We start from the raw sequence: 53,885 nt of genomic DNA, 5'->3' as shown, positions 1-53,885 counted from the left end.
GGGGCTGGAACTGGCCGCGCAATTCGGCTGGAGGCTGCCCGATGCGATCTTCTATCCCACCGGCGGCGGCACCGGATTGATCGGGATGTGGAAGGCGTTCGCCGAGCTGGAGGCGATGGGCTGGATCGGTGCCGAACGCCCGCGCATGTATGCGGTGCAGGCGAGCGGCTGCGCGCCGATCGTCCGCGCCTTCGAAGAGGGGGTCGAGCATGCCGAGCGCTGGGAAGATGCGCACACCGTCGCCGCGGGCATCCGCGTGCCACGCGCGGTCGGCGACTTTCTCATCCTGCGCGCGGTGCGCGAATCGGGGGGCAAGGCGCTGGGGGTCGGCGATCCCGCCATCCTGAAGGCGGTGGATGATTGCGCGCGGAAGGACGGGCTGCTGCTCTGCCCCGAGGGCGGCGCGACCCTCGCCGCATATCAGGAGGCGGTGCGCACCGGCGAAGTCGATGAGGACGAGCGCGTGGTGCTGTTCAATTGCGCGACGGGGCTGAAATACCCGATGCCCGAGGCACCGCGGACGCTCGACCGCCACGCGCTGATCGACTTCGACGCGCTGTGACCATCGCCGTCGCCGCGCTGTACCGGTTTACGCCGGTGGACGATCCGCAGGGCCTGCGCGATCGGATCGCCGAACGCTGCGCGGCGCTGGGTATCCGCGGCACCCTGCTGCTGGCGAGCGAGGGCATCAACGGCACGATCGCGGGGCCGGCGGAGGCGATCGACGCGATCCTGGCGGACCTGCGCGCGCTGCCCGGCTGCGCGGACCTCGACGTGAAGCGCGCCACCGCGGCGGCGATGCCGTTCCACCGGCTGAAGGTACGGGTAAAGCGCGAGATCGTGACGATGGGGGAGGCGGTCGATCCGGCCAACGCGGGCACTTACGTCGCGCCCGCCGAATGGAACGCGCTGGTCGCCGACCCGGACACGGTCGTGATCGACACCCGCAACGCCTATGAGGTCGCGGTCGGCACGTTTCCGGGGAGCGTCGATCCCGGCACCGCCGGCTTCGCCGACTTTCCCGCTTGGTTCCGCACCAACCGTGCGGCGTTCGAGGGCAAGAGGGTGGCGATGTTCTGCACCGGCGGCATCCGCTGCGAAAAGGCGACCGCGCTGCTGAAGCGCGAAGGCGTGGAGGACGCCCACCATTTGCGCGGCGGCATCCTGCGCTATCTGGAGGAGGTGCCCGAAGCCGACAGCCTGTGGGACGGCGAATGCTTCGTCTTCGACGAACGCGTCGCGGTGGGGCAGGGCCTGGCGCCCGGCACCCACGTCCTGTGCCGCGCGTGCCGGATGCCGGTGTCGGCGCAGGACCGCGCCTCGCCCCTATACGCGGAGGGCATCGCCTGCCCACGCTGCCACGACGCGCGCACCGACGACCAGCGCGCCGGCTATGCCGAACGGCACCGCCAAGTGACGCTTGCTGCGCGGCGTGGCGAGCGGCATGTGGGATAGGGGGACGCGCTGAAGGTGCGATTTTAGTGGAAAACTGCCGTTAACCGCCTTTTTCTTTATGCGCTGTCGAAACCCGCAAACGGGCTAAAGACCACCCCGTTGTCGGCTAGTCGAGCAGCAATTTCGCTTTGGGCTGGGAACTCTTCCGTGAACTCGGGCCAGGCCTCACCGACATACTTGGCCCAATCGCTCAGAGGCATGGAAAGCCCCTCGGGCAAAACATCCTCGAAGTCGTAACCCATTGCTTGAATGGCGCGAACGCCTTTTACGACCGCTTCCCGAGGTTCTTCCGCTATCGAAAACGCCGTTACATATGCGCCAATCAGAGGTGGCGGCAATGGCTCAGGACCGCCACGTATTTTAAGCTGGATGCCATGGATTGTGGCCTGCACGACCTTTTTGCTGAACAAGCCCATCCTGCGCCCCATCTACTCTACCGCAGCTTTATCAATGGATGGCCGATGTCCGCAACTGGGCGCAAGCGGTCATAATCGCTGTCCTACAACCCGCCCCTCGTGTCAGCATGGATGATGCTCAGCGCCCGCTCTTTCTCATCCCTGCGACAATCGCAAAAAAATGTCGAAATTCGCTTCGAAGGTTCGATGCTCGAAACCCCCGTAACATCAAACGAGGTTTCACCCCTGTAGGATGTGACTTTCCAGTGACCTTCCGCGCATCGCAGCGCGTAACCGATGGCAGACACAGCTTTTTCCGAAAACCGCCGAGCCTGCCCGAACCGGCTCAAGCCCCCGGCGTGAACGGCACCAAAGTCGCATATTGCGCCAGCCCCGGCGCCCCCGCCACCACACGCCCCTCGCGCAGCAGGAACGCATGGCGGACGATCTCGGCCTGCTGCTCGACGCCGTAGCGACGGAAGGGCTGGCCGGGTTTGATCGCATAATCATAGCGGCAGAAGGGGTGTCGGATCAGCGGCAGGCACAGCCCTTGCTGATGCTGCCAGACGTGGACCATCTCGTGGATGAACAGCCCCTGCGCATCCAGCGGCGCGGCGCCGAAATCATCGTGCCATTGATCGCCGAGCGGGTGGAAGTGAATGTGCCCGCACGGCGCCATCACCACGCCGCGCGGCTGGAAGAACACCCATTTGCGGCGCACCAGCGTGACGCGATCATAGTCGATGGCGGCCCCGAACACCGTCTCGGCCAGCGCGGTCTCCGCGTCGGTCAGTCTGCGCCTCATGCGCCCGCTCTCATTCCGGCGCCGGGTCGCCCGCCGCCAGTACGTTGGCCTTGCGCGAGATGCGGCTGCCGTCGGCAAACGCAAGCGACAGAAGCACCGGCCGCCCGCCCGGCACGATCGCCGGGTTCATGTCGTACAGCATCACGTGGCGCCCGCCGGGCTTGAACGCCACGTCGGTATTGGCGGGCACGCGCACGCTGGCGAGCGGGGTCATCGTCATCATGCCGGCATGGCCCTTCATGCTCTCGTGCATTTCGGATCGGATCGACACGTCGCTGCTCACCGCGATGATCGTCGCATCGGCCGGGCCGCCGTGGACGGTGAAATACGCCGCCGCCGGCCGGCCCTTGACCGCGGCCAGCCGAACCCAGGCATCGTCTACGCTGAGTTCGGGCGCCATGCCGCAACCCGACAGCCCCAGCGCGACCATGCATGTCACGAACCTGTGCAAGCGAACTCCTTCGCGCTTTTGGAAAAATTCAGATGGTTCCACTAGGCTCGACGTAATCTTGCGGCAAGCGCAAGCCCACCTATATCGCGCCCATCACGTGCAAGTTGCGCAGCCGTAACGGGGCGCCGCCTGCTGGCAGTTTTGAATCGTTGAGGGGCTAAAAGAGCACATATGGCAAAAGTTATCGGCATCGACCTTGGCACCACCAACAGCTGCGTGTCGGTCATGGAGGGCGGCAAGCCCAAGGTCATCGAGAATGCGGAAGGCGCGCGCACCACGCCGTCGATCGTCGCCTTCGCCAAGGATGGCGAGCGGCTGGTCGGCCAGCCTGCCAAGCGCCAGGCCGTCACCAACGGCGACAACACCATCTTCGCGGTCAAGCGCCTGATCGGCCGCCGCTTCGACGATCCGATCACCAAGAAGGACACCGAGCTGGTCCCTTACAAGATCGCGCGCGGGCCGAACGGCGATGCGTGGGTCTCGGCCGGTGGCAAGGATTACAGCCCTTCGCAGATCAGCGCCTTCACGCTCCAGAAGATGAAGGAAACCGCCGAATCGTATCTGGGTGAGACGGTCACCCAGGCGGTCATCACCGTGCCTGCGTACTTCAACGACGCGCAACGCCAGGCGACCAAGGACGCCGGCCAGATCGCCGGGCTCGAAGTGCTGCGCATCATCAACGAGCCGACCGCGGCGGCGCTCGCTTACGGGCTGGAGAAGCAGGACGGCAAGACGATCGCGGTCTATGACCTCGGCGGCGGCACGTTCGACATCTCGGTGCTCGAGATCGGCGACGGCGTGTTCGAGGTGAAGGCGACCAACGGCGACACCTTCCTGGGCGGCGAGGATTTCGACAACACCATCGTCCAGTTCCTGGCCGACAGCTTCAAGAAGGACGAGGGCATCGACCTCGCCAAGGACAAGCTGGCGCTCCAGCGGCTGAAGGAAGCCGCGGAGAAGGCGAAGATCGAGTTGTCGTCGGCCGCCTCCACCGAGGTCAACCTGCCCTTCATCACCGCCGACCAGAACGGCCCCAAGCATCTGGTCAAGGCGATCACCCGCGCCGATCTGGAGCGGATGGTCGAGGGACTCATCAAGCGCACCCTCGATCCGTGCAAGAAGGCGCTGGCCGATGCCGGCGTGAAGCCCGAGGATATCAGCGAAGTCGTCCTGGTCGGCGGCATGACCCGCATGCCGCGCGTGCGCGAAGTCGTGAAGAACTTCTTCGGCAAGGAGCCGCACACCGGCGTCAACCCCGATGAGGTCGTCGCGATGGGCGCCGCGATCCAGGCGGGCGTGCTGCAGGGCGACGTCAAGGACGTGCTGCTGCTCGACGTGACGCCGCTGTCGCTGGGCATCGAGACGCTGGGCGGCGTGTTCACCCGGATGATCGACCGCAACACGACGATCCCGACGAAGAAGTCGCAGACTTATTCGACGGCCGACGACAACCAGGGTGCGGTGACGATCCGGGTGTTCCAGGGCGAGCGCGAGATGGCGGCCGACAACAAGATGCTCGGCAACTTCGATCTGGTCGGCATTCCCCCCGCGCCGCGCGGCGTTCCGCAGATCGAGGTCACGTTCGACATCGACGCCAACGGCCTGGTCAACGTCAGCGCCAAGGACAAGGGCACCGGCAAGGAGCAGCAGATCCGCATCCAGGCGAGCGGTGGCCTGTCCGACGCCGATATCGATCAGATGGTCCGCGACGCGGAGCAGTTCGCCGAGGAGGACAAGAAGCGCCGTGCGGCGGCCGAGGCGAAGAACAACGCCGAATCGCTGATCCACACGACCGAGCGCCAGCTCGCCGACAATGGCGACAAGGTCGACGAGAGCCTGAAGACCGAAATCCAGGCCGCGATCGACGAAGCCAAGGCGGCGGTCGAGAGCAATGACGCCGATCGGATGACCGAAAAGGCGCAGGCGCTCGCGACGGTGGCGATGAAGCTGGGTCAGGCGATCTACGAGAAGCAGGCGGCGTCCGAGGCGTCTCCGGCCTCGTCCGACGAAGCCCCGAAGGACGACGTAGTCGACGCGGAATTCTCCGAAGTCGACGAAGACCGCAAGGCGTAAAGTGTGGTGTCGGTCCTTCGATACGGGCCTTCGACAAGCTCAGCCCCTACTCGGGACGGACGGATTTCCTTCCTGCCGTTCGTCCTGAGTAGCCACTGAGCGAAGTCGAAGTGGCGTATCGAAGGACTGTTCCGATGGGCGAACTGCAATGACCACCACCGTCGATTATTACGAGTTGCTCGAATGTGAGCGCACCGCAGACGCGGGGACGCTGAAATCGGCGTACCGCAAGCTCGCGATGAAGTTTCATCCCGACAAGAACGCCGGGTGCAAGGATTCGGAAAGCAAGTTCAAGGCGGTCAGCGAAGCCTATGAGGTTCTGAAGGATCCTCAGAAGCGCGCCGCCTACGATCGCTATGGCCATGCCGCATTCCAGCAGCAGCAGGGCGGCGGCGGCGGCCAGGACTTTAACGGCTTTTCCGACATTTTCGAAAGCGTCTTCGGCGAATTCATGGGCGGCGGTCGCGGCGGCGGCCGCGCGCAGGCGCGTCGCGGCGCCGACCTGCGCTACGACATGGAGATCACGCTCGAAGAGGCGTTTCACGGCAAGTCCACCGAAGTGACCGTCGACGTGTCCGCGCAATGCGACACCTGCCACGGATCGGGCGCGCGGTCGGGAACGCAGGCCAAGACGTGCCAGCATTGCCAAGGCCACGGCAAGGTCCGCGCGCAACAGGGCTTCTTCGTGGTCGAGCGCCCGTGCCCGATCTGCGGCGGCGCGGGCCAAGTCATCGCCGATCCATGCCCCGATTGCCGCGGCGAAGGCCGGGTCGATCGCACCAAGACGCTGAGCGTAAATATCCCGGCGGGGGTGGACGAGGGCACCCGAATCCGCATGTCCGGCGAAGGCGAAGCCGGGCCGCGCGGCAGCCCGGCGGGTGACCTCTACATCTTCCTCCACGTCAAACGGCACAGCCTGTTCGAGCGCGAGGGCACGACGCTGTTCGCGCGCGCGCCGATCAGCTTCACCACCGCGGCGCTCGGCGGATCGCTTTCGATCCCCGGTCTCGACGGACATACGCATGAGGTGAAGATCCCGGCCGGCATCCAGTCGGGCAAGCAGCTTCGCCAGCGCGGGGCAGGCATGCCCGTGCTCCAGGGCCGCGGCTCGGGCGACCTGGTCGTGCAGATCGACGTCGAGACCCCGACCAAGCTATCCGCCCGCCAGCGCGAATTGCTGGAAATGTTCCGCGAGACAGAGACGGGCGCCGAATGTCCGGCAAGCCAGGGTTTCTTCTCCAAACTCAAGAGCGCGGTCGTCGGAGAATGACTTGCGACGTGGTCGCGGCCGGCATAGCATCGTGGGATGCTTGACCGGTCGCGATGGATGCTCGGGGCGGCGATCTTGGCTGCGGTGGCGGTCGGCGCATTCGCGGCGCCGCGTGGTTCGCCGGATGTGGTGCAGGGGAAACGGCTGGCGACTGAACTTGGCTGCCATAGCTGCCATGACGACGCGCTGACGGGAAAGCGCCTGTTCGCGAGTGCCGATGGCGCGACGCTTTACAGCAGCAATCTGACGACTGCCGTCCGCACGTACACCGACCGTCAACTCGACCATGTCATCCGGACCGGCGAACGCCCCGATGGCACGCGGCTCTGGTATATGGACGCCGCGCCTTATGCGGTCCTGACGCCCGAGAAGATGAAGGCCATTCGTGCCTATCTGCGCGGGCTGCGCCCGGTCGGCACGGATCATCCCCGGATCAAGATGGGGCCACGCTTTCTGAAAGCGGTGCAGGCCGGGCAGGCCAAGCCCGAATCGGCGACGCTCGATGCCGATCTCGCGCGGCCCGCGGTCGACCTGGGTCCGCGCCACGCCCGCGGCCGCTATCTGGCGCGGACGCGTTGCGGCGTATGTCATGCGCCGGACCTTGGCGGAACGGCCGACCCGCAGCCGGGCGATCCACCCGATCTGGCGATAGCAGGAAGCTACGATCGCGCCGAGTTCCGCCGGTTACTACAGCGCGGCGAGGCACCAGGCGGCAAGCCGATCGGCGAAATGGCGACGGAGGCGCGCAAGCGTTTCGCGCGGCTGAGCGACGGTGCGGCGGACGCGATCTACGATTATCTGGCGGCGCGCGCACGCCGCTGACCGGCCTGTCCGCCCCCCATAAAGGAGGGCGGTCGGCCGATGGATCAGAAGGTGGTGATGACCACCCCGACCACCAGCGCCTGTGCCGCGATTGCCAGCATGCTGCTGGTCACGGTTTCGAACATACGCATGGTTGGGTCTCCGATGCCGGAGAAATATCCGGCCCCCGCGATCTGGAGAAGATTACACGGCGGCGCAACATTGTTACGTGCAACCGCTATTGCGTCCCATGCACCTCTCTACGACCCGTTAATGCCCCATCTGGTCGCATTCACGCGGTTCCAAACACCCGTTCGAAGATCGTGTCGACATGCTTGAGGTGATAGCCAAGATCGAACTTCGCCTCGATCTCGTCGGCCGATAGTGCCGCCGCGACGTCCGCATCGGCCTTGAGCAAATCCATCAGCGACAGCGCGCCGTCAGATTCCCAGACCTGCATCGCATTGCGCTGCACCCAGCGGTAGGAATCCTCCCGGCTCACTCCGGCCTGCGTCAGCGCCAGCAGCACCCGCTGCGAATGGACCAGCCCGCCCATCTTGTCCAAATTCTTCATCATCCGCTCAGGATAAACGACGAGCTTGTCCATCACCCCGGTCAGCCGGGCGAGCGCGAAATCGAGGGTGATCGTGGCATCGGGGCCGATGTAGCGCTCGACCGAGGAGTGGCTGATATCGCGCTCGTGCCACAGCGCGACATTCTCCAGCGCGGGGGTGACGTAGCCGCGGACCATCCGGGCAAGGCCGGTCAGATTTTCGGTCAGCACCGGATTGCGCTTGTGCGGCATCGCCGACGAACCTTTCTGGCCGGGCGCGAAATACTCCTCGGCCTCCAGCACTTCGGTTCGCTGGAGGTGGCGGATCTCCGTCGCGAGCCGCTCGATCGAGCCGGCGATCACGCCCAGAGTTGCAAAGAACATCGCGTGGCGATCGCGCGGGATGACCTGCGTCGATACCGGTTCGACCGTCAGCCCGAGCTTGTCGGCGACATAGGCTTCGACGAACGGATCGATGTTCGCGAACGTGCCGACCGCGCCGGAGATGGCGCAGGTGGCGACATCGGCACGCGCGGCCACCAGCCGGGCGCGGTTGCGTGCGAATTCGGCGTGCGCCTGCGCCAGCTTCAGGCCAAAGGTCACCGGCTCGGCATGGATGCCGTGGCTGCGGCCGATCGTGGGCGTCAGCTTGTGCTCGCGCGCGCGTCGCTCAAGCACGACGAGCAGCGTGTCGATGTCGCCGATCAGGATGTCGGACGCACGCGCCAGCTGCACCGCCAGGCAGGTGTCGAGCACGTCGGACGAGGTCATGCCCTGGTGCAGGAAGCGGGCCTGCGGGCCGGTGCGTTCGGACACGTGGGTCAGGAAGGCGATGACGTCGTGGCGCGTCTCCGCCTCGATCGCGTCGATGCGCGCGACGTCGAACGGCCCCGCCGCCGCATCCGCCGCCCAGATCGCCGCCGCGGCCTCACGCGGGACGACGCCCAGCTCGGCCAGTGCATCGGTCGCATGCGCCTCTATCTCGAACCAGATGCGGAAGCGCGCCTCGGGCGTCCAGATGTCGGCCATCTGCGGGCGGGAATAGCGGGGGACCATGGAATGTCCTCGATCGTGGGAAGGGCACGGTTCACCGCGCCCCGAATAGCCGGACCCGCGGTTTTTCGGGGCGATAGCAGGCGCTGCGCTTTTCGACAAACCGGCGTCATGGAAACAATATCGCGCTTCGCCGGTTGATACCTTGCCAGCGACACCAAGTCCAAGGGTGAGAGACCCAAGACCAGGCGTCGCGCAAGCACTGGAGATTTACGATGCTGAAATATGCTCTTCTTGGCGCCGCAATGGCGATGACTGCCCCCGCACTGGCGCAGACGGCCGCACCCGCCGCACCGGCGACAACGGCGCCTGCTCAGGCTGCTCCTTCAACTGCCCCGGCGCAGACCGCACCTGCTCCCGCAGGTACGATGCAGCAGACGCCTGCGGCCGATACTGCGACGGCGGCGACACCGGCTGCCGAAACCGCCGCGCAGCCGGCCGGCCCCGATCAGGTCGCCCAGGTCGTCGATTCGCAATTCGGCACCTATGACAAGGACGCCAACGGCACGCTCAGTTCGGCCGAGTTCGGCGCATGGATGGTGGCGCTGAAGTCGCAGACCGATCCGGCCACCGACGCGAACAGCCCGGCCACCAAGAAGTGGAACCAGGCGGCATTCGCCCAGGCCGATACCGACAAGAGCAAGTCGCTATCGAAGACCGAAGTCGCAGGTTTCCTGGCACCCGCCACCAAGTCGTAAGCGCTCAAGAGCGTGGGGAAAAGCCGCCGGGTTCACGCCCGGCGGCTTTTTCACGTCCGTAGCGCGGCGCGGCTCTACCCGGCGGCTCAGATCAGGCCCTGTGCCCGCAGCGATACGTGTCCGTTCGTTCCCATGATGAGATGGTCGTGCAGCGCGATTCCCATCCGCTTTCCCGCCTCCGCGATCGCGCGGGTTATGTCGATATCGGCGCGGCTGGGTGAAGGGTCGCCGCTCGGGTGATTGTGGACCAAGATAATCGCCGCGGAGCCGAAATCGAGCGCGCGGCGGATCACCTCGCGGACATGGACCGCCGCCTGGTCGATCGTCCCGCGGCTCATCACCTCGTCGCGGATCAGCATGTTCTTGGTGTCCAGGTGGAGCACCCGGAACCGCTCGATCGCGTGATGGACCATGTCGGCCCGCAGATAATCCAGCAGCGCCTGCCAGTTCGCCAGCACCGGCCGTGCCGCGACGTCGGCACGCAGCAGCCGCACCGCCGCCGCATGCGCGATCCTGACCGCCGCGACCGACGTCTCGCCCATGCCCTTGACCCGTTTCAGCGCCTCGCCATCGGCGCTCAATACCCCGCCGATGCCGCCGAACTCGCGCAGCAGCGCCTTGGCCAGCGGTTTGGTGTCCTGACGCGGGATGGCGAGCGCCAGCAGATATTCGATCAGTTCGTGATCCAGCAGCGCCTCGCCGCCACCCTCCGCCAGCCGTTGGCGGAGCCGCGCGCGGTGGCCGGCGGTGTCGTTCGGTTCGCTGGGTCCGGGGTCGGCCATACGGGCAAGTCTATGCGCCGCGGCGCAGGCGTGCAATTGCTGCGCGGATGGATGCTGAGCCGGCAGGAGAGGATGGGGCGCGCCGTTTTCCGCGCCGCCGCCGGACGGCGCTTGCGGTCGCGCTTGCCCTGATTGTCGCGCTCGCGGTGCTCTGGCTCGTTCGCAAGCCGATCGCGGAGCATTATGTCGATCGCACGTTGGCCGCGGCGCGTGTGCCCGCGCGCTATACGATCGCCGATCTGGGGTTCGGCGCGCAACGTCTCACCAATGTCGTCATCGGCGATCCCGCCGCGCCCGATCTGGTCGCCGACTGGATCGAGACCCGCACCCGGCTGGGGCCGAACGGCGCCGAACTGTCGGGAGTCCGCGCGGGGCGGGTGCGGGTGCGCGGGCGACTGGTCGACGGCCGGCTGTCGCTCGGTGCGATCGATCGGTTGCTGCCCAAAGCAGGTGGCCGCCCGTTCAAGCTCCCCAGATTCGCTTTGGCGGTCGAGGACGGACGCATGCGGCTGGAGACGCCTTACGGGGTCGCCGGACTGGCGCTCAGCGGCAGCGGACGGCTCGACGACGGCTTTGCCGGACGGCTGGCGCTGATCGGCGAACGGTTCGCCGCTGGAGACTGTAGCGCAGACCGCGTTGCCGCGGCGATGCGAGTGCGCTCCACCGGCTCGCGCGCTGGGAGTACGATCGCGCTGGAAGGGCCGGCGCGCTTTGCCCGTGCCGCCTGCGCCGGCGTGCGCAGCGGCGCGCTCGCCAGCGACCTGAAGGGAGAGGTGGCGTTTGGCGAACGGCTGGGCTGGACATTGGGCGGACGGATCACGGTTGACCGGATCGCCCACGCCAAGGCTATTGCGGCAGGGGTCGCGGGCACGTTCGGCGTGCGGAGTGGGGCGGGAGCGACAGGCTGGGTGAAGCTGGCCGGTCGGGACGTGCGCGCGCAGGGGGTGGCGGGGGCGGGCCTGCGTGCCGGGCAAGTGTCGCTGGACGGAAATGTCGTGCACGATCCGACGCGCGGGATCGCCTTCGGCTATGCGGGCAAGGTGGCGCTGGTCAATGCCGATGCCCGCCGCGCGCTGCCCCGGCTGGACGCGGCGGTGCGCGCCACTACCGCTACGCCGCTCGGGCCGGTCGTCGCGCAGGCATCGCGCGCCTTTGCCGCCGCGGCGGGAAGGTTCGGCGGCACCGCGCAGGTGAGGGCCGCGACGGGGCCGTCTGCCGCCTACGCCATCCTCTCCGACGCCGCCCTTACGGCAGCGAGCGGCGCACGGGTGACCCTTGCACGGGGCACGAGGGTTGCTTGGCGCAATGGCGACGTGGCCGCCGACGGGGCTCTCGCGATCGGTGGCGGTGGCCTGCCGCGCGCCGACGTGCGCTTTGGCCCAGGGGCGGGCGGGGCGCGGCGGATCACCGTGAGCATGGCGCCCTATGAAGCCGGCGGTGCGCGTCTGGTGCTCACCCCGGTACGCATCGCGGCCGATGCGGGCTGGCGCATCGTCACTCGTGCCACGCTGTCGGGGCCGCTCGGCGACGGCCGGGTCGATGCGCTGACCATACCGCTCGACCTGCGCCTGTCGCGCGGAACCGTGACGGCAAACCCGGCCTGCGCCGCCGTGGGGTTTCAGAGTCTGAAGGTGGCCGGTCTGGCCCTGCGGCCCACGGCGATGACGCTGTGTCCGACCGGCACCGCGCTCGTCGCCATCGACACACGCGGGCTGTCCGGGGGAGCGCGGGTCGCGGCGGCCCGGCTCGCGGGGACGCTCGGCACCACCCCGGTGACGCTGGGATTCTCAGGCGCGACGCTGCGGCTGGCCGACAGCGGGTTCACGATCGATGGCGTGCAGACTCGGATCGGAGCGCCGGGCCGCGTGACACGCCTGGACTTCGCGCGGATCGGGGGACAGGCGCACGGCGGGGGACTTGGGGGGCAGTTCACCGGCGGGGCGGGGCAGATCGCCAACGTGCCCCTGCTGCTGTCGGACGCGACGGGGGATTGGAACCTTGCAGGCGGCGCGCTTAGGCTCACCGGGGCGCTGGCCGTCGCGGACGCGCAAACCGCCTCGCCGCGGTTCCAGCCGATGCAGGCGCGTGACGTCGCGCTCAGCCTCGTCAGCGGCGCGATCGAGGCGCGGGGAACGCTCCACGAGCCGACGACCGGCACCAAAGTCGCCGATGTCGCCATCGCGCATGCGCTCGGCACCGGCACCGGCCGCGCCGATCTCACGGTGCCGACGCTCACCCTGGCCAAGGGGTTCCAGCCGGAACTGCTCACCCGCCTGACTTTCGGAGTGATCGCCGACGTTCGCGGGACGCTGTCGGGCGAAGGCCGGATCGACTGGGATGCGCGCGGCGTCACCTCGACCGGCACCTTCCGCACCGCGGGCACCGATCTCGCCGCCGCCTTTGGCCCGGTCACCGGCATTTCGGGAGAGATCCGCTTCACCGATCTGCTAGCGCTCGAAAGTGCGCCGGGCCAGCAAGTGACGATCAAATCGGTCAATCCCGGCATCCCGGTGACCGACGGCGTTCTCCGATACCGCACCCTGCCCGACGCACGGGTGCAGGTGGAAGGCGGGGCATGGCCGTTCGCGGGTGGGCGGCTGACGCTCGATCCGACCCTGCTCGATTTCTCGCGCATGGCCCGGCGGCGGATGACCTTCCGCGTCGATGGCGTCGCCGCCGATCGCTTCCTCCAACAGTTCGATTTCAAGAACCTCGACGCCACCGGCACCTTCGACGGGGTGCTGCCGATGGTGTTCGACGATTCGGGCGGGCGGATCGAGAGGGGGCAAATGACCGTGCGGGAGGGCGGCGGCACGATCCGCTACGTCGGGGAGATCGGCAAGGAGGATGTCGGCTTCTGGGGCAATGTCGCGTTCCAGGCGCTGAAATCGCTGCGCTATCGCAGCCTGACGCTCACCATGAACGGGCCGTTGGCCGGGGAGATGGTCACCGACGTGCGCTTTGCGGGGGTGAACCAGGGGGAGGGCGCGCAGGGCAATTTCCTGATCCGCCGCCTGCAACGGCTGCCGTTTGTCTTTAACGTGCGGATCAAGGCGCCCTTTCGCGGGCTCATCGATTCGGCCCAGAGCTTCTACGAGCCTAGCCGCCTGATCCAGCGCAACCTGCCCGCGCTACTCGAACAGCAGCAGCGTGCGCCCGTTCAGCCCCCCGCAAGCGCGCCCGTGCCATGAAGGACAAGACGATGAAAAGGATGACGACCTTGACTGCGGTGGTGCTTGGCGGATGCGTGAACGTGTCCGCGCCGACCAAGCCGATCGAGATCAATCTCAACATCAACGTCACGCAGGAAGTCGTCTATCGTCTCGACGGCGAGGCGAAGTCGCTGATCCAGCAGAACCCGGGGATATTCTGATGCGCAAGATGATGATCGTGGCAGGGGCGTTGATGCTGGCTGGGCTGGCGACTGCGGCTTATGCGCAGCGCGATCCGGCCTATGCCGCGGCACGCGCTGCCGGCCAGGTGGGCGAGCAACCCGATGGCTATCTCGGTATCGTCGGGGCGGCGACGGCTGAACTGCGCGCGCTGGTCGGCAACATCAATATCCAGCGCAAGTCGGCCTATACGCAGAAGGCCGCGGCGAGCGGCGCGACCGTGGAGCAGCTGGCCTTCACCAGCGGCTGCAACCTGATCGCGCAGGCGAGCGCGGGCGAGAAGTACAAGTCCCCCGATGGCGTGTGGAAGACCCGCACCGCCGCCGCGCCCGAGCGCGACGCGCGGTGTGCCTGATCGCTCGATCCTCTCGGCCGTGCGGGGAGGATCCTTGCTGCGGTTGACACTCCCGCCCCCCCCAGCTAACCGGCCCTTGCCTTGGCGGGATCGCTCGCCGCGCGTGCGCATTCCCTCCCGGTAGAACGCTTTACCAGCGAGGGGACGCGCATGGCGGAGAACGAACCCGGACAAGATTTCCACGGCGCGGACGATCCGCGCCTCTCGGCGCTCGACGAGCGGCTGCGGGAGGCAAGGGTGAAGGAAGCGGCGAGGACGGGGCAGGTCGCACCGGATGCCGACAGGGGCTATTCCCAGGGCAACCGCGTGATCGCCGCGTTGATCGGAAGTCTCGTCGGCGGCGCGCTGATCGGCTGGTGTATCGACCGCTGGTTCGCGACCGGACCCTGGGGCCTGATCGTGATGCTGTTCCTTGGAATAGCCGTCGCGTTCAGGCAGATCATTCGGATATCAGGCGAGCGCCCGGAATAGCCGGGCGTTTGGCGCATGTGGGATTTTTCAGGCGTGGCGGCAGAACAGGGCGGCAAGATCGATCCGATGCACCAGTTCCTGATCGAACCGGTGTTCGGTCGCGACTGGACGCTGTTCGGCCACAATATCGCGTTCACCAATTCGGCACTTTGGATGGTCGCGACCCTGGTGGCGCTGTGGCTGTTCATGCTCGGCGGGATGAAGCGCGAACTGGTCCCCGGCCGCTGGCAGGCCGCGGTGGAGGGGTTCACCGGCTTCATCACGTCGATGCTGACGTCGAACATCGGGCCGCAGGGCAAGCGCTTCGTGCCCTATGTCTTCTCGCTCTTCATGTTCATCCTCTTCGCCAACATACTCGGCCTGCTGCCGTTCGGCATCGTCCCGGGCGTCCACCCGTTCACGATAACCAGCCACATCACGGTTACCGGTGTGCTGGCGATCATCAGCTTCGCGATCGTGCTGATCGTCGGCTTCGGCAAGCACGGCTTCCACTTCTTCTCTCTCTTTGTGCCGCACGGCACGCCGGTGCTGATGATCCCGCTGATCTTCGTGGTCGAACTGATGAGTTTTCTCGTCCGCCCGTTCAGCCTGGGTCTGCGACTGTTCGTCGCCATGACCGCGGGGCACATCCTGCTGAAGGTGCTGGCGGGGTTCGTCATCAACGGCTTCGCGCTTGGCGGTGCCCTCGGGCTCGGGCTGGTGTCCTTTCCCAGCATGCTGCTGATGATCGGCATCACCCTGCTCGAACTGCTGGTCGCGGGCATCCAGGCGTATGTCTTCGCGCTGCTGACCTCGGTGTATCTCAACGACGCGGTCAATCTTCACTGACGCACGATGTGCGTTACCTTCGTCACCTTTGAACCTAAAGCAATTGGAGTGAATATCATGGACGCAGAAGCCGCAAAGCTGCTCGGTGCCGGCCTGGCCGCGATCGGTATGGGCATTGCCGCCCTCGGGGTGGGCAATGTCTTCGCCAAGTTCCTAGAAGGCGCGCTGCGCAATCCCGGCGCGGCCGACAGCCAGCAGGGCCGCTTGTTCATCGGCTTCGCCGCCGCCGAGCTTCTCGGCCTGCTGGCGTTCGTCACGATGATTATCCTGGTTTTCGTCGCGTAATTTCAGGCCTGATCCACGACGGCCGGGGCGCCAAGCACCGGCCGATCGTAGAGGAACTTCGATGCCTCAGCTTTCCCAGGTCGCCGCGACCTATGCCTCGCAGATATTCTGGCTGCTGGTCACGTTCGGCCTCGTCTATTTCGTGATCGGCAAGGCGATGGTCCCCCGGATCGTCGCCACCGTGGACGCGCGCGATGCGCGGATCGCCGCCGACCTCGCCGAGGCGGAGGCTGCGCGCGCGGCGGCCGATGCGACCGAGGCGAAGGTGGATGCCGAGATGGACGCCGCGCGTGCCGCGGCACAGGCGGAAACCGCGAAGGCAAAGGCCGGGGCGGCGACCGCCTTTTCCGCCCAGATCAAGGCCGCCGATGCCGCATTGGCCGAACGCGTTGGCCACCACGACCTGGCGATTGGCAATGCCAAGGCCGAGGCATTGTCCAACCTCCAGCTTGTGGCGGCTGAAGCTGCTCAGGAACTCGTCGCCAAGCTCGCCGGTCGTCAGGTCGGTATCGAGGCCGCTAGCGAAGCCGTCCGCAAGGTAACCGTTCATGGCTGATCCGAACGCGGTCGTGGCCGCCAATCTCGCACATGCCGCCAATGCGACCCCGCTCGCCGAACGTCCGATCCGGGAGGAGGACGGTCTCCACGGCAGCACTGCGGCGCCGGGTGGCGCGCATGAGGCGGCAAGTCCTACCGCGCTCGGCCTCGATTCGACTGGCTGGGTCGCGGTCGCCGCGTTGCTCGTGGTTCTGCTGTTCCTCTGGAAGAAGGTGCCCGCCGCCATCGCGGGCATGCTCGACGGGCGCATCGCCGCGATCCGCGAGCAACTTGACGAGGCCGCCAGGCTGCGCGCCGAGGCCGAGGCGCTCAAGGCGGAATATGAGGCGCGTGCGCTCTCAGCCCACGCGGATGCCGAATCGATGCGAGCCCATGCGCATCAGGAAGCGATGGAGATCGTCGCCAAAGCCAAGCACGACGCCGAGCAGCTGATGGACCGCCGTGCGCGCATGGCCGAGGACAAGATCGCGGCGGCCGAACGCACCGCCATCGCCGAGGTTCGCGCGCGTGCGGCAGACGCTGCGGCGAAGGCGGCGGGGCTGCTGATCGCCGAACATCACGATGCCGCCGCTGATCGGGCGATGACCGACCGTGCGATCGCCGGGATCGGCGGGCTGAACTAGGGGTCGGTGAGGGCGGCCCCGCTGGCATCCGGGCGGTCGGCTCCCTAGATTTCCCGCATGTCCTCCCCCAACGCCCCCGACCGTTTCAACGAAGAGCAGACCACCTACACCGTCCGCGGCAGCGAAGCGCCCGACGTGGAGGCGGGGGTCGCGGCGATCCGCAACGTCGTGGCGACGCTGCCGCTGCGCCCCGGCGTGTATCGGATGCAGGATGCCAAGGGCGACGTTCTCTACGTCGGTAAGGCGCGCCAGCTGAAGAACCGCGTCACCAGCTACACCCAGTTCAAGACGCTCTCCAAACGCCTCCAGCGGATGGTGTCGCAGACGCGGTCGATGACGATCGTCACCACCAACAACGAAGCCGAAGCGCTGCTGCTCGAAGCGCAACTCATCAAGCGCTATCGACCACCGTACAACGTGCTGCTGCGCGACGACAAATCCTTCCCCTTCATCCTGCTGCGCGCCGATCACGATTTCCCGCGCATCCAGAAGCACCGCGGTGCGCGCCGGGCGAAGGGCGATTATTACGGTCCGTTCGCCAGTGCGGGATCGGTCAACAACACGCTGAACGCGTTGCAAAAACTGTTCCTGCTGCGAAGCTGCACCGACGGCTTCTTCAAGACCCGCGACCGGCCGTGCCTGCTCTACCAGATCAAGCGCTGCTCGGCGCCGTGCGTCGGCAAGATCGACGATGCGGGCTATGCCGAACTGGTCGGCGACGCCAAGAGCTTTCTTGGCGGCAAGTCGACGCAGGTCCAGGCCAAGCTGGGCGCCGAGATGCAGGCCGCCGCCGAGGCGATGGATTTCGAACGCGCGACGGTGCTGCGCGACCGGCTGCGCGCGCTCACTTTCATCCAGGGGACGCAGGCGATCAACGCCGAAGGGGTCGGCGACGCCGATATCTTCGCGCTGGCCTGCCACGAGGGGGTGATGGGCATCCAGGCGTTCTTCATCCGTGGCGGCCAGAATTGGGGGCACCGCAGTTTCTTCCCCGCGCACACCAGCGACGTGCCGCAGGACGAGGTGCTGACCAGCTTCCTGGGCCAATTCTACGAGGAGGTGCCGCCCGCGCGGCAGATCCTGCTGGATCGGGAGTTGCCGGAGGCAGAACTGCTCGCCCAGGCGCTCGGCGAAGCGGCGGGGTACAGGGTGGCGCTGTCGGTGCCGCAGCGCGGCGACCGGCGGCGGCTGATGGATCAGGCCAAGCGCAACGCGCAGGAAGCGCTCGAACGTCGTCTTGCGGAATCCACCACCCAGGCGCGGCTGCTGCGCGAGGTGGCCGAACTGTTCGACCTGGCCGAGCCGCCGGGTCGCATCGAGGTCTATGACAACAGCCATATCCAGGGCACCAACGCGCTCGGTGCGATGGTGGTCGCCGGGCCGGAGGGCTTTCGCAAGGGCCAGTATCGCAAGTTCAATATCAAGGACACGTCGACGGTCCCTGGCGACGATTTCGCGATGATGCGCGAGGTCTTCACCCGTCGCTTCGCGCGCGCGCAGTCCGAAGATCCCGATCGCGATGGCGACACCTGGCCCGATCTGGTGCTGATCGACGGCGGCCGGGGGCAGCTGAACGCGGCCAAGGGCGCGCTCGAGGATCTGGGCATCGAGGACGTGTGCCTGGTCGGCGTCGCCAAGGGGCCGCACCACGGCCGCGACGGGCGCGAGGTGTTCCATATGCTCGACGGCCGCGAATTCCAGCTGCCCGTCAATTCGCCGGTGCTGTTCTACCTCCAGCGGCTGCGCGACGAGGTCCATCGCTTCGCGATCGGCGCCCACCGCGACAAGCGGGCCAAGGCGATCGGGGCGTCCCCGCTGGACGAGGTTCCGGGCATCGGCCCGGCGCGCAAGAAGGCGTTGCTGATGCACTTCGGCACCGGCCGTGCGGTCAGGAACGCGAGCCTCGCCGACTTGCAACAGGCGCCCGGCGTTTCCGCCGCGGTGGCGCAGCAGGTGTATGACTTTTACCACGCGCGATAGGCAGGCGGGGATCGAGGATGGTGCGGGCGGGGGGGATCGAACCCCCAAGGGCATGAGCCCGACGAATTTTCATACCCGCTACGGCTTTCGCCGCCGCCCCTCGGGCGTTTGGGGTCTGGACTATCCCTTCACCGTGCCCGGCATGCCGGGGGTAGGTGCTGCCCGTCTAGTCTCTACACCTTCCCGCGGGAGAACCCGCGGGCTTGGCTCGGGATCGCCATTCTACAGGGTTCCCCGAATTTGAGCAGTTCTACGTCGCGGGTTTCCCCGCGGGCACTCAATTGTCTAAGTCCGTTGCGTCTACCAATTCCGCCACGCCCGCTTGTCCATGCCTAGCCATAGAAGGCGCTAGACGGGTCGCCAAGTGGATTGTCGGGTGCTCAGACGTTCAGGCGCGCGCGCATTTCCTTGCCGGGTTTGAAATAGGGCACGCGCTTGGCGTCCACTGCGACGATGTCGCCGGTGCGCGGGTTGCGGCCGGTGCGGGCGTCGCGCTCGCGGGTAGAGAAGGCGCCAAAGCCGCGCAATTCGACTCGGCCGTTCTCTGCCAGACGCTGTGCGATGGTGTCGAAGAAGGTGGTGACGATTGCCTCGATCTCGCGCGGGTTGAGATCGCGATGTTCCTCGCAGAGCTTGTCCACCAATTCGGATCGTATCATCGCGCTGTCCCACCCGGTCGTAACGCACGCGATACTAGAGACTATTCAGCGCGACCGCCAGCATTGAGCGAGGTTAACAAGAAAAAAACAGCGGCCGGGACGATCATCGCCCCGGCCGCTGCCGTTTGTCGGTCGTATTGAACGCGGCTTTACTTCTTCTCGCCGCCGCGCGCCTTGAGCGCCTCGCCCAGGATGTCGCCCAGCGACGCACCCGAATCGGACGAACCATATTGTGCCACGGCTTGCTTCTCTTCGGAGATCTGCATCGCCTTGACCGAGAAGGTCGGCTTCTTGGACCGGTCGAACCCGGTGACCATCGCGTCGAACTTCTGACCGACCTGGAAGCGCTCCGGGCGCTGTTCGTCGCGGTCGCGGCCGAGATCGGTGCGCTTGATGAAGCCGGTCGCGCCGTCGTCGCCCTGCTGCACTTCGAGACCCGCATCGCGGACTTCGAGGACGGTGACGGTGACGATCGCGCTCTTGTTGAGCTTGTCGCCTGCCGCCGCCGTACCGCCGGCCGCGGGGCCGCCGCGCTCAAGCTGCTTCATGCCGAGCGAGATACGCTCCTTCTCGGCGTCTATATCGAGCACCACCGCCTGAACGGTTTCGCCCTTGCGATGCAGGTTGAGCGCGTCCTCGCCCGAAACGCCCCAGGCGATGTCGGACATGTGGACCATGCCGTCGACGTCGCCGTCCAGGCCGATGAACAGCCCGAATTCGGTGGCGTTCTTGACCTCGCCCTCGACCGTCGAGCCGATCGGATGCTCGGCGGCGAATGCCTCCCACGGGTTGTTCTGTGCCTGCTTGAGGCCCAGCGAGATGCGGCGCTTGTCCTGATCGACCTCGAGGACGATGACCTCGACCTCCTGGCTGGTCGACACGATCTTGCCGGGATGGACGTTCTTCTTGGTCCAGCTCATCTCGCTGACGTGGACCAGGCCCTCGATGCCGGCTTCCAGCTCGACGAAGGCGCCATATTCGGTGATGTTGGTGACGCGGCCCGACAGCTTGCCGCCGATCGGGTATTTCGTCGCCGCGCTATCCCACGGATCGCTCTCCAGCTGCTTCATGCCGAGCGAGATGCGCTGGGTGTCCTTGTTGATCCGGATGATCTGGACGCGCACCGTGTCGCCGATGTTGAGCACTTCGTTCGGATGGCCGACGCGCTTGTAGCTGAGATCGGTGACGTGGAGCAGGCCGTCGATGCCGCCCAGATCGACGAACGCACCGTAATCGGTGATGTTCTTGACAACGCCCTCGATGATCTGACCCTCGGCCAGGCTCTGGATGAGGCCGGTGCGCTGCTCGGCGCGGGTCTCTTCGAGCACGGCGCGGCGCGAGACGACGATGTTGCCGCGCTTGCGGTCCATCTTGAGGATCTGGAACGGCTGCGGCAGGTCCATCAGCGGGGTGACGTCGCGGACCGGGCGGATGTCGACCTGCGAACCAGGCAGGAACGCCACGGCGCCGTTGAGATCGACGGTGAAGCCACCCTTCACGCGGCCGAAGATGACGCCTTCGACGCGGCTCGACTGGCTGAATTCGGCCTCCAGCTTGTCCCAGGCGGCTTCGCGGCGGGCGCGGTCGCGGCTGAGCATCGCTTCGCCGTGCATGTTCTCGACCCGGTCGACATAGACCTCGACCTCGTCGCCGACCTTCAGCTCGGCCTTCTGCCCCGGTGCGGCGAATTCGCGCAAGGGCACGCGGCCTTCGGACTTCAGGCCGACGTCGATGACGGCCATGTCGTTCTCGATCGCGGTCACGGTGCCGTGGACGACGCGGCCCTCGAAGCTGTCGGCGCCGCCGAACATGTCGTCGAGCATCGCTGCGAAATCGTCGCGGGTGGGGTTAGGGGCTTGGGTTGCCATAGAAAAAGAGTATTCCTCGGGAATCGTTTCCGGCCAAGCGGTTGAATCCGCTGGTCTTGGCCAAAATGCCGCGACGGCCGGATGCCGGCACGGCGTCCGTCGGGGCTGGTGCGATGGAGGGGGCCGGCCGCACGCAAATGCGAAAAGGGCGCGTGGAAGCAACTGCCTCCCGCGCCGACCTCCTGCCAAGCACCTGCCCGCCGGACGGCGCGCCATAGCCGAGCAGGCCGGGCAGGGCAAGGCATGCGACGCTTGTCCGAGGCCTTTGCCGCTGTCCCCGACGACGCTTCACACAATTCACGCGCATTCGGCAATTGCGTTGCGCGGTGGCGCAGGATTGTTGCGCTCATCGCTCGGAGGACCGAGCGCGCCTCAAGCGATCGAAGGCATTGAGCGCCGCGCAGAGCAGCCGGTCGTCATGCACCGTGCGCCAGCCGACATGGCGCCCGCGATAATAGACTTCGGTGCGGCGGACGTGCATGCCGTCGGCGAGCGCGAGGTCCATCGCCGCCTCCGTCGCGCGGCGCTGCGCCTCGTCCCACGCAAGGGCGAACGAACTCTCCACCCCCGCGCGGCGGCGCAGTTGATAGGCCGAACTGGCCGACCGCCCGACCGACCGCGCCGCCGCCGCCACGACCCCGCTGCGGGCTAGCGCGGCGACGAAGGCGCGCTGCACCTCCGACGACCAGCCGTTGGCACCGCGATAGGTGGTTTGCACGGGGGTGAAGAGAAGCAGGGCGTCGGGCACCGGCGCGGGATGGGGAGGAGGCATGGGTCGGACGCTGACACGGGCGAGTGGCTGTAGGACAGGCCATTGTTGCGGCGGGGCAGTGAGAGGGCTTGGCAGATCGCTGGGCGTTGTCGCCCAGTTGCTGACATTCTGTGCGGATACTAACCAGGTTCCGTCCCCGCCCTGCGCCCGGCGCTTGCCGGTTGATTACCACGTCCATGGACCCAGGCCGCTCCCCATCCCGTCCGCTTCGGGAATTTGATGCACCAGGGAGCGCTGAGTAGGCGGTTAGTTCTAGCTATGCCGCACTTAACGAAAACTTCAGTCCCCCGAACTAGATCGCGCCAATCAACCGGCGGAAAATGCAATGATTATTGAGGGAACGGACGAAGCCGACACTCTGAACGGGACGGTGGAGGACGATGTAATTAGCCCCGGCGCGGGGCCCGACAAGGTCGATGCAGGACTTGGCAGCGACAGGATCGAGCTGTCGGGTAATGGGTCGTCGGCGTGGGACTCGCTGCTTGAAGGCGGAGGCGGCGTCGATCTGCTAGACGCCACTTCCGTGACAAAGAACCTTCGGGTCGTCTCAGCTGGCGTGCCCACCTTCGGCTACAAGGTCACTCAGGCTTCCGGGATCGAACACTTTGCGTCGGGCAGCGGCAACGACATCTTCGTTCTCTTGCCAGAGACGGCAGGCTTAGTTGTCCACGCAGGCTCGGGGTTCGACGTTCTTATTGGAGGCCAAGGGAACGACACGCTGGACGGTGGAGATGGCGTTGATTTCGGTGGTTACGTCGAGATGTACCGGCACGTCACGATCAAGACTGTGCAGAATGTCGCCACCGTTGTCAGCCTGAGCGGTGGCACTGACGAGCTACGCGATGTCGAGTACGTCGCCTTCAAAGACGGCATATACATGCATGAGGAGGGTAGCATGGCTGCTCAGGTCGTGCGTCTCTATGAGGCCGTACTGGGCCGTGCGCCTAGCGCCCAGGAATTGGATAAAGCCGCAAACGGCATTGTGGCGGGACAGTCTCTGTCGGCACTAGCAGATGGCCTCTTAGGTCCAGACGCGCGGGTACATGTCAGCGATGACCAAAGCGCCAGCGATTATGTCGATCAGCTGTATGCCAAGATTCTCGGCAGAGCGCCTGACGATGCGGGTAAGGCCGAGTGGATCAGCCGGATATCCGGAGGGATGACTAACGCCGAAGTGCTCGTGGGGTTTGTAGATAGCAACGAGTACCGCTCGATCAGTTCCGCTGCGACCACCGACGGTCTGTTCATAACGGACCAGGTAGCACAGTCCATCGCCGCACTGTATCACGCGTTTGCCGGTCGATCGCCTGAGCAGGCCGGATTCGATCATTGGCTATTCGCGGCGAAAAGCGGCATGGCGCTAACTGACATAGCGGACAGCTTCGCCGCATCTCCGGAATTTGCCCAGAGGACCGCCGGCCTGAGCAATTCAGACCTTGTCGACTACATGTACGCCACAGCGCTGGGCAGGGAAGCTGATCAGGAAGGACACAATGTCTGGTCCCGCAGCCTCGACAATGGTCTTGATCGCGGCGACCTGATTATCGGCTTTGCGCTAAGCGCAGAGCATCTAAGCCGGATCGCATACGACATACACGGGGGCATCGATATATTGATGTGAAGGGCGCCTGGGCGCCGGGAACGGAGCTTGCGCGCTTTGCCCACCCTCCTCCTGATCCGAAGGACGTAATCACCACATCCGGAGATGCGGGGCCGGACTGGATTAAACGTCCACTAACGCGCAATTGCAGACACTCTCGGTTTTTGGACATGCTTGCTCAAACGTTGCTGCTATCGCTGCCCGTCAAGCCTGGACGTCGGCGCGCCGCACCTGCGCCTCCACCAGTTCGATCGCGCGGCGGACGCTCGCTTCGATCGAGAGGAAGCTGGTGTCGAGCAGCACGGCATCCACAGCCTGCACCAATGGCGCGGTGGAGCGGGCGCTGTCGCGGGTGTCGCGGACGCGGATGTCGGCCAGGACGCGGTCGAAGCTGGTCGTGTCGCCCCGCGCCGCCAGTTCGGTGTGGCGGCGGCGGGCGCGGATCTGCGGGGTCGCCTTGACGAACAGTTTCGCGTCGGCATCGGGGGCGATGACGGTGGCGATGTCGCGGCCGTCGAGCACCGCGCCGCCGGTCTGCGCGGCGAAGCGCTTCTGCCGCTGGAACAGCGCCGAGCGGACCAGGGGGTGCGCCGACACGATCGAGGCGAGCGCACCCACCGCATCGTCGCGCAGGGAAGGATCGGTCAGCAGCCGCTCGTCGAAGTCGCAAGCCGCGACCGCATCGGCCTCTATCGCCGGATCGAGATCGTGCGCGCGGACGTTGGCGGCGACTGCGCGGTAGAGCAGCCCGGTGTCGAGATGCGGCAACCCGTAATGCCGCGCCAGCGCGCGGGCCACGGTGCCCTTGCCCGAGGCCGCGGGGCCGTCGACTGCGATAATCATAGGTCGTGCCGTCCTAGCCAGCCGCGGAGAATGCCGAGCGTCTCGACCGGGCGATCGCCGAAGAAGCCGTGCGCCGCGCCGGGGACGACGGCGAATTCGGCGCCGGGCACGCGTGCCGCAAAGCCTTGCAGCGTTGCCGGGCGCGCCTCGTCATATTGGCCGCCGACGAACAGCGTGCGCGGGCCGTCCAGCTTCGCCAGCAGCGGCTCGCCGTCATAATCCTTCAGCGTGCCGGTCGCGACGAATTCGCTGCGGCCCCACATCGCCTCATAGAGCTTGGCGTCGAAGCCGCGGCCTTCGTAAGCGCGATAGGCGATCCTGCCCTCGCTCTCCGGCTCGCGGCCGTTGAAGGCGGCATAGAAGGCGCCTGTCGCGCTGTCGCAGGAGGCGGGCAGCGGCGCGGGCAGGGTATCGCACCGCGCCAGTTCCTGCCGCACGGGCAGCGGCAGCTCGCCGCGCAGGGCGTTGGCATCGGCGATCCAGCTGCGCGTCGAGACGAGCGGGCTGGCGAGCACCAGGCTGGCGAGGCCCTGCGGCCGTCGTGCACCATATTCGAGCGCGATCGTGCCGCCCCAGCTGTGACCGACGACGTGCCAGCGCTCGACGTCCAAAGCGCGGCGGATCGCGTCCAGTTCGTCGACGAAGCGGGCGACGCGCCAGTTGGCGGGGTTCTGCGGCCAGTCCGACCGACCCGAATCGAACTGGTCGTAGAGGATGACCGCGCGTTCGCCGGCAAGCGCCAGGGCATCGAGATAGGCGCCGTGCGTGCCGCCGGGGCCGCCGTGGAGGATGACGAGCGGCGGCAGCGCGCCGGCGAGGTCGCCGTTCACCCGGACGTAGATGCGACCGCCCTCTACCGGCACCATCAGTTCGCGATCCGGGGCCGGATAATGCGCCGGCCCCCGCGCGCCGGCCGGGCAGGCGGCGAGCGCGACCATTGCGCCGAGCATCGTGCGGCGGTTCACCGTCAGCGCCATGTCGCGCGTGCCCCCAGCGATTCGGCCACGTCGACGAAACCGGGATAGCTCGTCGCGATCGGCGCGGCATCGTCGATGACGATCGGCCTGGCGGCATGAAGCCCGGCGACGACCATGCTCATCGCGATCCGGTGATCGAGGTGCGTGGCGATCGTGGCGCCGCCGGGGATGGCGTCGCCGCCGCGACCCTCGATCGCCAGGCCGTCGTTATATTCCTCGCAACCGACGCCGCAGGCGCTCAGCGCAGCGGCCATCGCGGCGATGCGATCGGATTCCTTGACCCTGAGTTCGTGCGCCCCGCGCGCGACGGTGCGGCCGCTTGCAAAGGCCGCGGCGACGAAGAGGATCGGATATTCGTCGATCATGCTCGGCGCCAGATCGGCGGGCACGTCGATCGCCGACAGCGCGGCGTGACGGACGCGCAGGTCCGCGACCCATTCGCCACCGACGGCGCGGCGGTCCAGTTCGTCGATGCTTGCCCCCATCATGCGCAGCGCAGTGACCAGCCCGGTGCGGGTGGGGTTCATCAGCACGTTCTCGATGACCACGTCCGATCCCGGCACGATCGAAGCCGCGACCATCCAGAAGCCGGCGGAGGAGGGATCGCCGGGGACCACGATCGCCTGCGGTCGCAACTCTGCCTCACCGCGGACTGAAATGATGCGGCCGTGCTCGCTTTCCTCGACCGTCACGTCCGCGCCGAAGCCGCGCAGCATCCGTTCGCTATGGTCGCGGGTCGGCACCGGCTCGATCACGCGGGTGAGGCCGGGCGTGTTCAGTCCGGCGAGCAGCACCGCCGACTTCACTTGCGCCGAGGCGACGGGCAGCGTGTATCGAATCGGTATCGCGGGGCACAGTCCGCGCATGGTCAGCGGCAGACGCTCGCCGGGTGCGGTGGTGAACGATGCACCCATCTGCGCCAGCGGCTCGGTGACCCGCGCCATCGGCCGCCTGGAAAGCGACGCGTCGCCGATGAAGGTCGCGGTGATCGGGTGGCTGGCGACCAGCCCCATCAGCAGCCGGGTGGACGTGCCCGAATTGCCCATGTCGAGCGCGGTCTGCGGCTGGAGCAGCCCGCCGACGCCGACGCCGTGGATTCGCCAGATGCCGTCCTCGCCCCGAGCGACTTGGGCGCCCATCGCGCGCAGAGCGGCGGCGGTGGCGAGCACGTCCTCACCCTCCAGAAGTCCCTCGACCCGGCTCTCGCCCACCGCCAACGCCGAGAACAGCAGCGCGCGGTGGCTGATCGACTTGTCGCCCGGCACGCGCACGCGGCCGCGCAAGGGGCCGTCCGCGGACAGGCAAAGCGGGCGGGGGAAAGCGGTGTTCATGAGCGCGGCGGCTTTTGACAGCCGCCTTGTGCTATGGCAAGGTGCCCCCCAGTTTGTGGAGGACACTCTCCGCAATTCCCATCCGAAAGGTTCGACACGGCATGATTCAGCCGGAATGGGGCACGAAGCGCACGTGCCCGAAATGCGCGACGCGTTTCTACGATCTCAAGAAGGACGATCCCGTGACCTGCATCGAATGCGGGGCACATTGGGAGCCGGAACCGATCCTGAAGTCCAAGCAGCCGCTGCCGTTCGAGGTGGCCAAGCCCGATACCGCCAAACCCGACGCCGATCTGAACGGCGACGAGGAGGACATCGCCACGATCACCGGCGAAGACGAGGAACCCTCGGCCGACGACGAGGTCGATCTGGGCGGTGACGACGATCTGGGCGTGGAAGCGCCGAGCGACGACGACGAGCATTGATGTGACGGGGTGAGGGCGGGCGGCGTTGGCGCCGCTTGCCCGGCCCCTGCGCTTTGCATGCTTGCCAAGGAGTGCGCGCCTCGCTAGGGGACGCGCCTTCCCGGGAAGGTTGGGGGCCGTAGCTCAGCTGGGAGAGCGCTGCAATGGCATTGCAGAGGTCAGGGGTTCGATCCCCCTCGGCTCCACCATCCCGTCCGCGCTCGCCTTTTCAATGGCGGCGCTTTGCCTTCGACAGCGCGATCCACACGGGTGCATGGTCGCTGGTCTTCTCCCAGCCGCGGACATGGGCATCGACCTGCGCGTCCGTCAGCCGAGCCGCCAGGGCGGGGCTGAGCAGCAGGTGGTCGATCCGCAGGCCCGCACCGCGCGCATAGGCGTTCCGGAAATAATCCCAGAAGGTGTAGATCGTCTCGTCCGGATGGACGTGGCGCAGCGCGTCGGTCCAGCCCTGAGCGACCAGTCGGGCGAAGGCGTCGCGGACCGGCGGGGCGAACAGCGCGTCCTCGGTCCAGCGTTCGGGTTTGTAGACGTCCGCCTCGGTCGGCATCACGTTGAAGTCGCCGGCGAGCATCACCGGGACGCCCGCGTCGATCAACGACTGCGCATGCGCGATCAACGCGTCGAACCAGGCGAGTTTATAATCGAACTTGGGGCCGGGGCGGGGATTGCCGTTGGGCAGATAGAGGCCACCGATCAGGACGCCGCCGACCGCGGCCTCGATATAGCGGCTTTGCGCCGGATCGGGGTCGCCCGGCAGGCCGCGCCGGGTCTCGACCGGCGTGCCGATGCGGCTGAGGATCGCCACGCCGTTCCAGCTCTTCTGACCATGCCACAGCGCCTCATAGCCCGCGTCGCGCAACGCGGCGTGCGGGAACTTGTCGTCCGGAGCCTTCAGTTCCTGCAGGCATACGACATCGGGCGCACGTTCGGCGAGCCAGCGCAGCAGCACGGGTAGCCGCCCGTTGACGCCGTTGACGTTGTAGGTCGCGACGATCATCCGACCGCGACGACCTCGATCGCGTGTTCGCGCCCGCCGAACGGCAGGATGTCGCCAGCCTCGGCGCCCAGCAGGGCGCGCGCCAGGGGTGCGGTGAAGGCGATGCTGCCCGCCTTGGGATCGGCCTCATCGTCCCCGACGATCGCGATCCGCCGCGGTTTTCCGTTCATCTTGATCTGGACCACAGAACCGAAGCCGATAGTGCCACCCGTGGGCGCGGCAGTGGGTAGCGCCGTGGCGCGCCGCGTCTTCCAGTAGCGCAGGTCGCGGCGGATCGCCTCCGACGCCTCCGCATCCGCGTCGCTCAGGCCGGCCTCCAGTTCTGCGATCCGCTCGTCGATGAGCGCCCGGCCGCGCGCCGTGACCAGATTGGGGCCGGCGGGTATGGGCAGTTCGAAGCGCGGTTCCTTGTGTTCCTCGTCGCTCTCCCGTCGGAACGCTACGCTCATTCTTCATCCTTCCTCGGGCAGCTACTCGTGCCGTATTCGGACGCCTGCGATTTAACCACCTTTGGCCATGGGCAAATTCGTTAAGATCGCGTTAACGTGGTTGCCATGCAAAGACGCCACGTCCTTACCAGCGAATCCGCCCGACATCCGTTCCGCCGCACCCTGCCGCCGCCTGCGATTTCCGTCGCGCCGCCAGCGGCAAAGGACGACGACAGCGACGTGAAGCTCTTCCTCTTGAGCTTCGCCGCCTTCTTCACCTGCTTCTACACATTCATTTTCTAGGCCGGCATCTTCTCGGCGTCCGCTAGTCGCAAGCGCGGTGGAGCTTCTGCGCGAGCCAGGCGGAGACCAGGCACATCGCGGCGACCAGGAACAGCATGTCCTCTGGCCCGACCCCGAACGAGGTGATCGCCAGCACCACCAGCGCCCCCGCGGTCATCGCGCCCGCGTTGACGACGTTGTTCGCGGCCACCGTACGCGCGGTCTGGTCCTTTTCGACCGTCGTCGTGAGAAAGGCGTAGAGCGGCACCACGAACATGCCCCCGGTGATCGCGATCATCAGCAGCACGAGCAGGACCGGGATCGCCAGTGGCTGCGCGATGAAGTCCGTCCAGCCATAATATCGGCCCGCGGCGGCCGGGGTCCAGGCGCGCGCGAGCAGCGAGAAGACGATGACGAACCCCCCCATCGCGATCACCGAGGCAGGCGAGTAGCGCGCCGAGATGCGCCCCTTCAACATGGTGTTGATGACGATCGAGCCGATCGCGACGCCGATCGAGAAGACCGCGATCACCAGGCTGGCGACGCGCTCGTCCGCGTTCAGCACGTTCTTCACCAGCGGCGGGAAGATGATGATGAGCACCGATCCGATCGTCCAGAAGAAGCTGATTGCGCAGATCGCCAGGAACAGCCGCGGGATGTGCATCGTCGCGCCGATCAACCGCCAGGAGGCGGTGAAGGGGTTGTAGTTGATCTTCAGCCGCGGCCCCTCGCGCGGGGCCGGCGGCACCTGGCGCCCGGCGAACCAGCCGATGACCGCAATCACCAGGACCAGCCCCGCCGCAACCTCGATCGCCACCCAGCCGGCCATGACGGTGCCGAGCAGTATCGCCAGGTACGTCCCGGCCTCGACCAGGCCTGTGCCGCCGAGCACGTCCTGCGGCGGCAGATGCTGTGGCAGGATCGCGTATTTGATCGGGCCGAAGAAGGTGGAGTGAACGCCCAGCATCAGCACCGCGCCCAGCATCAGCGCGATTCCCGCGGTGCCGTGCCCGGCGCGCGCCACCATCAGCCCGGCGGCGCCGAGCACCATGATGCCGATCTCCGCGGTCTTCACGATGCGGATGATCCGCGCCTTGTCGTAACTGTCCGCGAGCTGTCCCGCGAGCGCGGACAGCAGGAAGAAGGGGAGGATCGCGATGCCGGTCGCCAGCGCGTTGAAATTGGCCTCCGCCTTGGCGTCGTTAAAGATCGCATAGGTGGCGAATAGCACCATCGCGGTCTTGAAGAGATTGTCGTTGAACGCGCCGAGAAACTGGGTGGCGAACAGGGGCAGGAAGCGGCGGCGCTTCAGAAGCCCCAGGGCATTTATCATGAGCGGGGTCGGTCCAGCCGTGGCGAAAGCGCGATCATAGACCAGCAGGGGGCATGCCGCCACTGTTCGAATCCGGCGGCCTCCGGGTCCGCAAGGCGGCGCGACCCGCCCTTTTACCGGGGCGCTCACACGGTTCGTCAGCGATCGGCTTGATCCGCGCGCAGCCCGTCGGCGGACGTCTGATCGAGGTGGATTGCGCCCCGTCCGCTTCCCAATGTGACGGCCGGAACAGCCGCCATTCTCCCGGCGTCGCAACCGTTTGGTTGGGACGCTGACTAACAGCCAGATCGTGAAGCCGGAAGGTACGACAGCGTGTCCTCCACCTTGAAAGCGTTACTTTCGCGGGCAAACTGATCCAGCAGGTAGGTGTGCCCGGAGCCGTATAGGACGAGGACGCGATCCTGCGGTCCGGCGACGCGCTCCAGCGAATTGAAGATGCGCAGATTGCGAGCATACCACGCGCCCACCCAAGCCGCGCCCGGACTTTCACGTCCTTCGCCGATCCGGGCCAACTCGTAATAGGCGCGATGGTCGTTCGCCCGTGCGGCAGGCGCATTGTATTCGCGATACCATTGCGTGACCGACAGGCATCGCCAGCGCGCGACTTGCGCGTCGGTACTGGCTTGGCCTCGAAGACGCAGTTCCTCCAGTCGCCCGGCTTGACCGTTCCGCGCTGCCCAGCCGGTAAAGTCATAGGCCCCGGCTTCGCCCGGCGCGTCACCGTTCCAGTCGATCGCATCGACCTTTTCGAGGTTGAGCTTGGCGGCTAGACGCAGAGCGATTTGGTCGCGCTCGTTCGCAGTGAGCTGCAAGCGGCCGGAACGGTAATCGGCATAGCGCCGGTCCAAACCAGCCTGGTCATCCGCCTTCCACTCGATCGCTATGCGCGTAGGCTTGAAGCGAGCCAGGCTCTCGACCAGCGCCTCCATCTCCTGCTGGCGCTCAGGGGTCGTCACATCCTCGATCCGGGGGTTGATGATATCGCGATTGTTGTTGGCGAGGTGCGGAGAGCCGACGATCAGAAGCGTCGGACGACCGGGCGGAATGGCGGAGGCCGATGCGATCGCGGCGGCAAGCATAACCAGGCTGAACAACGATCGTCCCCCTATCTAACCCTAACAGGTGTATTGCTGTTACCATACACTTGCGGGCTTGAGAATAGGCCGGCGTTTGTGCGTCACAACCGGCCGATCGGCACCGGCTAACGGCCCCTGCTTTTCCGCGGGTTCGCAGGCGTCAGAACTCCGCGTCAGAATGGCGGCTCTCAGGATCGGCGAATCGCCTCCCGCCTTGCCCGACGTTATGCGCCAGCCGCCTTTCTGCTGATTCCGTGTAGCTATATCGAACGTCCTGCCGATCGCACGCCGCGCCGGGAGGGGCCGGTGCGGCTTCCACGCGCGCGGATATGGCTCTACGGATGCGCGATGCTGACGCTGCCCAACCTGCTCACGCTGTCGCGGATCTTCGCGATTCCGCTGCTCGCGGCCCTGCTGTGGTGGCCGCAATGGCCGTTCGGCTATGGCATCGCGTTCGTCCTCTACTGCCTGATGGGCATTACCGACTATTTCGACGGCTATCTGGCGCGCGCCAATGGAGCGGTGTCGCGGCTGGGCATCTTTCTCGATCCGATCGCGGACAAGATCATGGTCGCCGCGGTCATCCTGCTGCTGGTGCGCAGTGGCGACATCCCCGGCCTGCACGTCGTCGCCGCGCTGGTGATCCTGCTGCGCGAGATCGCGGTGTCTGGCTTGCGCGAATTCCTGGCGCAATTGCAGGTTTCCGTACCCGTCTCGCGATTGGCGAAGTGGAAGACGACGCTGCAATTGGTGTCGCTCGGCGCGCTGATCCTGGGCGGGGCGGTGCCGCACGTGGCGTGGGTCGCCGGCGTGGGCCTGGTCAGCCTTTGGGGTGCGGCGGTGCTGACGGCGGTGACGGGCTGGGACTATCTGCGCGTCGGCCTGAAGCACATGGATTGAGCGCCATGCGGATGCTGTATTTCGCCTGGGTGCGCGAGCGGATCGGCACGGGGCAGGAGGACGTTGCGCCGCCGCCGGCGGTGACGACCGTCGCGGCGCTGGTGGATTGGCTCGCCGGCAGGAGCGATGGCCATGCCGAGGCCTTTGCCGAACGAAGCCGGCTGCGCGCCGCGATCGACGGCGGCTTCGTGGGACTGGATGCCGCGCTGGGTGACGCGCGCGAGGTCGCGATCTTTCCCCCGGTGACCGGCGGATGATCCGCATCGTCGTCGGCGCCGAACCGATCGACCTGGCGCGCGAGATCGCTGCCGCCGAACTGGCTGGCGCGGGGGCGGTGGCGACCTTCACCGGGCTGGTGCGTGCCGATCTCCACGTGGCCGATGGGGGGGTGGAGACGCTGGAGCTGGAACATTGGCCGGGCGCGACCGAGGCGGCGCTTCACGCGATCGCCGCGACCGCGCGGGAGCGGTGGCATTGCACGGGCGTGAGGATCGTCCACCGCATCGGCGCGATGACGCCCGGCGAGCGGATCGTGTTCGTCGCCGCCACCGCGCCGCACCGCGCCGCCGCGCTGGATGCGTGCGCCTATTGCATCGACCGGCTCAAGACCGATGCACCATTCTGGAAGCGCGAAACCCGTGGCGGCGTGGCGCGCTGGGTGGATGCGCGGGCCGGCGACGACGCGGCGGCAGCGCGCTGGGCGTGAGTACTATCCCAGCTTGGGCACGAGCACACCGTTGACGACATGGACGATACCGTTCGACTGGCGGACGTCGCCCGTCTCGACATAGCTTTTGTTGCCGCCGACGTCGGTGATCGTGACATGGCCCTCGGTCATGGTCAGCGTCAGCGGGTCGCCTTCGACCGACGTCAGCGTCGCGGCGCCGCCGCCGGCGGTGATCCGCGCGGTGAGATCGGCGGCGCTCAGGGTGCCGGGAACGACGTGATAGGTCAGCACCTTGGTCAGTGCCGGCTTGTTCTCGGGCTTCAGCAGCGTGTCGACGGTGCCCGGCGCCAGCCGGGCGAAGGCGGCGTCGGTGGGCGCGAAGACGGTGAACGGGCCGGGGCCGGACAGCGTCTCGACCAGGCCCGCCGCCTTCACCGCCGCGACCAGCGTCGACAGATTGGGGGCGGCCGATGTGTTGGTGACGATCGTCCGATCGGCCGGCATTGGCACACCGCCCACCGCGGGGTTCGCGCGCACGGGGGCGGTCGGCGGGGTGGTATTGGCGGCGGTCTCGCTGGTGGTGCGCGCGCAACCCGCGAGCGCGACGGCGCCGAGCAGTCCGATCCAAGCGGATTTCGTCATCGAGCGGCTCCAGGCATGTCGGATGTCGGCAGGACTACGGTCCGGCGGCGGGTTGGTTCCTGACGCGTCACGCGGGATCACGCCGCGCCAGGACATCGGCGAGCAATCCGAAGTCCCGCTCGCGCGGGGAGGCGCGGCGCCAGACTAGCGCGATCCTGCGCACCGCCTCCTCGCCCTCGACCGGGCGTGCGACGACGCTGCTATGGTCGAGAATACCCGCACGGATCGCCATTTCGGGCAGCATCGTGATGCCGAGCCCGTTGTCGACCATCTGGACGATGGTGTGCAGCGAGGTGCCCAGCATCGCCGCCTCCGCGCGGACGCCGGGCCGGTCGCACGCGGCGAGCGCATGGTCCTTCAGGCAATGCCCGTCTTCCAGCAGGAGCAGGCGGCTGGGGTCGATCGCGGCGGCGGGGATGGCCGGCGGTGCATCGCCCTCTATCCCCTGAAAGGCGAGGAAGAGGCGGTCGTCGAACAGCGGGCGTATCGCTACGTCGCCGCAAGGGTAGGGCAGTGCCAGCAGCACGCAATCGGTACGGCCGTTGTTCAGCCCCTCGCATGCCGCCCCGCTCGGCTCTTCGCGCAGGAACAGTTTCAGATCGGGATAGTCGTGCCGAAGCCGCGGCAGGATGCGGGGCAGCAGGAACGGCGCGATCGTCGGGATCACGCTCATCCGCATCTCGCCCGACAGGGGCTGCCCGGCGGCGCGCACCATGTCGCCCAGTTCCTCGGCCTCGCGCAGTACCCGGCGCGCCTTGTCACCGACCGCCGCACCCAGCGGTGTGAAGCGCACGACGCGGCGGGTGCGCTCGACCAGAGTCACGCCGATCAGCGTCTCCAGTTCGCGGATGCCGGACGACAGGGTCGATTGGCTGACGAAGCACGCCTCCGCCGCGCGCCCGAAATGGCCGTGCTCTTTCAGCGCGACGAGATACTGGAGCTGCTTGAGCGTGGGCAGGTAGGTTGCGGCCATCGCCCCTGATATGGGTTCAGGCGAGCGCGCGGTACAGCCCGAACAGGCTCGTCACGATCAGGATGACGCCGACGAGTGCCATCAACGGCGCCGCCGGCACGCGTTTCGCCAGGATTGCGCCGAACGGTGCTGCGACAACCCCGCCGATGAGCAGCCCGACGGTGGCGAGCGTGAACGCCTCCCAGCCGAGCTGGCTGATGAACGTCGCCGATATCGTCGCGGTGACGAAGAATTCCGCCGCACTGACGGTGCCGATCGTGAACCGCGGATGCGCGCCCTGCACCAGCAGGTTCGAGGTGACGACCGCCCCCCAGCCGCCGCCGCCCGCGGCATCCAGGAAGCCGCCGACCAGGCCGAGCGGCTCGACGATGCGCGGCTTTTTCGGGTCCGGCTTGTGCCGCGACCGCCACAGCAGATAGCAGCCGATCGTCGCGAGATAGATCAGGATGATCGGTTTTGCGATGCCGGCGTCGATGTTCGACAGTACGTAGGCACCCAGAATGCCACCCGCGACCCCGGGAATGGTGAGGCGGAGCAGCAACGTCCAGTCGACGTTGCGATTGATCGCGTGGCTGATTCCCGACACCGCGGTCGTGAAGGTCTCGACCGTGTGCACCCCCGCCGACGCCGCGGCGGGCGGCACGCCGATCCACAGCAGCATGGTATTGGAAATCGTCCCGAATGCCATGCCGAGCGCGCCGTCGATGGTCTGTGCGGCAAAGCCCACGAGAATGAACGGCGCGATCGCCTCTAGAGTCGCAAGCGAGAAATCCATGCGCCATGGTGCCTGCCGCGGCGATCCCCCACAAGCAAGATAGAGTTTAGGGGCATGCGATTGCGATACGCTGAGCATTGCCGCAGGCGCGTGCGCTCACTAGATCGCAGCCACAAAGGGGAATGCCTGTGTTCGGTCGCCTCGCCGCCTATCTCGATTCGATCCGTGCGCGCGATCCGGCGCCGCATTCGCGCATGGAAGTGCTGACCTATCCCGGCGTGTGGGCGCTCGGCTGGCACCGCGTCGCGCATCGGCTGTACCAGCGCAGGGCCTTCTTCCTCGCGCGTCTCGTCAATCATTTCGCGCGCGCAACGACCGCAATCGACATCCATCCGGGCGCGAAGATCGGGCGGCGTTTCTTCATTGACCACGGCTTCGTGGTGATCGGCGAAACCGCGGAGATCGGCGACGACGTGACGATCTATCAATGCGTCACGCTGGGCGGGACCAGCCCTGACAACGGCGTGGCGGGCAAGCGCCATCCGACCCTGATGGACGGCGCCATCGTCGGGTCCGGCGCGCAGGTGCTGGGACCGATCACCGTCGGCACACGCGCACGGATCGGCGCCAATGCGGTGGTGACGCGCGACGTACCCGCGGGCGCGGTGATGGTCGGCATCCCGGCCCGCGCGACGATGATCGACGGCGGCCAGGCGCCGGAGAAGAAGTTCGTGCCTTATGGCACGCCGTGCAGCGAGATGTTCGATCCTCAGACCCAGAAGGTCGAACTGATGCGCTGCGAACTGGAATCCATGCGCAAGCGGCTCGACGCGCTGGTGGAGGAGCGTGCCAACGAGCGTGGGGAACAGCGCGGGGACGCGCGCGATTGCGCCTGATGGAAGATCGGGCCTGATGGGGATCGTTACGCCATTTCCGGCCGTGCCAAAGGGCGTGCAGGTCGGCTTCGAGCGCGCCGAACTGACCCGCATCCTCGATCTCTACGGCCGGATGGTCGCCGCCGGGCATTGGCGCGACTATGCGATGGACCTGGGCACCGACGCCGCGGTCTTCGCCGCCTTCCGCCGCGCCGCCGAACGCCCGGAATATCGGATCGAGAAGCGCCCCGCTCTCCGCCTGCGCCAGGGCATGTGGGCGCTGATCGGCGAGGGCGGCGCGGTGCTGAAACGCGGCCATGAACTGGGACCGGTGCTGGCGCCGGTGGAGCGGAGGCTGGTGAAGCTGGTCGAGGGATGAGGATTGGGGGCAACGTCCGGCTCTGGTGGATCACAGAACGTTGGCTTTATGGCCGGCGGCGGCGACTTAAGCCTATGATCAGCACAAGCTCCCACTCATTTTGAAGAAGGCAAACTCCGACGCTTTTCGGCAAGTCGATAGGTGAGGACGGCGAGGGAGCCGTCGATCGAGAAGGAACGACTGTCGCGGCCGAACCGCAGGACGAAATCGTAGGATTCGGGTTTGTTGAACCGCTGGATTTCGTGCCCGTCCGCCACAGAGACCAGCGCTATCGTTTCCCGATACGAACCCTTGCCAGTCGGCATCGATACCAGCGCATAGCGCCCATCCGGACTGATCGTTGGCCGGTAGGTCTTCGAAAAATTATAGGCAGTGCCGGTAATGCCCCAAAGTCTACGGCCGGTCTCGATGTCCCAGAGATCGGCGACTGCGCCACTCTGCGGCGTCCGCTTCTCGCATTCCGGTCTGCGGGGGGCGCTACCGTAATGCTCGCAGATCATGCCGCTCGCGCTTAGGTCGTGCGCGATCAATACTGTTTTCAAGTGCGGGGACAGCGCAAACTTCCGATCGCCTGTGAGCCCGGGCTGGAGCGGTGTCTCGCGCGGGGGTTTGCCCTGTTGCCACTCAAACCAGCGGCCACCATCGAGCACAAACAACGCAAAGATCTTGCGTTGCCGGTCGAGCCGCGCGTCGATGGCGCGCACCAGAGTTGCCGGCTTTCCATTGTTGGAGCGTGGCATCGGAACGGTCTGAAGCACCTTGCCTTTCCGGCCGTCGACGATGGCGAGGGTCGGCGTCGGATCGTCATGTTCCGGGCGGTAATAGCCGCCCTTCGTGCCAAACTCGGCCAGGGCCAGCCCGCCACCACCCACCCAAAGCACGCCGTCCAGGCCGCCGGCTACATCCTTGAGCAAAGGTAACGGGCGCGGTTTTCCGCCGACCGGTATTTCGATCGGCGAGAGCGGGCTGAGCGCAAAACCACTTGATCGCATGGTATCCTGACGGACGCCGAGGATAGCCTTTGAGTCATCCGTCCAAGCAAAGGGTGGTACCTTGCTATAGCCAAAGCCATCGAAGGTCATGCGCGACGGAATAACGCGTGGCACGGCCTTCGATCCGATTTCCCCAATCCACAGGCTGTCGTAGCCAGACACCAGAAAGTGTCGCCCGTCGGGCGAGATCAACGGTGCCGAAATGGTGTAAGAACTGTTCAACCCGGAAGGACAAAAGGCGTTCACGAGCCGATAGGGACCATCCGTGACCGGGGCGGCCTGGTCGACGATTCTCGGCTGACAGCCGATCGACGGGGGAGGCGGACCTGGCGCAGGCGTCGCTGCGACCGCCGTTTTCAGTGAAGCGGCCATTGCAGCGATGAGGATCATCCTATTCAAGCGCCAACTCCTACCGCCCGCAACGCGTTGAGGCTGCCTCAGCAACGTACCGCCAGTGAGCTGTTCTCATCAAGAAGCGATTAGGCATAAAATCAGCTGTAGAAGGAGCGGGTCATGGGCCGTGCACCACGGAAACACAAAGCCAGCCGTGAACGACCGCTACTCGGCGCAAGCGGCCGTTACCCCTGCAGCGTCTTGCCGATGAGCATTGCCTGCTCGGCGCCGGTCCTCGGGACGATCTCGCCCGTCCGATCGGTGATCCGCTCCCAGCCTGCGGCAACACCTTCGGCCGACACGTCGTCGCCGGCGAGTGCCACGCCGGGCGTCAGCGTGACGTAAGCCGATTGGAACACTCCTGCACCGGCGCCGACGATGGCGCCGGTGGGGGCGTCCTGGGACACCAGATATACCGCGGCGGGGGCGACGCGTTCGGGGGCGAAGGCCTTGAACGCCGCTTCGGGAAACAGATCCTCGGTCATGCGGGTGCCTGCGGTCGGGGCGATCGTGTTCACGCGGATGTCGTTCTTGGCGCCTTCGATCGACAGCGTCTTAGCCAGGCCGACGAGCCCCATCTTGGCCGCGCCGTAATTGGCCTGGCCGAAATTGCCGAACAGGCCGGTGGACGATGCGGTCATCAGCACGCGGCCGTAATTCTGCGCGCGCATCGTGTCCCAGCATGCCTTGGTCGCATAGGCCGAACCGATCAAATGGACGCGCACGACGAAGTCGAAGTCGGCCGGCTCCATCTTGGCGAAGGTCTTGTCGCGCAGCACGCCGGCGTTGTTGATGAGGACATGGACCCCGCCGAAGCGCGCGACGGTCTGCGCGACCATATCGGCCATCTGGTCGTAATCGGCGACGTTGCCGCCATTGGCCATCGCCTCGCCGCCCATCGCCTCGATCTCGGCAACCACCTTCAGCGCGGCATCCGACTGGCCGATGCCGCCGCGCGACGCGCCCAGATCGTTGACCACCACCTTGGCCCCGCGTCGCGCGAGTTCGAGCGCATATTCGCGGCCCAGTCCGCCGCCGGCGCCGGTGACGATGGCAACCTTGTTATCGAAGCGGATGGACATGGAAAGGGCGCCCTATCGTTGGATGGAGCGCCCGTTCCTAGCCAATCATGTCAGCGGTGCAACCGGCTTACTTGCCGCCTCGCTGGATGCACTTGTCGTACTGGCCCTTCTTGCACACCGGGTATTTTGCGAGCGGCGCCGGTGCCGGATAGGCTTCCGAAGGCGATGCCGCGGCCTGGAACGTCGGTGCGACGCCCGGCGTTGCGGTGCCGGTCATTGGCGCGCCGCTGGGCTGATAGCCGCCCATAGGGGTTGCGCCCTCGGCCCCGCCCGTTGCGGGCGCAGGCATCGTCTGCGCCTGCGTGGTCATTCCCGCGCCGCCGTCCGTCGTCGGTGCAGGCGCAGTCTCCGGTGCCGCAGCCGCAGGAGCAGGCATCGTCGCCGCGTCACCGGTCTGCGCGGGGTCCGCCGTGGTGGGCGTGCCCGCCTGGGGCGCGGCCGGGGTCGACGACTGCATGTCGGCGGCGCCAGTGGCGGGGGCGGTCTGGGCGATTGCCGGAACGGCCAGCATGGCGGTCGCGGCCAAAAGGATGAGCTTCATGGCGAGTCTCCTGATCGAATTTCGGGTGCGCAATTGCGTCAGCCGTCGGTCCAACGCGCGTTCGGCGGTATGGGTCCGTCGTTTCGCAGGCGATTCGGTATCCCGCCGGATCGGCTATTCGCTGGCGTCCAGCGAATAGCCTGCCGAGCGTACCGTGCGGATGACGTCGGGCAGGTCGCGGACGTTGATCGCCTTGCGCAGGCGGCGGATGTGCACGTCTACGGTACGCGCCTCGATATCCGAATCATGGCCCCATACCGCGTCGAGCAGGCGTTCGCGCGAGAAGACCCAGCCGGGGTGTTCGAGGAAGTGCTTGAGCAGCCGGAATTCGGTCGGCCCCAGCGGCACCATCTCGCCGCCGCGGCGGACCTTGTGACCCACCGTGTCCATCTCGATGTCGCCATAGGTCAGCGCCTCGCCCGCCAGCGCGGGGCGCACCCGGCGCAGCACCGCGCCGACGCGCGCGACCAGTTCGCGCGGGGAGAAGGGCTTGGTGACGTAATCGTCGGCACCGGTTTCCAGCCCGCGGACCCGGTCCTCCTCCTCGCCGCGCGCGGTCAGCATGATGATGGGCACGTTCGCGGTCTCCGCGGTGCGGCGCAGGCGGCGGCAAACCTCGATTCCCGACAGCCCCTCGACCATCCAGTCGAGCAGGACGATGTCGGGGGTGCGTTCTCGCGCGAGCAGCAGCGCCTCTTCGCCGTCGGGCGTATGCCTGACGTCGAAATCCTCGCGCTTGAAGTGATAGACGAGCAGTTCGGCAAGCGCCGCGTCGTCCTCGACCAGCAGCATGGTGGCGCGTGCCATGTTATTCCTTTGCTCCGCCGCGTTCGCGGTCGGCCATCTGCGTGCCCGTGGCGGCGAAATAGACCATCTCCGCGACGTTCGTCGCGTGATCGCCGATCCGCTCCAGGTTCTTGGCGACGAACAGCAGGTGCGCGACCTGGGTGATCGTCTTGGGGTTTTCGGCCATGTAGGTGAGCAGGGTGCGGAATATGCTGTCGTAGAAATCGTCGAGCGCGCTGTCGCTCTCGCACACCCGCACCGCGGCGTCGGCATCGCGCGCGGCGAAGGCGTCGAGGACGGCGTGGACCATCTCGGATGCCATCCGCCCCATCGCGGGCAGGATGGAGACGGGTTCGATCCGGTGTTCGCTCTCGATCAGCGGCACGCGGCGCGCGATGTTCTTGGCATAGTCGCCGATCCGCTCGACCACGCTCGCGATCTTCAGCGCGGCGACGACCTCGCGCAGGTCCACCGCCATCGGTGCCCGCAGCGCGATGATCTGCACCGCCAGCCGCTCGACCTCCGCCTCGATCCGGTCGATCGCCCGGTCGTCGGCGCGCACTTCGGCGGCAAGTTCCAGGTCGTTGCGCTGCAACGACTGCATCGCCCGTGCGATCGCGTCTTCGGCCAGCCCGCCCATCTGGGAGATGAGCCCGCGCAGCCGCCCGATGTCGGCGTCGAACGCCTTGACCGTATGCTCGTTCATCAGCCGTACCTTCCGGTGATATAGTCGCGGGTGCGGGTCTGCACGGGGTTGGTGAACATGTCGCCGGTGGCGCCATATTCGACCAACGTTCCGAGATAGAAGAAGGCGGTCTTCTGGCTCACCCGCGCGGCCTGTTGCAGATTGTGGGTGACGATGACGATCGCGTAGCGGCCCTTCAGTTCGTGGATCAGCTCCTCGATCCGCGCCGTCGCGATCGGATCGAGCGCGCTGCACGGCTCGTCCATCAGGATGACCTCGGGATCGACCGCGATCGCGCGGGCGATGCACAGCCGCTGCTGCTGACCACCCGACAGCGCGGTGCCGCTGTCGGAGAGGCGGTCCTTCACCTCGTCCCAAAGGCCGGCGCGCTTGAGCGACCGTTCGACGATCGCGTCGAGATCGGCCTTGCCCGCCGCCAGCCCGTGGATGCGCGGGCCATAGGCGACATTCTCGAAAATGGATTTGGGGAAGGGGTTCGGCTTCTGGAACACCATGCCGACGCGCGCGCGCAGCTGCACGACGTCCATGTCGGGCGCATAGATGTCGTGCCCGTCGAGCGTGATCTCGCCCTCGACCCGCGCACTCGCGACGGTGTCGTTCATGCGGTTCAGGGTACGCAGGAAGGTCGATTTGCCGCAGCCCGACGGGCCGATCAGCGCGGTGACCTGGTCCATGTCGACGTCGATCGACACATCGTCGATCGCCCGTTTGGCGCCGTAATAGACGCTGACGTTCCGGGCCGTCATCTTATGAGTCATCACCAGCGGGTCTCGAAACGGTTGCGGAGGTAGATGGCGATGCCGTTCATCGCCAGCAGGAAGGCGAGCAGCACGATGATCGCGGCGGAGGTCTTTTCGACGAAGCCGCGGCTGACCTCGTCCGACCAGAGGAAGATCTGGACCGGCAGCACCGTGGCGGGATCGCCCAGGCCGCGGGGCGGGGCGGCGATGAAGGCGCGCATGCCGATCATCAGCAGCGGTGCGGTCTCGCCCAGCGCGCGCGCCATGCCGATGATCGTGCCGGTCAGGATGCCAGGCAGCGCCAGCGGCAGGACATGGTGAAAGACGACCTGCACCGGCGACGCGCCGACACCCAGCGCCGCATCGCGGATCGACGGCGGCACCGCCTTGATCGCGTTGCGGGCCGAGATGACGATGACCGGCATCGTCATCAGCGCGAGCGTCAGCCCGCCGACGATCGGCGCCGAGCGCGGCATCCCGAACGTGCCGAGGAAAACCGCGAGGCCGAGCAGCCCGAAGATGATCGAGGGCACCGCCGCCAGATTGTTGATCGACACCTCGATCAGGTCGGTCCAGCGATTGCGGGGCGCATATTCCTCCAGATACAGCGCGGACAGCACGCCGATCGGGAAGGCGAGCAGCAAGGTGACGAGCATCGTCAGCAGCGACCCCTTGAACGCGCCCCAGATACCGGCGCGGGTCTGATCGGTGGCATCGGCGGCGGTCAGGAAACTGGCGTTGACGCCGCGCGATACGATGCCGCGCTGCCTCAGCCGGGCGACCGTCGCCTCGGCTTGCGGGGTGCCGCTGCCCTTGTTCGCCACGTCGATCGCGTCGGCGGCGGGCAGGTCGAAGGTTTCGGCGCGGGTCAGCAGCGACGGATCGCGCTTGATCGCGTCGCGGACCACCAGCCAGGCGCCGTCCGAGAGCAGCGCCTCGCCGTCCTTGCCGAAAGCGCGCCCCGCGGCGGCTTCCACGGCGCCCTGCAACCCCGCACCCGCAAGCGCGAGATCGGCACCGCGCCCCTGAAGCCGGGCAGGCTCGATCGGCAGCCTGGCCGCGGCGAGGTCGATCGGCACCTGCACCCGCGTGCTGGTGAAGCCGGCCGCACCCTGCGCGATCATCGTGACGAGCAGATACGCCAGGAACGCCGCCGACATGATTACGGCGGCCAGCCCGAGCAGGCGGAAGCGACGCTCGGCCCCGTACCGGCGGCGGATGCGGGCCTGCATCGCGTTCGTGGTCCAGTCGGTAGGTCGGCGCGGCGCGGCATCGTGCGCGGCACCGGCAACCGGCAACTGGGCAACCAGGCTGACGCTATTCATAGGCTTCCCGATACCGTTTCACGACTCGCAGCGCGACGATGTTGAGGAACAGCGTAATGACGAACAGCGTCAGTCCGAGCGCGAAGGCGGCCAGCGTCTTGGGGCTGTCGAACTCAGCCTCGCCGGTCAGCAGGTCGACGATCTGGCGGGTCACTGTGGTGGTGCTGGCGAACGGGTTCGCGGTCAGCGTGGCGACACCGCTGGCCGCCATCACCACGATCATCGTCTCGCCGATCGCGCGGCTGACTGCGAGCAGGATGCCGCCGACCACGCCGGGCAGGGCGGCGGGGAGCAACACCCGGCGGATCGTCTCCGAACTGGTCGCGCCCATCGCCAGACTGCCGTCGCGCATCGAATCGGGGACCGCAGCCAGGCTATCGTCCGCCATCGACGAGACGAAGGGGATAATCATCACCCCCATCACCAGCCCCGCCGCCAGCGCGCTTTCCGAGCTGGCCCAGCTGATCCCGATCGACACCGCGAAATCGCGCACCGCCGGCGCGACGGTCAGCGCGGCGAAATAGCCATAGACGACGGTGGGCACCCCGGCGAGGATTTCCAGGATCGGCTTCATCCAGCGGCGGGTGCGCGGTGCCGCATATTGGGTGAGGTAGATCGCGCTCATCAGCCCGAACGGGATCGCGACCGCCATCGCGATCACTGCGCCGATGAAGAACGTTCCCCAGAACAGCGGCACCGCGCCCAGCGACGCGCCCGGATCGCGCGCATCAACGACCTGCGGGCTCCAATGCGTGCCGAAAAGAAAGTCGGTCACGGGAACGATCCTGAAGAACCGCGCCGCTTCATAGACTAGCGACGCGACGATGCCGACCGTGGTCAGGATGGCGATCAATGACGCGGCGAGCAGGGCCAGCATCACCAGCCGCTCGACCCGCGTGCGCGCCGCAAACCCGGCCGCCACGCGGGTGTAGGCGAAGGCGCCGCCCGCAAAGGCGAGCAGCAGCGCGAAAGCGGTGGCGATCCAGTCGTAGCGGCTCTGCGCGGCGGCATAGGCGGGGGCGAGGGTGGCCGAGAGCGCATGGAACGCGCCGTAGCGCGAACCCTCTGCCAGCCCGCGTGCTTCCGACAGGATCGACGCGCGTTCGAAGCCGGGAGGCGGCAGGGTGGCGGCGGCACGGGTCGCGAGCACCGCATCGGTTACCAGCGCAGGGGACGTCATCGCCCAGATGCCGAGGAAAACCAGCGGCGGCACGACCGTCCAGAGCGCCACGTACCAGCCGAAATGCGACGGCAGCGAACTGAACCGCGCGCCCGCGGTCCGAAGACCGGTCGCACGGATCCGCGCGCTGGCCCAGGCGATGAGGCCGAGGCCGAGGACCAAGACGGCGAGCGTGGCCGCGGTCACCGGAGTTCCCGCGGGTCGAGCGGCAATTCGCGCGCGATGATCGCGGCCGATCGCGCCCGCACCGCATCCGGCGCGGCGATCAGGCCACGGCGGACGAGCGGGCCGGTCGGTCCCCAGACGGCGGCATAGAGCTTCAGGAAGTCGCGCAGGCCGGGAATCGCGGTCAGGTGTGCCTTCTTGACGTAGAGGTATAACGGCCGTGCGCCGGGATAGCGGCCATCGGCGATCGTGGCATAGGTCGGCGCGACACCGTCGATCGCGACGCCGTTCACGTCACGGGCGTTCTCCTCCAGATAGCTGTAGCCGAAGATGCCGAGCGCATTGGGGTTCGACTGCAGTTTCTGGACGATCAGATTGTCGTTCTCGCCAGCATCAACATACGCGCCATCCTCACGGACGCGGGTGCACAGGGCCTTGTGGGCGTCGGGATCGTTTCGGGCCAGCGATGCGGCCTTTGGATCCGAGGCTTCGCAGCCTTTGGTCAGGATCAGTTCCGCCAGCGCGTCGCGGGTGCCGCTGGTCGCGGGCGGGCCGTACACCGTGATGGGAATGGCGGGGAGCGCGGGGTTCACGTCGCGCCAGGTGCGCGCGGCGTTGGGCTTGCCCCCGGGGGCGGCGGCGATCGCGCGGTAGATGTCGGCGGGGGTCAGCACCATCTTCGGGCCGTTCTTGGCCTCGGCAAAGGCGATGCCGTCGATGCCGACCTGGATTTCCAGAATGGCGCGGGCGCCGTTCTTCGCGCAACTGCGATATTCGCTCGCCTTCATCCGGCGCGACGCATCCTCGATATCGGGATGCGCGGCACCGACGCCTGCGCAGAATAATTTCATCCCCGCGCCGGTGCCCGTCGATTCGATCACCGGCGCACGCGCGTCCGGGCTGCTCGCGACGAACTGTTCGGCGACGATCGTGGTGAAGGGATAGAGCGTTGACGATCCTACCGCGGTGATCTGCGCCCGCGCACCTGCGCCGCCGCCATTGGCCTGATCGACGCAACTCGCCAACATCGCGGTTGCAAGAAGAAGGGGGGGCAGGCGGGGGATCATCTCGGGCTAAAGCCCTGCGGCATCGCCGTTGCGGAATTGTGACACAGGCGGCGAAGGCGAAGAAGGATGCGCGGGCGGCGACAGGGGCAGGGTGACGGTGACCGTCGTCCCCTCACCGCTGCGGCTGGCGATGTCGAGGCGGCCGCGGTGACGCTCGACGATATGCTTGACGATAGCCAGGCCCAGGCCCGTGCCACCCAGCGCGCGACTGCGCCCCGCATCGACGCGGTAGAAGCGCTCGGTCAACCGCGGAATGTGCTCGGCGGGAATGCCGTCGCCGCGGTCGGTTACGGTCAGGCGGACCAAGCCGCTGCCCTCGCGGTCCAGCCGTAGCGTCACCGGCGTTCCGGCTCGCCCGTATTTCAGGGCATTGCCGCCGAGATTGTGGAGGAGCTGCGACAGTTGCGCGGCGTCGCCGGCGACCGGGGGAAGATCGGGAACCGCCTCGCAGGCGAGATCCTGGCCACGCGCGCCGCCGGCATCGCGCAGTTCGATACAGACCGCCGCGACCAGCGCGGAAAGATCGACCGGCGTGCCGGGTGCGCGGTATTTGTCTGCCTCGATTCGGGACAGCGAGATCAGATCCTCGACCAGCCGCTGCATCCGCTGCGCCTCGTCCATCATGATCTTCAAAAAGCGCGTGCGGATCGCCGGATCGTCCCCGGCCGAATCGGCCCCCGCGGAATCGGAGAGCGTCTCGATGAAGCCGAGGATCGACGCCAAAGGCGTGCGCAGTTCGTGGCTGGCGTTGGCGACGAAATCGACGCGCATCCGCTCCGCCGCATGGCGCTCGGTCGAATCGACAAGGTGGACGATGCGGGTGCCGTCCGATGCCACGCCCAGGCGCATCTCCCAATGCTGGTCGAGCCCGCCGACCCCGACGAGCGCGATAGGGCTTTCGGGCGATGTCGGGTCCGCGCCGATCAGCCGATCGGCGGCGGCGGGGTGGCGGATCGCGACGCGTGCGTCCTCGCCGACGACGTGGCTGCCCAGCAGCGCGCGCGCGGCGCGGTTGGCGAGATCGACGCGGCCATCGCGGATGAGCAGGACGGGTTCGGCGATCGCGTCGAGCAGCTCGTCCAACTCGGCGCGCGTGCTCGCGTGCGGCTCGGCAGGCGGAAGCGACGTTTCCTCGCTACCGCTCAGCGCGAGCAGCACCGCGGCGATGCCGCCGACCAGCGCTACGGCGGCAGCCTGTGCCGACCCGGCGACGACGAACACCGCCACCGCGGCGAGCAGGACGACGACGATGCTGCCGATGCCGCGGAGTGTTGTTCCCGTTCCCATCGCGCACGCCTAGCCGATCGCGTGCCATCCCGGAACGGTCCGCGTCGCGCGCTTGCGGGCAATTAGCGAATGTGAAAGGGCACGCACGCTAGAAGGACCGCGATGCGCGAGGAGGCCGAACCCGTTCCGACTGAAGACCCGGTGCCGACACGGCGGCGGGTGCTGGCCATCGGTGCCATCGGTGCCAGCGCGATCGTGTCGATCCGCCCGGCGCTGGCGCAGACGGCGGGATCGGTCATGAACTGTGAGGTTCCGGTGCCCGATCCTGGCCGTGCGGGCAGCTTCATTGCCGCAGACGGTTCGCTGGTGCCCGCCGGCACGAAAGGGGCGTTCGCGCCGCCTGGCCGCCCGTTCAGGGGCGAGGATGTCAAGCGCGCGCTGTCCGGCGGGCAATTGCCGGGGACGACCTGGGACAGCAACCGCGCGTATGTGAAATATATTCGCCGGCTCCAGCGCGGGCAGGGGGGCTTCACCTGCTTCGCCTCGCTGCAGATGCCGCGGGTCTGACCGAGCGCACGCGCGCCATGCGCTATCGCGCGGACACCCCCGCGCTGCTGATCGAACCGCTCGATGCGTTCGTCGCGGTTTTCCACAGGCCGTCGGGTGCGACTCATCTGCTGGTTTCGCCCGCGCCTGAAATCCTCGCCATCCTGGGCCAACGACCGCTGACGATCGACGCGCTGCTCGTGCGGCTATCGGCGGATTATGCGCTGATCGACGCTGATCGCGCCGCGCTGTCCCAACGGGTCGAGGAACTGGTCGCCGCCGGCCTGATCGAGGCAATATGAGGCATCGGTTCGATGTCCGGATCGGTCCAGTCGGTTTTCGGATCGGCAGCGACTGGCGCGCGCCGATCGCGCAACTGGCGGACCTCTACCGCGGCTATCCCCAGCCCGAGGTAGCCGATTTCACGGTGCGGCTTTCGGCCGCGCGGCCGTGGCGGCGGTTCATCCGGCCGGCGGTGACGATCGGCGGCGACCACATGCTGCCCGAAGCCGCGCCTCTACCCTTGCGCCACGGACTGCTGGCCGCCGAGATGGCGATGAATCTGCAGGTCGCGCTGGGGCACCGCCGCCACCTGCTGCTCCACGCGTCGGCGGTCGAACGCGACGGCCGTGCCGTGCTGATGACCGGCGAATCAGGTGCGGGCAAATCGACGCTGGCTACACTGCTCGCCAGCCGCGGCTGGCGCTTCCTCGGCGACGAATTCGTGCTGATCGCGCCCGACAGCGGGTTGGCTTATGCTTTCCCGCGGCTGGTGAGCCTGAAGAACGAAAGCGTTGCGGCCGCGCGCGCGGCCTGGCCTCACGCGCGGTTTGGGCCGCTGCTGGTGCGAACGCCCAAGGGCGACGTCCGCCATCTGGTGCCGCCTGCGAGCGCGATCGCGCGGATGGACGAGCCCGCGGCACCGGCGCTGTTGATCTTTCCACGCTTCGGCTTCGCGCCCGCGGTCGGCGCCGTGCCGATGAGCGAGGCGTTCGTCCGGCTGGCTCAGGCTTCGACCAATTACACCGCTCTGGGGGAGGCGGGCTTTGCGGCGATGACGCGGCTGGTGAAGTCCGTGCCGACGGTGGCGATCGACTATCCGGATGGAGAGACGGCGTGCGCGCAGGTGGAGGCCCTGTGGGCGGGGCTATAGTTCTTGCGCGCGTGCTGGCCGATCCGCAGGCCGGCGTCAGCCTGGACGGCGAAAGCTGGAACGCGCTGATCGCCACCGCGCGCGCCGAACGGCTGCTGGGCACGTTGGCGCACCGGATGCGGGGGGTGCCGACGCCTGGCACCGTCACCGCAACCCTCGCGGATGCGCGCGCCGCGGCCGAGCACGGGCGGCGCGCGGCCTTGTGGGAAGCCGAGATGGCACGCCGGGCGCTGGCGCCGCTCGGCTGCGCGGTGGTGCTGCTCAAGGGCACCGCTTTCGTCGCAGGCGGTTTGCTGGCGGGGCGTGGCCGGTCGATCGGCGACCTCGATATTCTGGTGCCGCGCGGCCGTCTGGATGCGGTCGAGGCGGCGCTGCTGGCGCACGGCTGGGAATGGGTGAAGCCCGACGCCTATGACGATGCTTATTATCGCCGCTGGATGCACGAACTGCCGCCGCTGATCCACCGTGAGCGCGATCGGATGATCGACGTCCACCACACGATCCTGCCGCCCACGGCGCGGCCGGCCCCCGACGCGGCGGCGCTGATCGGCGGGAGCATCCTGCTGGAGAACGGGCTGCGCATCTTGTCACCCGCCGACATGATCGTTCACGCAGCGGCGCATCTGATCGCGGATGGCGATCTGACCGGCGGCTTGCGCAACCTTTGGGACATCGACCAGCTTTGCCGCGAGTTCGAGGAGAGCGATCCCGACTTCTGCCTCGACGTCATGGAGCAAGCCCACGTCCACGGCCTGTCGGCCGAGGTCGCCCGAGCATTGCGGCTGGCGCAGCAACTCTTCGGCACGCCGTTGACGGCTTATGACTTTCCGATGCATGTGCGCTTCGACGCGGTTCCTTCCGATCGCATCTTTTGCCGGCGGCTGCTGGCCCGCGATGGCTGGGGGCGGGGAACACGGCCGTTGACGCGCTTCGCCTTCTACATGCGCTCGCACTGGCTGCGGATGCCGCCGATGCTGTTGGCACGGCATCTATGGATCAAATGGCGGCGTCAGAGTGCCTCCAGCGTGCCCATCAGGTCTTCGTAGCGGTCGATCACTGCGTCCGCACCGAGTTCGGATACCGGGCCGGTGAGGAATCCAAAGCTGCATGCGATCACCGGCAGCCCGGCCGCACGCGCGGCGCGCACGTCGTAGATCGAATCGCCGACGAAGGCCGCCGCACCCCCGCCGCAGCGATCGACCATGGCGTGGATCGGCGCGGGATCGGGCTTTGCCACGCCCATCGTGTCCCCGCCGACGATCGCCGCAAAGCGATCCGTCAGCCCTAGGTTCGCCAGGATCGTGCGCGCGTATCGCTCGATCTTGTTGGTCATGATGCCCAATCGCACACCGCGCGCCGCCAGCGCGTCGAGCGCGTCGAGCGCACCGGGAAACGGCCGGGTGTGGACGGACAAATTTGCCTCGTAGAAGGCGAGCAGTCGCTGGTGGAGCGTGTCGAGCGCGGCCTCGTCGCAGCCCCCCGTCATCGCCATCCCCTGCGCCAGCATGTGGCGCGCGCCGCCGCCGATCATCGGCTTGACCTGCTCGACCGACAGCGGTGCGCGGTCTACGGACGCGAGCGCGTGGTTTACCGCAGCAGCCAGATCGCCGCTGGTATCGAGAAGTGTGCCGTCGAAGTCGAAGCCGACGATCCGGAACGGGAAAGCTGTCATCGCTCGGCGGGTGGCCGGGGCCACTGGAAATGGCAAGGCTTTCGTGGCAGCGCGCGCTCATGATGAAGAATTGCGCATGACCGGCCGAGCGATCTCGGCGATCATCCTGGCGGCCGGCAAGGGAAGCCGGATGAAATCCGCCCTTCACAAGGTGCTGCATCCGATCGCCGGGCGCCCGATGCTGCTGCACCTGGCGGATGCGGTGACGGCGCTTGGCGCTGCGCGCACTGTCGTGGTGACCGGATCGGGACGCGAACAGGTGGAGGCGGCGGTCGCGCCGCTGGGGATCGCGACCGCGCTTCAGGCCGAACAATTGGGGACGGCGCATGCGGTGATGCAGGCGCAAACCGCCCTTGCGGATTTCGACGGCGACGTGCTGATCCTGTACGGCGATGTGCCGCTGGTCGAAACCGCCACGATGCGCCGGATGATCGAACGGCTGCATGGCGGGGATGCACCCGCCGCCGTCGTGCTCGGCTTCCGTCCGGCGGACCCCGCCGCCTATGGCAGGATCATCGCCGATGCCGATGGGCGGATTACGCGGATGGTCGAGTATAAGGACGCCAGTCCGGCCGAGCGCGCCGAGACCTTGTGCAATTCCGGGCTGATGGCCGTCCGATCGCGCGACCTCTTCGCGTTGCTGGCGCGGGTCGGCAACGACAATGCCGCGGGCGAATATTATCTGCCCGATATCGTCATGCTCGCCGCCCAAGACGGCCGCGCATCGGCGGTGATCGAGACGGCGGCGGACGAGGTGGCGGGCGTGAACAGCCGCGCCGAACTCGCCGCCGTCGGCATGGCCTGGCAGCAGCGCCGCCGCGTAGAGGCGATGGCCGCTGGGGTCACGCTGACCGCACCCGACACGGTGTGGTTCGCGCATGACACGATTCTGGGTCGCGACGTGACGGTGGAGCCGAACGTCGTCTTCGGCCCGGGCGTGCGCGTCGCCGACGGCGCGACGATCCACGCGTTCAGCCATCTGGAGGGCGCCATCGTCGGCGAGGGCGCCGATGTCGGCCCCTATGCCCGGCTGCGCCCCGGTACGGTGCTGGGTGCGGGCAGCAGGGTCGGCAATTTCGTCGAGGTGAAGAAGACGGTTCTGGGTGTAGGTGCCAAGGCCAATCACCTGACGTATCTGGGCGATGCGGATGTGGGCGCGGGCGTGAACGTGGGCGCGGGTACGATCACCTGCAATTACGACGGTTTCTTCAAATACCGCACGGTCATCGGGGAGGGCGCCTTCATCGGTTCGAACTCGGCACTGATCGCCCCGGTGACGATCGGCGCGGGCGCGATCGTCGGGGCGGGATCGGTGGTCACCACCGACGTGGAGGCGGACGCGCTGGTGCTGGTGCGAGCGGAGAAGCGCATCCGGCCCGGCTGGGCGGCGCGCTTTCGCAAGGCGATGCGGGCGAAGAAGGCTGCGGGGTGACTTTGGCGGCGATTGGCGTCGCGCGAGACGCCGGCTAGTACCGTGCTATTGTAGAGGATGCTCCGACGGATGCCGGGCATCTGTGTTCTCCATCATTTTCAGGGTTGTAACAGTATGTGCGGCATCGTCGGAATCCTCGGCACGGGCGATGTTGCGGGTCGTCTGCTGGAAGGGCTTAAGCGGCTCGAATATCGAGGATACGATTCCGCGGGCATCGCCACCGTCCATGAAGGGCGGATCGAACGCCGCCGTGCGCCGGGAAAGCTGGCCAATCTCGCCGCGCGGCTGGCCGAGGCGCCGTTGGCTGGGTCGACCGGGATCGCACACACCCGCTGGGCTACCCACGGCGCGCCGACCGAGGACAATGCGCATCCGCACATCGCGGGCGATGTCTCGATCGTCCACAACGGGATCATCGAGAATTTCAAGGCACTGCGCGACGGGCTGATCGCCGACGGCCGCACCTTCCTGAGCCAGACCGACAGCGAAGTCGTCGCGCATCTCGTGGCGCGCGAACTGGAGGCCGGGCTGGCACCGCGCGAGGCGGTCGCCCGGGTGCTGCCGCTGCTCCACGGGGCGTTTGCGATTGCCTTCCTCTTTCGCAGCGAACCGGACCTGCTGATTGCGGCACGGCTCGGTGCGCCGTTGACGGTGGGCTATGGCGAGGGTGAGAATTACATCGGTTCCGACGCGCACGCGCTGGCACCGCTGACCCAGCGGATCGCGTATCTGGAGGAGGGCGACTGGGCCGCGGTGACGCGCACCGGCATCGAAATCTACGGTCGCGACAACGCCCCCGTCGAGCGCGCGATCGTCAATTCGGGGGTGTTCGGCCATGCGGCGGACAAGGGCAATCATCGCCATTTCATGCAGAAGGAAATCTACGAGCAGCCGGTCGTCGTTGCCCAGACCTTGCGCTCGTATCTCAAGCGGATGGAAGGCCAGGTGTCGCTGCCGATCCCCGAGTTCGACCTCGCGTCGGTCAAGCGGGTGACGATCGTCGCATGCGGAACCAGCTTCTACGCCGGCATGGTCGCCAAATACTGGTTCGAGCAATTCGCGCGGGTGCCGGTCGATCTCGATGTCGCGTCGGAGTTTCGCTACCGTGCACCCGTGATGGAGTCGGGTGGTCTCGCGCTCTTCATCAGCCAGTCGGGGGAAACCGCGGATACGCTGGCCGCGCTTCGCCATGCGCGCGCCGAGGGGCAGCGTATCGCGGTGGTCGTCAACGTGCCGACCAGCAGCATGGCGCGCGAGGCCGACCTGCTGCTGCCGACCCACGCTGGGCCGGAGATCGGCGTCGCCTCGACCAAGGCCTTCACCTGCCAACTCGCGGTGCTGGCCGCGCTCGCCGCCAATCTCGCCCGCGCCAAGGGCCTGCTCGGCCGTGACGACGAGCGCGCGCTGGTCGAGCATCTGGCTGAGGTGCCCGAGGCGTTGAACCATGCGCTTAGTCGCGACGCGGCGATCGAGGCGATCGCGCCGATCGTCGCTGCGGCGCGCGACGTGCTGTATCTGGGGCGCGGCACCGACTACCCCCTGGCGCTGGAGGGCGCGCTCAAACTCAAGGAGATCAGCTACATCCACGCCGAAGGCTATGCCGCCGGCGAGATGAAGCACGGGCCGATCGCGCTGATCGACGAACATGTGCCGATCATCGTCATCGCGCCATCGGGGCCGCTGTTCGAAAAGACGGTGTCGAACATGCAGGAAGTCCGCGCACGCGGTGGCAAGGTGATCCTGATTTCCGACGACGAAGGCATCGCCGCAGCGGGCGAGGGGTGCGTGGCGACGATCACGATGCCGCGGGTCCATCCGCTGATCGCGCCGATCGTCTATGCGGTGCCAGTCCAGCTGCTCGCCTATCACGTCGCGGTCGCCAAGGGCACAGACGTCGATCAACCCCGCAATCTCGCAAAGAGCGTCACCGTCGAATAGGGCACCTTCCGCGCGGTCGATCGTTGGGCCGCGGTGCCCCGACGATGGGGTGGTGAAAAGGAACCGACGAATGAATAGCGATACACTGGGCGGTGGCGGCAGGGATCTTGGCGGCTCGATCAAGGAAGGCGCCGGCGCCGCGACCGGCAACGAGTCGTTGCGCGCCGAAGGCGTAACCGACCAGCTGAGTGGCCAGGTCCAAAAGGGTTATGGCGTTGCGCGCGACAGCGTTGCGCCGCTGGCGTCCAAGGCAAAGCAGTTCGCACGCGACCGGCCCTACGCCGCAGCGGCATTGGCCGGCGTGGTTGGGCTGGCGATCCTGAACACGTTGCGCGGTCGCTGACGTATCGGGTGTGCCGCTCCTTCATGG

The 53,885-nt window shown here is 67.1% G+C and carries 60 protein-coding genes and 1 tRNA gene (1 of these 61 running past the window's edge); 32 read left to right on the top strand and 29 right to left on the bottom strand.

The window, feature by feature from the left end; translation table 11 throughout:
- Together VF643_RS04560 and VF643_RS04555 are read left to right on the top strand one after the other, a co-directional pair.
- Window positions 1-562 carry the 3' portion of a threonine synthase gene (locus VF643_RS04560; protein ID WP_331042185.1) on the top strand. It extends 662 nt beyond the left edge of the window, so only the last 562 of its 1,224 coding nucleotides appear in the window; its start codon lies off the left edge, out of view; it ends in the stop codon at window positions 560-562.
- Window positions 559-1,455 (top strand): rhodanese-related sulfurtransferase, encoded by an 897-nt coding sequence (locus VF643_RS04555; protein ID WP_331042184.1) that lies wholly within the window; start codon window positions 559-561, stop codon window positions 1,453-1,455. Before VF643_RS04560 ends, VF643_RS04555 begins: the two co-directional genes overlap by 4 nt.
- Before the next feature lie 56 nt (window positions 1,456-1,511).
- On the opposite strand, the gene VF643_RS04550 is transcribed toward VF643_RS04555, so the two are convergent.
- The 3 genes from VF643_RS04550 to VF643_RS04540 form a co-directional block, all read right to left on the bottom strand.
- Window positions 1,512-1,871, bottom strand: coding sequence for a hypothetical protein (locus tag VF643_RS04550; RefSeq protein WP_331042183.1), 360 nt, complete (start codon window positions 1,869-1,871; stop codon window positions 1,512-1,514).
- 325 nt (window positions 1,872-2,196) lie between these two features.
- Entirely contained in the window at window positions 2,197-2,655 is a 459-nt protein-coding gene (locus VF643_RS04545) for a vgr related protein (RefSeq protein ID WP_331042182.1), read from the bottom strand.
- A 10-nt stretch (window positions 2,656-2,665) separates the two neighbouring features.
- Complete coding sequence (locus VF643_RS04540) at window positions 2,666-3,106, bottom strand: copper chaperone PCu(A)C (protein WP_331042181.1); 441 nt, start codon at window positions 3,104-3,106, stop codon at window positions 2,666-2,668.
- A 171-nt stretch (window positions 3,107-3,277) separates the two neighbouring features.
- Here VF643_RS04540 and dnaK point away from each other — a divergent pair, with 171 nt between their 5' ends.
- From dnaK to VF643_RS04525, 3 genes are all read left to right on the top strand, one after another.
- Entirely contained in the window at window positions 3,278-5,179 is a 1,902-nt protein-coding gene (dnaK, locus tag VF643_RS04535) for a molecular chaperone DnaK (protein ID WP_331042180.1), read from the top strand.
- A gap of 148 nt (window positions 5,180-5,327) precedes the next feature.
- Window positions 5,328-6,449 (top strand): molecular chaperone DnaJ, encoded by a 1,122-nt coding sequence (gene dnaJ, locus VF643_RS04530; protein WP_331042179.1) that lies wholly within the window; start codon window positions 5,328-5,330, stop codon window positions 6,447-6,449.
- Between the two features lie 36 nt (window positions 6,450-6,485).
- Entirely contained in the window at window positions 6,486-7,271 is a 786-nt protein-coding gene (locus VF643_RS04525) for a c-type cytochrome (protein WP_331042178.1), read from the top strand.
- Between the two features lie 271 nt (window positions 7,272-7,542).
- On the opposite strand, the gene purB is transcribed toward VF643_RS04525, so the two are convergent.
- Window positions 7,543-8,859: an adenylosuccinate lyase gene (gene purB, locus VF643_RS04520; RefSeq protein WP_331042177.1), complete on the bottom strand. Its 1,317-nt coding sequence runs from the start codon at window positions 8,857-8,859 to the stop codon at window positions 7,543-7,545.
- A gap of 212 nt (window positions 8,860-9,071) precedes the next feature.
- On the opposite strand from purB, the gene VF643_RS04515 reads away from it, so the two are divergent.
- The gene (locus VF643_RS04515; protein WP_331042176.1) at window positions 9,072-9,554 is read left to right on the top strand and encodes an EF-hand domain-containing protein; all 483 of its coding nucleotides are present in this window, start codon (window positions 9,072-9,074) and stop codon (window positions 9,552-9,554) included.
- Between the two features lie 86 nt (window positions 9,555-9,640).
- On the opposite strand, the gene radC is transcribed toward VF643_RS04515, so the two are convergent.
- Window positions 9,641-10,336 carry a RadC family protein gene (gene radC / locus VF643_RS04510; RefSeq protein ID WP_331042175.1) on the bottom strand — a complete coding sequence of 232 codons (696 nt, stop codon included), beginning with the start codon at window positions 10,334-10,336 and terminating at the stop codon, window positions 9,641-9,643.
- A 47-nt stretch (window positions 10,337-10,383) separates the two neighbouring features.
- On the opposite strand from radC, the gene VF643_RS04505 reads away from it, so the two are divergent.
- The 9 genes from VF643_RS04505 (at window position 10,384) to uvrC (ending at window position 18,828) form a co-directional block, all read left to right on the top strand.
- Window positions 10,384-13,527, top strand: coding sequence for a YdbH domain-containing protein (locus VF643_RS04505; protein WP_331042174.1), 3,144 nt, complete (start codon window positions 10,384-10,386; stop codon window positions 13,525-13,527).
- A gap of 11 nt (window positions 13,528-13,538) precedes the next feature.
- Window positions 13,539-13,709, top strand: a complete 171-nt coding sequence (locus tag VF643_RS04500; RefSeq protein WP_331042173.1) for a YnbE family lipoprotein — start codon at window positions 13,539-13,541, stop codon at window positions 13,707-13,709.
- A complete protein-coding gene (locus VF643_RS04495; RefSeq protein WP_331042172.1) occupies window positions 13,709-14,083 on the top strand; it encodes a YdbL family protein in 375 nt (124 codons plus the stop codon). The genes VF643_RS04500 and VF643_RS04495 overlap by 1 nt, the downstream gene beginning before the upstream one ends.
- Before the next feature lie 150 nt (window positions 14,084-14,233).
- Window positions 14,234-14,554, top strand: coding sequence for an AtpZ/AtpI family protein (locus VF643_RS04490; protein WP_331042171.1), 321 nt, complete (start codon window positions 14,234-14,236; stop codon window positions 14,552-14,554).
- Window positions 14,555-14,620: 66 nt separating this feature from the next.
- The gene (locus VF643_RS04485) at window positions 14,621-15,382 is read left to right on the top strand and encodes a F0F1 ATP synthase subunit A (protein WP_331042217.1); all 762 of its coding nucleotides are present in this window, start codon (window positions 14,621-14,623) and stop codon (window positions 15,380-15,382) included.
- A gap of 57 nt (window positions 15,383-15,439) precedes the next feature.
- Window positions 15,440-15,667: a F0F1 ATP synthase subunit C gene (locus VF643_RS04480; protein ID WP_331042216.1), complete on the top strand. Its 228-nt coding sequence runs from the start codon at window positions 15,440-15,442 to the stop codon at window positions 15,665-15,667.
- A 61-nt stretch (window positions 15,668-15,728) separates the two neighbouring features.
- Window positions 15,729-16,223, top strand: a complete 495-nt coding sequence (locus tag VF643_RS04475; protein WP_331042170.1) for an ATPase — start codon at window positions 15,729-15,731, stop codon at window positions 16,221-16,223.
- A complete protein-coding gene (locus VF643_RS04470) occupies window positions 16,216-16,848 on the top strand; it encodes a hypothetical protein (protein ID WP_331042169.1) in 633 nt (210 codons plus the stop codon). The genes VF643_RS04475 and VF643_RS04470 overlap by 8 nt, the downstream gene beginning before the upstream one ends.
- A 57-nt stretch (window positions 16,849-16,905) precedes the next feature.
- Window positions 16,906-18,828 carry an excinuclease ABC subunit UvrC gene (gene uvrC / locus VF643_RS04465; RefSeq protein ID WP_331042168.1) on the top strand — a complete coding sequence of 641 codons (1,923 nt, stop codon included), beginning with the start codon at window positions 16,906-16,908 and terminating at the stop codon, window positions 18,826-18,828.
- 380 nt (window positions 18,829-19,208) lie between these two features.
- On the opposite strand, the gene ihfB is transcribed toward uvrC, so the two are convergent.
- From ihfB to VF643_RS04450, 3 genes are all read right to left on the bottom strand, one after another.
- Window positions 19,209-19,487, bottom strand: coding sequence for an integration host factor subunit beta (ihfB, locus tag VF643_RS04460; RefSeq protein WP_331042167.1), 279 nt, complete (start codon window positions 19,485-19,487; stop codon window positions 19,209-19,211).
- 149 nt (window positions 19,488-19,636) lie between these two features.
- Window positions 19,637-21,355: a 30S ribosomal protein S1 gene (gene rpsA / locus VF643_RS04455; protein WP_331042166.1), complete on the bottom strand. Its 1,719-nt coding sequence runs from the start codon at window positions 21,353-21,355 to the stop codon at window positions 19,637-19,639.
- Between the two features lie 346 nt (window positions 21,356-21,701).
- Entirely contained in the window at window positions 21,702-22,127 is a 426-nt protein-coding gene (locus VF643_RS04450; protein WP_331042165.1) for a hypothetical protein, read from the bottom strand.
- 325 nt (window positions 22,128-22,452) lie between these two features.
- Between VF643_RS04450 and VF643_RS04445 the strand changes: the two genes are divergently transcribed.
- A complete protein-coding gene (locus VF643_RS04445) occupies window positions 22,453-23,748 on the top strand; it encodes a DUF4214 domain-containing protein (RefSeq protein ID WP_331042164.1) in 1,296 nt (431 codons plus the stop codon).
- A gap of 183 nt (window positions 23,749-23,931) precedes the next feature.
- Here the strand turns inward: VF643_RS04445 and cmk are convergent, their stop codons facing one another.
- From cmk to aroA, 3 genes are read right to left on the bottom strand one after another with little or no spacing between them, the layout of a single operon-like run.
- Window positions 23,932-24,570: a (d)CMP kinase gene (gene cmk / locus VF643_RS04440; protein ID WP_331042163.1), complete on the bottom strand. Its 639-nt coding sequence runs from the start codon at window positions 24,568-24,570 to the stop codon at window positions 23,932-23,934.
- The gene (locus VF643_RS04435) at window positions 24,567-25,547 is read right to left on the bottom strand and encodes a proline iminopeptidase-family hydrolase (protein WP_331042162.1); all 981 of its coding nucleotides are present in this window, start codon (window positions 25,545-25,547) and stop codon (window positions 24,567-24,569) included. The genes cmk and VF643_RS04435 overlap by 4 nt, the downstream gene beginning before the upstream one ends.
- Window positions 25,538-26,878 carry a 3-phosphoshikimate 1-carboxyvinyltransferase gene (gene aroA / locus VF643_RS04430; RefSeq protein ID WP_331042161.1) on the bottom strand — a complete coding sequence of 447 codons (1,341 nt, stop codon included), beginning with the start codon at window positions 26,876-26,878 and terminating at the stop codon, window positions 25,538-25,540. Before aroA ends, VF643_RS04435 begins: the two co-directional genes overlap by 10 nt.
- A gap of 101 nt (window positions 26,879-26,979) precedes the next feature.
- Here aroA and VF643_RS04425 point away from each other — a divergent pair, with 101 nt between their 5' ends.
- Together VF643_RS04425 and VF643_RS04420 are read left to right on the top strand one after the other, a co-directional pair.
- Window positions 26,980-27,303 (top strand): TIGR02300 family protein, encoded by a 324-nt coding sequence (locus VF643_RS04425; protein WP_331042160.1) that lies wholly within the window; start codon window positions 26,980-26,982, stop codon window positions 27,301-27,303.
- Window positions 27,304-27,415: 112 nt separating this feature from the next.
- A tRNA-Ala gene (locus tag VF643_RS04420) sits at window positions 27,416-27,491 on the top strand.
- 20 nt (window positions 27,492-27,511) lie between these two features.
- Here the strand turns inward: VF643_RS04420 and xth are convergent.
- On the bottom strand, window positions 27,512-28,300 hold the full coding sequence (xth, locus tag VF643_RS04415) for an exodeoxyribonuclease III (RefSeq protein ID WP_331042159.1): 789 nt from the start codon (window positions 28,298-28,300) through the stop codon (window positions 27,512-27,514).
- On the bottom strand, window positions 28,297-28,749 hold the full coding sequence (locus VF643_RS04410) for a GreA/GreB family elongation factor (RefSeq protein ID WP_331042158.1): 453 nt from the start codon (window positions 28,747-28,749) through the stop codon (window positions 28,297-28,299). Before VF643_RS04410 ends, xth begins: the two co-directional genes overlap by 4 nt.
- 105 nt (window positions 28,750-28,854) lie before the next feature.
- Between VF643_RS04410 and VF643_RS04405 the strand changes: the two genes are divergently transcribed.
- Complete coding sequence (locus tag VF643_RS04405) at window positions 28,855-29,031, top strand: hypothetical protein (protein WP_331042157.1); 177 nt, start codon at window positions 28,855-28,857, stop codon at window positions 29,029-29,031.
- A 22-nt stretch (window positions 29,032-29,053) separates the two neighbouring features.
- Here the strand turns inward: VF643_RS04405 and VF643_RS04400 are convergent, their stop codons facing one another.
- Together VF643_RS04400 and VF643_RS04395 are read right to left on the bottom strand one after the other, a co-directional pair.
- Window positions 29,054-30,343 (bottom strand): MFS transporter, encoded by a 1,290-nt coding sequence (locus VF643_RS04400; RefSeq protein ID WP_331042156.1) that lies wholly within the window; start codon window positions 30,341-30,343, stop codon window positions 29,054-29,056.
- A 275-nt stretch (window positions 30,344-30,618) separates the two neighbouring features.
- The gene (locus VF643_RS04395; RefSeq protein WP_331042155.1) at window positions 30,619-31,437 is read right to left on the bottom strand and encodes a DUF5694 domain-containing protein; all 819 of its coding nucleotides are present in this window, start codon (window positions 31,435-31,437) and stop codon (window positions 30,619-30,621) included.
- 330 nt (window positions 31,438-31,767) lie between these two features.
- Here VF643_RS04395 and pgsA point away from each other — a divergent pair, with 330 nt between their 5' ends.
- Genes pgsA through VF643_RS04380 form a run of 3 tightly spaced genes read left to right on the top strand, consistent with a single transcriptional unit; the run spans window position 31,768 to window position 33,025 of the window.
- Complete coding sequence (gene pgsA / locus VF643_RS04390; RefSeq protein ID WP_331042154.1) at window positions 31,768-32,319, top strand: CDP-diacylglycerol--glycerol-3-phosphate 3-phosphatidyltransferase; 552 nt, start codon at window positions 31,768-31,770, stop codon at window positions 32,317-32,319.
- A gap of 5 nt (window positions 32,320-32,324) precedes the next feature.
- Entirely contained in the window at window positions 32,325-32,576 is a 252-nt protein-coding gene (gene moaD, locus VF643_RS04385; protein WP_331042153.1) for a molybdopterin converting factor subunit 1, read from the top strand.
- A complete protein-coding gene (locus tag VF643_RS04380; RefSeq protein ID WP_331042152.1) occupies window positions 32,573-33,025 on the top strand; it encodes a molybdenum cofactor biosynthesis protein MoaE in 453 nt (150 codons plus the stop codon). Before moaD ends, VF643_RS04380 begins: the two co-directional genes overlap by 4 nt.
- Window positions 33,026-33,028: 3 nt before the next feature.
- On the opposite strand, the gene VF643_RS04375 is transcribed toward VF643_RS04380, so the two are convergent.
- The 3 genes from VF643_RS04375 to VF643_RS04365 all read right to left on the bottom strand — a co-directional run bounded on the left by VF643_RS04375 (window position 33,029) and on the right by VF643_RS04365 (window position 35,376).
- Window positions 33,029-33,628, bottom strand: coding sequence for a fasciclin domain-containing protein (locus tag VF643_RS04375; protein ID WP_331042151.1), 600 nt, complete (start codon window positions 33,626-33,628; stop codon window positions 33,029-33,031).
- A gap of 67 nt (window positions 33,629-33,695) precedes the next feature.
- Window positions 33,696-34,601, bottom strand: coding sequence for a LysR substrate-binding domain-containing protein (locus VF643_RS04370; protein ID WP_331042150.1), 906 nt, complete (start codon window positions 34,599-34,601; stop codon window positions 33,696-33,698).
- 16 nt (window positions 34,602-34,617) lie between these two features.
- Window positions 34,618-35,376, bottom strand: a complete 759-nt coding sequence (locus VF643_RS04365; RefSeq protein WP_331042149.1) for a sulfite exporter TauE/SafE family protein — start codon at window positions 35,374-35,376, stop codon at window positions 34,618-34,620.
- Window positions 35,377-35,504: 128 nt separating this feature from the next.
- Here VF643_RS04365 and epsC point away from each other — a divergent pair, with 128 nt between their 5' ends.
- Both epsC and VF643_RS04355 read left to right on the top strand, forming a co-directional pair.
- A complete protein-coding gene (gene epsC, locus VF643_RS04360) occupies window positions 35,505-36,212 on the top strand; it encodes a serine O-acetyltransferase EpsC (RefSeq protein WP_414713796.1) in 708 nt (235 codons plus the stop codon).
- 16 nt (window positions 36,213-36,228) lie between these two features.
- Complete coding sequence (locus VF643_RS04355; protein ID WP_331042147.1) at window positions 36,229-36,570, top strand: DUF2794 domain-containing protein; 342 nt, start codon at window positions 36,229-36,231, stop codon at window positions 36,568-36,570.
- 95 nt (window positions 36,571-36,665) lie between these two features.
- Here the strand turns inward: VF643_RS04355 and VF643_RS04350 are convergent, their stop codons facing one another.
- The 3 genes from VF643_RS04350 to VF643_RS04340 form a co-directional block, all read right to left on the bottom strand.
- Complete coding sequence (locus VF643_RS04350; protein ID WP_331042146.1) at window positions 36,666-37,961, bottom strand: hypothetical protein; 1,296 nt, start codon at window positions 37,959-37,961, stop codon at window positions 36,666-36,668.
- Window positions 37,962-38,140: 179 nt separating this feature from the next.
- Window positions 38,141-39,037 carry an SDR family NAD(P)-dependent oxidoreductase gene (locus VF643_RS04345; protein ID WP_331042145.1) on the bottom strand — a complete coding sequence of 299 codons (897 nt, stop codon included), beginning with the start codon at window positions 39,035-39,037 and terminating at the stop codon, window positions 38,141-38,143.
- Between the two features lie 67 nt (window positions 39,038-39,104).
- The gene (locus VF643_RS04340; protein ID WP_331042144.1) at window positions 39,105-39,578 is read right to left on the bottom strand and encodes a hypothetical protein; all 474 of its coding nucleotides are present in this window, start codon (window positions 39,576-39,578) and stop codon (window positions 39,105-39,107) included.
- Here VF643_RS04340 and VF643_RS04335 point away from each other — a divergent pair.
- Complete coding sequence (locus VF643_RS04335) at window positions 39,577-39,717, top strand: hypothetical protein (protein ID WP_331042143.1); 141 nt, start codon at window positions 39,577-39,579, stop codon at window positions 39,715-39,717. The genes VF643_RS04340 and VF643_RS04335 overlap by 2 nt on opposite strands.
- Here VF643_RS04335 and phoB read toward each other — a convergent pair.
- From phoB to VF643_RS04300, 7 genes are all read right to left on the bottom strand, one after another.
- Window positions 39,693-40,385, bottom strand: coding sequence for a phosphate regulon transcriptional regulator PhoB (gene phoB, locus VF643_RS04330; RefSeq protein WP_331042142.1), 693 nt, complete (start codon window positions 40,383-40,385; stop codon window positions 39,693-39,695). The genes VF643_RS04335 and phoB overlap by 25 nt on opposite strands.
- Before the next feature lies 1 nt (window position 40,386).
- Window positions 40,387-41,070, bottom strand: a complete 684-nt coding sequence (gene phoU / locus VF643_RS04325; protein WP_331042141.1) for a phosphate signaling complex protein PhoU — start codon at window positions 41,068-41,070, stop codon at window positions 40,387-40,389.
- Entirely contained in the window at window positions 41,070-41,828 is a 759-nt protein-coding gene (pstB, locus tag VF643_RS04320) for a phosphate ABC transporter ATP-binding protein PstB (protein WP_331042215.1), read from the bottom strand. The genes phoU and pstB overlap by 1 nt, the downstream gene beginning before the upstream one ends.
- Window positions 41,828-43,042, bottom strand: coding sequence for a phosphate ABC transporter permease PstA (gene pstA, locus VF643_RS04315; protein ID WP_331042214.1), 1,215 nt, complete (start codon window positions 43,040-43,042; stop codon window positions 41,828-41,830). Before pstA ends, pstB begins: the two co-directional genes overlap by 1 nt.
- Before the next feature lie 85 nt (window positions 43,043-43,127).
- Window positions 43,128-44,501, bottom strand: a complete 1,374-nt coding sequence (gene pstC / locus VF643_RS04310; protein ID WP_331042140.1) for a phosphate ABC transporter permease subunit PstC — start codon at window positions 44,499-44,501, stop codon at window positions 43,128-43,130.
- The gene (locus VF643_RS04305) at window positions 44,498-45,508 is read right to left on the bottom strand and encodes a substrate-binding domain-containing protein (protein WP_331042139.1); all 1,011 of its coding nucleotides are present in this window, start codon (window positions 45,506-45,508) and stop codon (window positions 44,498-44,500) included. The genes pstC and VF643_RS04305 overlap by 4 nt, the downstream gene beginning before the upstream one ends.
- Before the next feature lie 45 nt (window positions 45,509-45,553).
- The gene (locus VF643_RS04300; protein WP_331042138.1) at window positions 45,554-46,834 is read right to left on the bottom strand and encodes a sensor histidine kinase; all 1,281 of its coding nucleotides are present in this window, start codon (window positions 46,832-46,834) and stop codon (window positions 45,554-45,556) included.
- A 102-nt stretch (window positions 46,835-46,936) separates the two neighbouring features.
- Here VF643_RS04300 and VF643_RS04295 point away from each other — a divergent pair, with 102 nt between their 5' ends.
- Genes VF643_RS04295 through VF643_RS04280 form a run of 4 tightly spaced genes read left to right on the top strand, consistent with a single transcriptional unit; the run spans window position 46,937 to window position 49,519 of the window.
- On the top strand, window positions 46,937-47,341 hold the full coding sequence (locus VF643_RS04295; protein WP_331042137.1) for a hypothetical protein: 405 nt from the start codon (window positions 46,937-46,939) through the stop codon (window positions 47,339-47,341).
- Window positions 47,342-47,358: 17 nt separating this feature from the next.
- A complete protein-coding gene (locus VF643_RS04290; RefSeq protein ID WP_331042136.1) occupies window positions 47,359-47,622 on the top strand; it encodes an HPr-rel-A system PqqD family peptide chaperone in 264 nt (87 codons plus the stop codon).
- On the top strand, window positions 47,619-48,473 hold the full coding sequence (locus VF643_RS04285) for an HprK-related kinase A (RefSeq protein WP_331042135.1): 855 nt from the start codon (window positions 47,619-47,621) through the stop codon (window positions 48,471-48,473). Before VF643_RS04290 ends, VF643_RS04285 begins: the two co-directional genes overlap by 4 nt.
- Window positions 48,458-49,519, top strand: a complete 1,062-nt coding sequence (locus VF643_RS04280) for a nucleotidyltransferase family protein (RefSeq protein WP_331042134.1) — start codon at window positions 48,458-48,460, stop codon at window positions 49,517-49,519. The genes VF643_RS04285 and VF643_RS04280 overlap by 16 nt, the downstream gene beginning before the upstream one ends.
- Here VF643_RS04280 and VF643_RS04275 read toward each other — a convergent pair.
- Entirely contained in the window at window positions 49,483-50,145 is a 663-nt protein-coding gene (locus tag VF643_RS04275) for an HAD-IA family hydrolase (protein ID WP_331042133.1), read from the bottom strand. The genes VF643_RS04280 and VF643_RS04275 overlap by 37 nt on opposite strands.
- A gap of 76 nt (window positions 50,146-50,221) precedes the next feature.
- On the opposite strand from VF643_RS04275, the gene glmU reads away from it, so the two are divergent.
- The 3 genes from glmU (at window position 50,222) to VF643_RS04260 (ending at window position 53,858) form a co-directional block, all read left to right on the top strand.
- Window positions 50,222-51,577 (top strand): bifunctional UDP-N-acetylglucosamine diphosphorylase/glucosamine-1-phosphate N-acetyltransferase GlmU, encoded by a 1,356-nt coding sequence (glmU, locus tag VF643_RS04270; protein WP_331042132.1) that lies wholly within the window; start codon window positions 50,222-50,224, stop codon window positions 51,575-51,577.
- Between the two features lie 114 nt (window positions 51,578-51,691).
- Window positions 51,692-53,515, top strand: coding sequence for a glutamine--fructose-6-phosphate transaminase (isomerizing) (glmS, locus tag VF643_RS04265; RefSeq protein WP_331042131.1), 1,824 nt, complete (start codon window positions 51,692-51,694; stop codon window positions 53,513-53,515).
- A gap of 70 nt (window positions 53,516-53,585) precedes the next feature.
- Entirely contained in the window at window positions 53,586-53,858 is a 273-nt protein-coding gene (locus VF643_RS04260) for a CsbD family protein (protein ID WP_331042130.1), read from the top strand.
- Window positions 53,859-53,885: the final 27 nt, after the last annotated feature.

The sequence above is a fragment of the Sphingomonas sp. genome, assembly GCF_036387595.1.
Lineage (GTDB): Bacteria > Pseudomonadota > Alphaproteobacteria > Sphingomonadales > Sphingomonadaceae > Sphingomonas.
This window is presented reverse-complemented; position numbering and strand designations above follow the sequence as displayed.

Excerpts from the sequence above, each read along its gene's own strand:
- pgsA (WP_331042154.1), top strand. The coding sequence starts at position 31,768 with ATGCTGACGCTGCCCAACCTGCTCACGCTGTCGCGGATCTTCGCGATT.
- VF643_RS04295 (WP_331042137.1), top strand. The coding sequence starts at position 46,937 with ATGCGCGAGGAGGCCGAACCCGTTCCGACTGAAGACCCGGTGCCGACA.
- VF643_RS04335 (WP_331042143.1), top strand. The coding sequence starts at position 39,577 with ATGGCGAGTCTCCTGATCGAATTTCGGGTGCGCAATTGCGTCAGCCGT.
- pstA (WP_331042214.1), bottom strand. The coding sequence starts at position 43,042 with ATGCAGGCCCGCATCCGCCGCCGGTACGGGGCCGAGCGTCGCTTCCGC.
- VF643_RS04370 (WP_331042150.1), bottom strand. The coding sequence starts at position 34,601 with ATGGCCGCAACCTACCTGCCCACGCTCAAGCAGCTCCAGTATCTCGTC.
- phoU (WP_331042141.1), bottom strand. The coding sequence starts at position 41,070 with ATGAACGAGCATACGGTCAAGGCGTTCGACGCCGACATCGGGCGGCTG.
- ihfB (WP_331042167.1), bottom strand. The coding sequence starts at position 19,487 with ATGATACGATCCGAATTGGTGGACAAGCTCTGCGAGGAACATCGCGAT.
- VF643_RS04260 (WP_331042130.1), top strand. The coding sequence starts at position 53,586 with ATGAATAGCGATACACTGGGCGGTGGCGGCAGGGATCTTGGCGGCTCG.
- VF643_RS04305 (WP_331042139.1), bottom strand. The coding sequence starts at position 45,508 with ATGTTGGCGAGTTGCGTCGATCAGGCCAATGGCGGCGGCGCAGGTGCG.
- VF643_RS04525 (WP_331042178.1), top strand. The coding sequence starts at position 6,486 with ATGCTTGACCGGTCGCGATGGATGCTCGGGGCGGCGATCTTGGCTGCG.
- glmS (WP_331042131.1), top strand. The coding sequence starts at position 51,692 with ATGTGCGGCATCGTCGGAATCCTCGGCACGGGCGATGTTGCGGGTCGT.
- VF643_RS04475 (WP_331042170.1), top strand. The coding sequence starts at position 15,729 with ATGCCTCAGCTTTCCCAGGTCGCCGCGACCTATGCCTCGCAGATATTC.
- VF643_RS04480 (WP_331042216.1), top strand. The coding sequence starts at position 15,440 with ATGGACGCAGAAGCCGCAAAGCTGCTCGGTGCCGGCCTGGCCGCGATC.
- VF643_RS04410 (WP_331042158.1), bottom strand. The coding sequence starts at position 28,749 with ATGAGCGTAGCGTTCCGACGGGAGAGCGACGAGGAACACAAGGAACCG.
- aroA (WP_331042161.1), bottom strand. The coding sequence starts at position 26,878 with ATGAACACCGCTTTCCCCCGCCCGCTTTGCCTGTCCGCGGACGGCCCC.
- VF643_RS04275 (WP_331042133.1), bottom strand. The coding sequence starts at position 50,145 with ATGACAGCTTTCCCGTTCCGGATCGTCGGCTTCGACTTCGACGGCACA.
- VF643_RS04550 (WP_331042183.1), bottom strand. The coding sequence starts at position 1,871 with ATGGGCTTGTTCAGCAAAAAGGTCGTGCAGGCCACAATCCATGGCATC.
- pstB (WP_331042215.1), bottom strand. The coding sequence starts at position 41,828 with ATGACTCATAAGATGACGGCCCGGAACGTCAGCGTCTATTACGGCGCC.
- radC (WP_331042175.1), bottom strand. The coding sequence starts at position 10,336 with ATGGCCGACCCCGGACCCAGCGAACCGAACGACACCGCCGGCCACCGC.
- dnaK (WP_331042180.1), top strand. The coding sequence starts at position 3,278 with ATGGCAAAAGTTATCGGCATCGACCTTGGCACCACCAACAGCTGCGTG.
- xth (WP_331042159.1), bottom strand. The coding sequence starts at position 28,300 with ATGATCGTCGCGACCTACAACGTCAACGGCGTCAACGGGCGGCTACCC.
- VF643_RS04345 (WP_331042145.1), bottom strand. The coding sequence starts at position 39,037 with ATGTCCATCCGCTTCGATAACAAGGTTGCCATCGTCACCGGCGCCGGC.
- phoB (WP_331042142.1), bottom strand. The coding sequence starts at position 40,385 with ATGGCACGCGCCACCATGCTGCTGGTCGAGGACGACGCGGCGCTTGCC.
- VF643_RS04365 (WP_331042149.1), bottom strand. The coding sequence starts at position 35,376 with ATGGATTTCTCGCTTGCGACTCTAGAGGCGATCGCGCCGTTCATTCTC.
- rpsA (WP_331042166.1), bottom strand. The coding sequence starts at position 21,355 with ATGGCAACCCAAGCCCCTAACCCCACCCGCGACGATTTCGCAGCGATG.
- VF643_RS04485 (WP_331042217.1), top strand. The coding sequence starts at position 14,621 with ATGCACCAGTTCCTGATCGAACCGGTGTTCGGTCGCGACTGGACGCTG.
- VF643_RS04545 (WP_331042182.1), bottom strand. The coding sequence starts at position 2,655 with ATGAGGCGCAGACTGACCGACGCGGAGACCGCGCTGGCCGAGACGGTG.
- moaD (WP_331042153.1), top strand. The coding sequence starts at position 32,325 with ATGCGGATGCTGTATTTCGCCTGGGTGCGCGAGCGGATCGGCACGGGG.
- cmk (WP_331042163.1), bottom strand. The coding sequence starts at position 24,570 with ATGATTATCGCAGTCGACGGCCCCGCGGCCTCGGGCAAGGGCACCGTG.
- VF643_RS04450 (WP_331042165.1), bottom strand. The coding sequence starts at position 22,127 with ATGCCTCCTCCCCATCCCGCGCCGGTGCCCGACGCCCTGCTTCTCTTC.
- VF643_RS04290 (WP_331042136.1), top strand. The coding sequence starts at position 47,359 with ATGCGCTATCGCGCGGACACCCCCGCGCTGCTGATCGAACCGCTCGAT.
- VF643_RS04405 (WP_331042157.1), top strand. The coding sequence starts at position 28,855 with ATGCAAAGACGCCACGTCCTTACCAGCGAATCCGCCCGACATCCGTTC.
- dnaJ (WP_331042179.1), top strand. The coding sequence starts at position 5,328 with ATGACCACCACCGTCGATTATTACGAGTTGCTCGAATGTGAGCGCACC.
- VF643_RS04375 (WP_331042151.1), bottom strand. The coding sequence starts at position 33,628 with ATGACGAAATCCGCTTGGATCGGACTGCTCGGCGCCGTCGCGCTCGCG.
- VF643_RS04470 (WP_331042169.1), top strand. The coding sequence starts at position 16,216 with ATGGCTGATCCGAACGCGGTCGTGGCCGCCAATCTCGCACATGCCGCC.
- VF643_RS04340 (WP_331042144.1), bottom strand. The coding sequence starts at position 39,578 with ATGAAGCTCATCCTTTTGGCCGCGACCGCCATGCTGGCCGTTCCGGCA.
- VF643_RS04445 (WP_331042164.1), top strand. The coding sequence starts at position 22,453 with ATGATTATTGAGGGAACGGACGAAGCCGACACTCTGAACGGGACGGTG.
- VF643_RS04515 (WP_331042176.1), top strand. The coding sequence starts at position 9,072 with ATGCTGAAATATGCTCTTCTTGGCGCCGCAATGGCGATGACTGCCCCC.
- VF643_RS04300 (WP_331042138.1), bottom strand. The coding sequence starts at position 46,834 with ATGGGAACGGGAACAACACTCCGCGGCATCGGCAGCATCGTCGTCGTC.
- purB (WP_331042177.1), bottom strand. The coding sequence starts at position 8,859 with ATGGTCCCCCGCTATTCCCGCCCGCAGATGGCCGACATCTGGACGCCC.
- uvrC (WP_331042168.1), top strand. The coding sequence starts at position 16,906 with ATGTCCTCCCCCAACGCCCCCGACCGTTTCAACGAAGAGCAGACCACC.
- VF643_RS04505 (WP_331042174.1), top strand. The coding sequence starts at position 10,384 with ATGGATGCTGAGCCGGCAGGAGAGGATGGGGCGCGCCGTTTTCCGCGC.
- VF643_RS04285 (WP_331042135.1), top strand. The coding sequence starts at position 47,619 with ATGAGGCATCGGTTCGATGTCCGGATCGGTCCAGTCGGTTTTCGGATC.
- VF643_RS04490 (WP_331042171.1), top strand. The coding sequence starts at position 14,234 with ATGGCGGAGAACGAACCCGGACAAGATTTCCACGGCGCGGACGATCCG.
- VF643_RS04355 (WP_331042147.1), top strand. The coding sequence starts at position 36,229 with ATGGGGATCGTTACGCCATTTCCGGCCGTGCCAAAGGGCGTGCAGGTC.
- VF643_RS04495 (WP_331042172.1), top strand. The coding sequence starts at position 13,709 with ATGCGCAAGATGATGATCGTGGCAGGGGCGTTGATGCTGGCTGGGCTG.
- VF643_RS04425 (WP_331042160.1), top strand. The coding sequence starts at position 26,980 with ATGATTCAGCCGGAATGGGGCACGAAGCGCACGTGCCCGAAATGCGCG.
- VF643_RS04500 (WP_331042173.1), top strand. The coding sequence starts at position 13,539 with ATGAAAAGGATGACGACCTTGACTGCGGTGGTGCTTGGCGGATGCGTG.
- VF643_RS04400 (WP_331042156.1), bottom strand. The coding sequence starts at position 30,343 with ATGATAAATGCCCTGGGGCTTCTGAAGCGCCGCCGCTTCCTGCCCCTG.
- VF643_RS04435 (WP_331042162.1), bottom strand. The coding sequence starts at position 25,547 with ATGGCGCTGACGGTGAACCGCCGCACGATGCTCGGCGCAATGGTCGCG.
- VF643_RS04380 (WP_331042152.1), top strand. The coding sequence starts at position 32,573 with ATGATCCGCATCGTCGTCGGCGCCGAACCGATCGACCTGGCGCGCGAG.
- glmU (WP_331042132.1), top strand. The coding sequence starts at position 50,222 with ATGACCGGCCGAGCGATCTCGGCGATCATCCTGGCGGCCGGCAAGGGA.